This is a genomic window from Orrella sp. JC864, assembly GCF_037026685.1.
GTDB lineage: Bacteria > Pseudomonadota > Gammaproteobacteria > Burkholderiales > Burkholderiaceae_B > Orrella.
The window spans coordinates 55217-110770 of record NZ_JBANET010000005.1; the positions used below are offsets into that span (position 1 = coordinate 55217).

The 55554-nt window shown below is 70.6% G+C and carries 52 protein-coding genes (2 of these 52 only partly in view); 19 read left to right on the forward strand and 33 right to left on the reverse strand.

The features are described 5' to 3' along the window. On the forward strand, window positions 1–1861 hold the 3' portion of the coding sequence (locus tag V8Z80_RS06525; RefSeq protein ID WP_336061424.1) for a TonB-dependent receptor domain-containing protein. The gene continues 227 nt to the left of window position 1, outside the view; the window shows 1861 of its 2088 coding nt (coding positions 228–2088); the start codon falls outside the window, past its left edge; the stop codon is at window positions 1859–1861. Window positions 1862–1885: 24 nt separating this feature from the next. On the opposite strand, the gene xerC is transcribed toward V8Z80_RS06525, so the two are convergent. The 5 genes from xerC to V8Z80_RS06550 form a co-directional block, all read right to left on the reverse strand. Next, on the reverse strand, window positions 1886–2842 hold the full coding sequence (gene xerC / locus V8Z80_RS06530) for a tyrosine recombinase XerC (RefSeq protein ID WP_336061426.1): 957 nt from the start codon (window positions 2840–2842) through the stop codon (window positions 1886–1888). 5 nt (window positions 2843–2847) lie between these two features. After that, window positions 2848–3522, reverse strand: coding sequence for a DUF484 family protein (locus tag V8Z80_RS06535; protein WP_155197156.1), 675 nt, complete (start codon window positions 3520–3522; stop codon window positions 2848–2850). Between the two features lie 61 nt (window positions 3523–3583). Next, entirely contained in the window at window positions 3584–4480 is an 897-nt protein-coding gene (gene dapF, locus V8Z80_RS06540) for a diaminopimelate epimerase (protein WP_336061427.1), read from the reverse strand. Between the two features lie 57 nt (window positions 4481–4537). After that, a complete protein-coding gene (locus V8Z80_RS06545) occupies window positions 4538–5455 on the reverse strand; it encodes a lysophospholipid acyltransferase family protein (protein WP_155197436.1) in 918 nt (305 codons plus the stop codon). Next, the gene (locus V8Z80_RS06550; protein ID WP_155197438.1) at window positions 5452–6369 is read right to left on the reverse strand and encodes a lysophospholipid acyltransferase family protein; all 918 of its coding nucleotides are present in this window, start codon (window positions 6367–6369) and stop codon (window positions 5452–5454) included. The genes V8Z80_RS06545 and V8Z80_RS06550 overlap by 4 nt, the downstream gene beginning before the upstream one ends. 294 nt (window positions 6370–6663) lie before the next feature. On the opposite strand from V8Z80_RS06550, the gene metK reads away from it, so the two are divergent. Both metK and V8Z80_RS06560 read left to right on the forward strand, forming a co-directional pair. Further along, window positions 6664–7827, forward strand: a complete 1164-nt coding sequence (gene metK, locus V8Z80_RS06555) for a methionine adenosyltransferase (protein ID WP_336061428.1) — start codon at window positions 6664–6666, stop codon at window positions 7825–7827. 128 nt (window positions 7828–7955) lie between these two features. Then, window positions 7956–8210, forward strand: a complete 255-nt coding sequence (locus tag V8Z80_RS06560) for a DUF1289 domain-containing protein (protein WP_336061429.1) — start codon at window positions 7956–7958, stop codon at window positions 8208–8210. A gap of 69 nt (window positions 8211–8279) precedes the next feature. Here V8Z80_RS06560 and V8Z80_RS06565 read toward each other — a convergent pair whose 3' ends face one another. Then, entirely contained in the window at window positions 8280–9632 is a 1353-nt protein-coding gene (locus V8Z80_RS06565; RefSeq protein ID WP_336061430.1) for an alanine/glycine:cation symporter family protein, read from the reverse strand. A gap of 147 nt (window positions 9633–9779) precedes the next feature. On the opposite strand from V8Z80_RS06565, the gene V8Z80_RS06570 reads away from it, so the two are divergent. The 4 genes from V8Z80_RS06570 (at window position 9780) to metF (ending at window position 13822) form a co-directional block, all read left to right on the forward strand. Further along, window positions 9780–10871, forward strand: coding sequence for a glycosyltransferase family 4 protein (locus tag V8Z80_RS06570; RefSeq protein ID WP_336061431.1), 1092 nt, complete (start codon window positions 9780–9782; stop codon window positions 10869–10871). A gap of 189 nt (window positions 10872–11060) precedes the next feature. Next, window positions 11061–12479 carry an adenosylhomocysteinase gene (gene ahcY / locus V8Z80_RS06575; protein ID WP_336061432.1) on the forward strand — a complete coding sequence of 473 codons (1419 nt, stop codon included), beginning with the start codon at window positions 11061–11063 and terminating at the stop codon, window positions 12477–12479. A gap of 155 nt (window positions 12480–12634) precedes the next feature. Then, entirely contained in the window at window positions 12635–12970 is a 336-nt protein-coding gene (locus V8Z80_RS06580) for a phage holin family protein (protein WP_155192603.1), read from the forward strand. A gap of 3 nt (window positions 12971–12973) precedes the next feature. Continuing rightward, entirely contained in the window at window positions 12974–13822 is an 849-nt protein-coding gene (metF, locus tag V8Z80_RS06585; RefSeq protein ID WP_155192605.1) for a methylenetetrahydrofolate reductase [NAD(P)H], read from the forward strand. Window positions 13823–13850: 28 nt separating this feature from the next. On the opposite strand, the gene V8Z80_RS06590 is transcribed toward metF, so the two are convergent. The 6 genes from V8Z80_RS06590 to V8Z80_RS06615 all read right to left on the reverse strand — a co-directional run bounded on the left by V8Z80_RS06590 (window position 13851) and on the right by V8Z80_RS06615 (window position 19769). Then, the gene (locus V8Z80_RS06590) at window positions 13851–14714 is read right to left on the reverse strand and encodes a proteasome-type protease (protein WP_155192607.1); all 864 of its coding nucleotides are present in this window, start codon (window positions 14712–14714) and stop codon (window positions 13851–13853) included. A 69-nt stretch (window positions 14715–14783) separates the two neighbouring features. Next, window positions 14784–15590, reverse strand: coding sequence for a transglutaminase family protein (locus V8Z80_RS06595; RefSeq protein ID WP_336061433.1), 807 nt, complete (start codon window positions 15588–15590; stop codon window positions 14784–14786). Between the two features lie 33 nt (window positions 15591–15623). Continuing rightward, window positions 15624–16574: an alpha-E domain-containing protein gene (locus V8Z80_RS06600; protein WP_155192610.1), complete on the reverse strand. Its 951-nt coding sequence runs from the start codon at window positions 16572–16574 to the stop codon at window positions 15624–15626. 20 nt (window positions 16575–16594) lie between these two features. Continuing rightward, complete coding sequence (locus tag V8Z80_RS06605; RefSeq protein WP_336061584.1) at window positions 16595–18019, reverse strand: circularly permuted type 2 ATP-grasp protein; 1425 nt, start codon at window positions 18017–18019, stop codon at window positions 16595–16597. Window positions 18020–18285: 266 nt separating this feature from the next. Then, window positions 18286–19143: a hypothetical protein gene (locus tag V8Z80_RS06610; protein ID WP_336061434.1), complete on the reverse strand. Its 858-nt coding sequence runs from the start codon at window positions 19141–19143 to the stop codon at window positions 18286–18288. After that, window positions 19140–19769 carry a 5-formyltetrahydrofolate cyclo-ligase gene (locus V8Z80_RS06615; RefSeq protein ID WP_155192614.1) on the reverse strand — a complete coding sequence of 210 codons (630 nt, stop codon included), beginning with the start codon at window positions 19767–19769 and terminating at the stop codon, window positions 19140–19142. The genes V8Z80_RS06610 and V8Z80_RS06615 overlap by 4 nt, the downstream gene beginning before the upstream one ends. A 13-nt stretch (window positions 19770–19782) precedes the next feature. On the opposite strand from V8Z80_RS06615, the gene V8Z80_RS06620 reads away from it, so the two are divergent. Together V8Z80_RS06620 and V8Z80_RS06625 are read left to right on the forward strand one after the other, a co-directional pair. After that, entirely contained in the window at window positions 19783–21780 is a 1998-nt protein-coding gene (locus tag V8Z80_RS06620; protein WP_442951951.1) for a transglycosylase SLT domain-containing protein, read from the forward strand. A gap of 42 nt (window positions 21781–21822) precedes the next feature. Continuing rightward, window positions 21823–22944 carry a CCA tRNA nucleotidyltransferase gene (locus V8Z80_RS06625; protein ID WP_336061435.1) on the forward strand — a complete coding sequence of 374 codons (1122 nt, stop codon included), beginning with the start codon at window positions 21823–21825 and terminating at the stop codon, window positions 22942–22944. Window positions 22945–22947: 3 nt separating this feature from the next. Here the strand turns inward: V8Z80_RS06625 and V8Z80_RS06630 are convergent, their stop codons facing one another. Both V8Z80_RS06630 and V8Z80_RS06635 read right to left on the reverse strand, forming a co-directional pair. Further along, window positions 22948–24150, reverse strand: coding sequence for a class I SAM-dependent methyltransferase (locus V8Z80_RS06630; protein ID WP_336061436.1), 1203 nt, complete (start codon window positions 24148–24150; stop codon window positions 22948–22950). Window positions 24151–24328: 178 nt separating this feature from the next. After that, window positions 24329–25126 (reverse strand): IclR family transcriptional regulator, encoded by a 798-nt coding sequence (locus tag V8Z80_RS06635; RefSeq protein WP_155192620.1) that lies wholly within the window; start codon window positions 25124–25126, stop codon window positions 24329–24331. 116 nt (window positions 25127–25242) lie between these two features. Between V8Z80_RS06635 and V8Z80_RS06640 the strand changes: the two genes are divergently transcribed. From V8Z80_RS06640 to V8Z80_RS06665, 6 genes are read left to right on the forward strand one after another with little or no spacing between them, the layout of a single operon-like run. Next, on the forward strand, window positions 25243–26133 hold the full coding sequence (locus tag V8Z80_RS06640; RefSeq protein WP_155192622.1) for a polysaccharide deacetylase family protein: 891 nt from the start codon (window positions 25243–25245) through the stop codon (window positions 26131–26133). After that, entirely contained in the window at window positions 26130–27362 is a 1233-nt protein-coding gene (locus V8Z80_RS06645; RefSeq protein WP_336061437.1) for an LVIVD repeat-containing protein, read from the forward strand. The genes V8Z80_RS06640 and V8Z80_RS06645 overlap by 4 nt, the downstream gene beginning before the upstream one ends. After that, window positions 27359–28426 carry a CobW family GTP-binding protein gene (locus V8Z80_RS06650; RefSeq protein ID WP_155192624.1) on the forward strand — a complete coding sequence of 356 codons (1068 nt, stop codon included), beginning with the start codon at window positions 27359–27361 and terminating at the stop codon, window positions 28424–28426. Before V8Z80_RS06645 ends, V8Z80_RS06650 begins: the two co-directional genes overlap by 4 nt. A 55-nt stretch (window positions 28427–28481) precedes the next feature. Next, window positions 28482–29456 carry a Bug family tripartite tricarboxylate transporter substrate binding protein gene (locus V8Z80_RS06655; RefSeq protein WP_155192626.1) on the forward strand — a complete coding sequence of 325 codons (975 nt, stop codon included), beginning with the start codon at window positions 28482–28484 and terminating at the stop codon, window positions 29454–29456. A 38-nt stretch (window positions 29457–29494) separates the two neighbouring features. After that, window positions 29495–29731 (forward strand): hypothetical protein, encoded by a 237-nt coding sequence (locus V8Z80_RS06660; protein WP_155192628.1) that lies wholly within the window; start codon window positions 29495–29497, stop codon window positions 29729–29731. A 38-nt stretch (window positions 29732–29769) separates the two neighbouring features. Continuing rightward, entirely contained in the window at window positions 29770–31164 is a 1395-nt protein-coding gene (locus V8Z80_RS06665) for an AtzE family amidohydrolase (RefSeq protein WP_336061438.1), read from the forward strand. Window positions 31165–31392: 228 nt separating this feature from the next. On the opposite strand, the gene V8Z80_RS06670 is transcribed toward V8Z80_RS06665, so the two are convergent. The 8 genes from V8Z80_RS06670 to argC form a co-directional block, all read right to left on the reverse strand. Continuing rightward, entirely contained in the window at window positions 31393–33000 is a 1608-nt protein-coding gene (locus tag V8Z80_RS06670; RefSeq protein WP_336061439.1) for a DEAD/DEAH box helicase, read from the reverse strand. 416 nt (window positions 33001–33416) lie between these two features. After that, window positions 33417–34256, reverse strand: coding sequence for a uracil-DNA glycosylase (locus V8Z80_RS06675; RefSeq protein WP_336061586.1), 840 nt, complete (start codon window positions 34254–34256; stop codon window positions 33417–33419). 37 nt (window positions 34257–34293) lie between these two features. Further along, window positions 34294–34737 (reverse strand): HIT family protein, encoded by a 444-nt coding sequence (locus V8Z80_RS06680; protein ID WP_155192633.1) that lies wholly within the window; start codon window positions 34735–34737, stop codon window positions 34294–34296. Continuing rightward, complete coding sequence (pap, locus tag V8Z80_RS06685; RefSeq protein WP_336061440.1) at window positions 34734–36215, reverse strand: polyphosphate:AMP phosphotransferase; 1482 nt, start codon at window positions 36213–36215, stop codon at window positions 34734–34736. The genes V8Z80_RS06680 and pap overlap by 4 nt, the downstream gene beginning before the upstream one ends. A 48-nt stretch (window positions 36216–36263) precedes the next feature. Further along, complete coding sequence (trpC, locus tag V8Z80_RS06690) at window positions 36264–37076, reverse strand: indole-3-glycerol phosphate synthase TrpC (protein ID WP_155192637.1); 813 nt, start codon at window positions 37074–37076, stop codon at window positions 36264–36266. After that, the gene (trpD, locus tag V8Z80_RS06695; protein WP_155192639.1) at window positions 37073–38104 is read right to left on the reverse strand and encodes an anthranilate phosphoribosyltransferase; all 1032 of its coding nucleotides are present in this window, start codon (window positions 38102–38104) and stop codon (window positions 37073–37075) included. Before trpD ends, trpC begins: the two co-directional genes overlap by 4 nt. Before the next feature lie 10 nt (window positions 38105–38114). Continuing rightward, the gene (locus V8Z80_RS06700) at window positions 38115–38687 is read right to left on the reverse strand and encodes an anthranilate synthase component II (protein WP_336061441.1); all 573 of its coding nucleotides are present in this window, start codon (window positions 38685–38687) and stop codon (window positions 38115–38117) included. A 452-nt stretch (window positions 38688–39139) separates the two neighbouring features. Continuing rightward, window positions 39140–40069, reverse strand: a complete 930-nt coding sequence (argC, locus tag V8Z80_RS06705; protein ID WP_336061442.1) for an N-acetyl-gamma-glutamyl-phosphate reductase — start codon at window positions 40067–40069, stop codon at window positions 39140–39142. A gap of 109 nt (window positions 40070–40178) precedes the next feature. Here argC and V8Z80_RS06710 point away from each other — a divergent pair, with 109 nt between their 5' ends. Next, window positions 40179–41063, forward strand: a complete 885-nt coding sequence (locus V8Z80_RS06710) for a LysR family transcriptional regulator (RefSeq protein ID WP_336061443.1) — start codon at window positions 40179–40181, stop codon at window positions 41061–41063. On the opposite strand, the gene V8Z80_RS06715 is transcribed toward V8Z80_RS06710, so the two are convergent. From V8Z80_RS06715 to V8Z80_RS06760, 10 genes are all read right to left on the reverse strand, one after another. Further along, entirely contained in the window at window positions 41026–42324 is a 1299-nt protein-coding gene (locus tag V8Z80_RS06715; RefSeq protein WP_336061444.1) for an alpha-hydroxy acid oxidase, read from the reverse strand. The genes V8Z80_RS06710 and V8Z80_RS06715 overlap by 38 nt on opposite strands. A 26-nt stretch (window positions 42325–42350) precedes the next feature. After that, complete coding sequence (locus V8Z80_RS06720) at window positions 42351–43325, reverse strand: Bug family tripartite tricarboxylate transporter substrate binding protein (protein ID WP_336061445.1); 975 nt, start codon at window positions 43323–43325, stop codon at window positions 42351–42353. A gap of 99 nt (window positions 43326–43424) precedes the next feature. Next, the gene (locus V8Z80_RS06725; RefSeq protein ID WP_336061446.1) at window positions 43425–44840 is read right to left on the reverse strand and encodes an FAD-binding oxidoreductase; all 1416 of its coding nucleotides are present in this window, start codon (window positions 44838–44840) and stop codon (window positions 43425–43427) included. Further along, window positions 44841–45794 (reverse strand): 2-hydroxyacid dehydrogenase, encoded by a 954-nt coding sequence (locus V8Z80_RS06730; protein ID WP_336061447.1) that lies wholly within the window; start codon window positions 45792–45794, stop codon window positions 44841–44843. Window positions 45795–45798: 4 nt separating this feature from the next. Continuing rightward, a complete protein-coding gene (locus tag V8Z80_RS06735) occupies window positions 45799–46473 on the reverse strand; it encodes an RraA family protein (protein WP_336061448.1) in 675 nt (224 codons plus the stop codon). An 11-nt stretch (window positions 46474–46484) separates the two neighbouring features. Then, window positions 46485–47462, reverse strand: coding sequence for a tripartite tricarboxylate transporter substrate binding protein (locus V8Z80_RS06740; RefSeq protein WP_155192678.1), 978 nt, complete (start codon window positions 47460–47462; stop codon window positions 46485–46487). A 217-nt stretch (window positions 47463–47679) separates the two neighbouring features. Then, window positions 47680–49035, reverse strand: coding sequence for a glucarate dehydratase (gene gudD / locus V8Z80_RS06745; RefSeq protein ID WP_336061449.1), 1356 nt, complete (start codon window positions 49033–49035; stop codon window positions 47680–47682). A 44-nt stretch (window positions 49036–49079) separates the two neighbouring features. Then, window positions 49080–50063: a tripartite tricarboxylate transporter substrate binding protein gene (locus V8Z80_RS06750; protein WP_155192679.1), complete on the reverse strand. Its 984-nt coding sequence runs from the start codon at window positions 50061–50063 to the stop codon at window positions 49080–49082. 28 nt (window positions 50064–50091) lie between these two features. Then, the gene (gene kdgD / locus V8Z80_RS06755; protein WP_336061450.1) at window positions 50092–51006 is read right to left on the reverse strand and encodes a 5-dehydro-4-deoxyglucarate dehydratase; all 915 of its coding nucleotides are present in this window, start codon (window positions 51004–51006) and stop codon (window positions 50092–50094) included. Between the two features lie 126 nt (window positions 51007–51132). Beyond that, entirely contained in the window at window positions 51133–51873 is a 741-nt protein-coding gene (locus V8Z80_RS06760; protein WP_155192681.1) for a FadR/GntR family transcriptional regulator, read from the reverse strand. Between the two features lie 89 nt (window positions 51874–51962). Here V8Z80_RS06760 and V8Z80_RS06765 point away from each other — a divergent pair, with 89 nt between their 5' ends. Then, complete coding sequence (locus V8Z80_RS06765) at window positions 51963–52919, forward strand: ornithine cyclodeaminase family protein (protein WP_336061451.1); 957 nt, start codon at window positions 51963–51965, stop codon at window positions 52917–52919. Window positions 52920–52971: 52 nt separating this feature from the next. Here the strand turns inward: V8Z80_RS06765 and V8Z80_RS06770 are convergent, their stop codons facing one another. Then, window positions 52972–53883, reverse strand: coding sequence for a ketopantoate reductase family protein (locus V8Z80_RS06770; protein WP_155192685.1), 912 nt, complete (start codon window positions 53881–53883; stop codon window positions 52972–52974). A 195-nt stretch (window positions 53884–54078) separates the two neighbouring features. On the opposite strand from V8Z80_RS06770, the gene V8Z80_RS06775 reads away from it, so the two are divergent. Together V8Z80_RS06775 and V8Z80_RS06780 are read left to right on the forward strand one after the other, a co-directional pair. Further along, a complete protein-coding gene (locus V8Z80_RS06775) occupies window positions 54079–55020 on the forward strand; it encodes a DUF4351 domain-containing protein (protein WP_155192686.1) in 942 nt (313 codons plus the stop codon). 79 nt (window positions 55021–55099) lie between these two features. After that, window positions 55100–55554: the 5' portion of an IclR family transcriptional regulator gene (locus V8Z80_RS06780; protein ID WP_336061452.1), read on the forward strand. The gene runs 310 nt beyond the window's last position; only the first 455 of its 765 coding nucleotides appear in the window; the start codon lies at window positions 55100–55102; its stop codon lies beyond the right edge, outside the window.

A 55554-nucleotide genomic window follows, 5' to 3' on the forward strand; every position in this document is an offset into this window, starting at 1 on the left:
GCTCGATGGCGAGCCGGGCATCCATTCCGACACCTTCGGCGGCGGCGCCAGCCGGCCGGTGATACGCGGCCAGACGGCGCCGCGGGTCCGCGTGCTGTCCGACGGCTCGGAACTGATGGACGCCTCGGCGGTGTCGCCCGACCATGCCGTGACGGTCGAGCCCATGCTCTCGCAAAGCATCGAGGTGCTGCGCGGGCCGGCCACGCTGCTGTATGGCGGCGGCGCCATCGGCGGCGTGGTCAATGTGCTGGACCGGCGGATCCCCACGGCCGTGCCCGAGCGCGGCTTCGAGGGCGAGGCCGAAGTGCGCGGCGCCACCGGCACGGGCGAGCGGGCCGGCGCGGTGGGCATCACCGCCGGCAGCGGCAGGCTGGCCGTGCGCATCGAAGGCATGAAGCGCGAATCGGACGACTACCGCGTGCCCGACTGGAGCAGCCGGCGCCTGGAAGGCTCCTACAGCCGCAGCGGCTCGGGCAGCATCGGCGTGTCCTGGGTGACGCCGCGCGGCTATACCGGCGTGTCCTACACCTATCTGGATTCGCGCTACGGCTTGCCCGGGCACAGCCACGACTACGAAAGCTGCCATCCGCACGGCGACCACCTGCATTGCGGCGGCCACGACCATGATCATGGCCACGGCCATGGCCACGGCGGCCATGACGAGGAACACGGCCACGATCACGACCATGACCACGCCCACGAACACGGCGTGCCCTATGTGAAGCTGCGCAGCAACCGCGGCGACCTGCGCGGCGAATACCGCGATCCCTTCGCCGGCTTCGAGAGAATCCGTTTCCGGGCCGGCCTGACCAGCTATCGCCATGACGAGATCGAGGACGGCGAGGTGGGCACGCGCTTTACCAACCGCGGCTATGACGGGCGGGTGGAGCTGACCCACAAGCCGCTGGCAGGCTGGCGCGGCGTGATCGGCGTGCAGGGCGCGCGCAGCGACTTCGGCGCCGAGGGCACCGAGGGCTTCCTGCCCGAGAGCCGCACGCGCAGCGCCGGCGTTTTCCTGCTGGAGGAATACCGCCTGGGCGATTGGCGCTTCGAGGCCGGCGCGCGCCAGGACTGGCAGCGCATCTCGCCCGAGCAGGGCGATGCCAAGCGCCATCGCGCCACCTCGCTGTCGGCCGCGGCGATCTGGGAGTTCGCCCCGCAATACGCCATCGCCCTGTCGGTGTCGCGTTCGCAGCGCATGCCCACGGCGCAGGAGCTGTACGCCGACGGCATCCACCTGGCCACCAATACCTACGAGATCGGCAACCCGGACCTGGACCGCGAGACCTCGCGCAACATCGACCTGACGCTGCGCAAGACCGAAGGGGCCACCACCTTCAGCATCAGCGCCTTCCACAATCGGGTCAAGAACTACATCTACGCCCAGACCCTGGACCGCTACGAGGATTTCCGCCTGATCGAATACGCCCAGCACGACGCGGTCTTCAACGGCGTGGAGGGCGAGGTGCGCCATCGCTTCACGCCGGTGTATTCGGCGGCGGTGTTCGGCGACTACGTGCGCGGCAGGTTCACCGGCGACGCGGGCAACCTGCCGCGCATCCCGGCCATGCGCGCCGGGGTGCGGCTGAACGCCGACTGGGCCCAATGGGGGGCGGGGCTGGAGTTCTCGCGCATCTTCCGCCAGTCCAAGGTGTCGGACTACGAGGACGAGACCGGCGGCTACAACCGGCTCGACGCCGTGGTGACCTATTCCACGCAGCTGGCCGGGGCCGACACGCAGGTGTACCTGCGCGGCACCAACCTGCTGGACAAGCTGGCCTACAACCACGCCTCGTTCATCTCGCGCGCCGCGCCCCTGCCCGGGCGCAGCGTGCTGCTGGGCGTGCGCACGGCGTTCTAGCGCCTTGGGGCCCGTGGACGGCCCCTAGCCTTCGCGCTTGCGGGCGGCCCGCGGATGGGCCTGGTCGTAGGCGCGCGCCAGGTGCTGGAAGTCCAGCCGGGTATAGATCTGCGTGGTGGAGATGTTGGCGTGGCCCAGCATGTCCTGCACGGCGCGCAGGTCTTGCGCCGACTGCAGCACGTGGCTGGCGAAGCTGTGGCGCAGCACGTGCGGGTGCACATGCGCCGGCAGGCCCGCCGAGACCGCCAGCCTGGCAAGCTGCGCCTGCACCACGCGCGGCGCGATGCGCCGCCCGCGCGCGCCCAGGAAGAGGGCGGCGGCATCGTCCTCGCCCGCGCCGGGCGCCAGCAGGGCGGGCCGCTCGGCCAGCCAGCGTTCGATGGCCTGCGCCGCGGCCTTGCCCACCGGCACGGCGCGGCGCTTGCCGCCCTTGCCCAGCACCAGCACCTCGGATTCGGCCAGGTTGATCCAGCCGCGCGACTCGTAGCCGGGCACGCGCCGGTACGACACGTCCAGGCTGGTGAGTTCGGACAGCCGCAAGCCGCTGGAGTAGAACAGCTCGAACATGGCGTGGTCGCGCCGCGCCAGCGCGTCGTGGCCCTGGCGGGCGCCGGCGTGATCGAGCAGCCCCATGGCCTGCTCGACGGACAGCGCCTTGGGCAGCGAACGCGGCGCCTTGGGCGCGCGCAAGCCGTCGGTGGGATTGGCGGGCATGCCGGCTTGCGGCGCCCACCACTTGAAGAAGCCGCGCCAGGCCGACAGGGTGCGCGCCAGGCTGCGCGGGCTCATGCCCTGGCCATGCAAGCGGGCCAGGTACTGGCGCAGCTGCGCGGCACCGAGCTGCTCGGGCGGCGTGCCGCCGGCAAACTCGGCGAGCTTGGCCAGGTCGCGCGTGTAGCCCTGCAAGGTGTGCGCCGAATAGCGCACCGTCTTGGACAGGTGTTCCAGCCAGCGCGTCATGCTTTCGGGCAGGCTGGCCATGGCCGTCAGTCCGCCGCGGGGCGCAGCCGGCGCAGCGCCGCGCTGGCCAGCTCGCCGATCTGGTCCAGGAAGTCCGTGCCCATATCCGGCACGAAGCGCTCGGCGTCCTCGGCCGCCAGGACCAGCAGGCCGATGGCCGGCTCCCCGGCCTGCGGACGCAGCGCCACGATGGCCAGCGAACCGGGCTTGGCGGCCAGCCATTGCGCCGCCTCGAAGCCGGTATCGGTGCCGCAATAGGGCTGCTTGAGCGTGTCGGCGAAGGCGCGGCAATCTTCCGAGACCGGCTGGCCGGCCGGATCGTGCTCGGCCGGCGCCACCGGGCCCCAGACCCGCAGCGCCGCTTCCTGCAAGCCGAAGAGCTCGGCCAGGCCCAGGGTGATGGCCGCCGGCAGGCGGCTGGCGTCGGCCTCGGCCAGCAGGCGCAGGCTCCATTGATGCAGCCGCTTGCCGATGGTTTCGTTGGCCGTGGCGTTGTGCACCAGCGCGCCCAGGCGCAGCTCGAGTTCGCGCTGGCGCTCGCGCAGGGCGACGATCTGGCGCTCGCCCAGCGAGATGGCGCGGCTTTGGTGCGGATGCGGCACTTCCAGCGTGGCGAAGACGTCGGCGTGGTCCGACAGGAAGCTGGGATGGGCCTGCAGGAAACGGGCAACGGTCTCGGCGGTCAGCGCGTCGGGGGTCATGAGGGCAGGGTCCTTCTACTGTGCCGCGGGGGCGGAGGGGGTCGCGGGGGCGCGCACGGCGTCAGCGCGCATCGGGCAGGCTGGCCACCAGTGCGTCGATGTCCAGCGTGCCGGTAAAGACGGTGGTGGCCGGGCCCGTCATGCGCAACTGCCGGCCGTCCCAATCGATGTCCAGCCGCCCGCCGCGCGTGTGCACCGCCACCGGGGAGTCCAGCAGGCCGCGGCGGATGCCGGCGGCCACCGCGGCGCATGCGCCGGTGCCGCAGGCCAGGGTTTCGCCCGCGCCGCGTTCGTAGACGCGCAGGCGCAGCGTGTGGCGGTCGAGCACCTGCATGAAGCCGGCGTTCACGCGCCGTGCAAAGCGCGGATGCGACTCGATGTAGGGGCCCTGGACGGCTACCGGCGCCCGGTCCACGTCCTCGACCAGCTGCACCGCGTGCGGGTTGGAGATGGCCACCAGCGACAGCCAGGCCGAGTCGCCGGTCCGGGCGGCCTCGCCTTCCAGGGGCAGCTGCCACAGCGTGTCGTGGTGTTCGGTGCGCCAGGCCAGGCCGGCCGGGTCGAAGGGCAGGGCCTGGGGCTCGAAGCGGGTCTGGCCCATGTCGACGGTAACGCGCCCGTCGGCGGTTTCGTCCAGCACGATGATGCCGGTGGCGATCTCGGCGCGCAGCGGGTTGCGGTCGGACAGGCCCTGTTCGTGCACGAAGCGCACGAAGCAGCGCGCGCCGTTGCCGCAGTGCTCGACCTCGCTGCCGTCGGCGTTGAAGATGCGGTAGCGGAAATCGGCGTCCGGGCGCGTGGCCGGCTCGACCAGCAGGATCTGGTCGGCGCCCACGCCCAGGTGGCGGTCAGCCAGCGCGCGCGCGCGCGCCGGCGTCATCTCGATGGCGGCGCGCACGCCGTCCAGCACGACGAAGTCGTTGCCGGCACCGTGCATTTTGGTGAAGGTCCAGGTCATCGGGGGATTATCGCCTACTTGCCGGCGCCGCTGTAGTGCCGGTTCGGCCGGGGCGGCCTAGTAGAGCTTGGGCTGCCCCGCCGGACGCGTCTTGAAGCGCCGGTGCACCCAGTAATACTGCGCCGGCATGCGCAGCACCCATTGCTCGAGCAGGGCGTTCAGGCGCGCGGTGGCGGCTTCGGCGTCCTGCTCGCCGGGAAAGTCCTCCAGCGGCGGCAGCACTTCGATGTGATAGCGGCCCGTGGCCGCGTCCCAATGGCTGAGCACGGGCAGCACCGGCAGCTGCCAGGTGCGGGCGATCTGCGCGGTGGACGGCATGGTGGCCGCCGGCACGCCGAAGAACGGCACGAAGACCGCGCCCTTGCGGCCCAGGTCCATGTCGGGCAGGTAATAGATGGGGCGGGCCGCGCGGATGTGGCGCAGCAGGCTGCGCACGCCGTCGCGCCGGCTGACCAGGTGCACGTCGTTAAAGCGCGTGCGCCCTTCGCGCACGATGGCGTCGACGGCCGGATCGCTTTGCGGCGCGTACATGGTGGCGCCCGAGGGGCATTGCATGGTCAGGCGCGAGGCCGCCGCGTCCAGGCCGATGAAGTGCGGCGCCAGCAGGATGCACGACTGGCCGGCGTCCAACTGGCGCTGCAGGTGCTCGTAGCCCGAGAGCGCGACCATCTCGCGCACCTTTTCGGGCGGCGCATACCAGAGCACGCCGCGGTCCACCACCGATTGCGCCAGCGCGTGGAAATGCTCGCGCAGCAAGGCCTCGCGCCGGGCTTCGGACATCTGCGGAAAGCACAGCTCCAGGTTGCGGCGCGCCACCTTCACGCGCGGCCTGACGCAGCGGTAGGCCAGCGCGCCCAGCCAGCGGCCCAGCCGCAGGCGGGCGGCCGGGCGCATGCGGCCGAAATGGCGGAACAGCGCGCGCAGGGCGCGGTACTTCAGGCCGCGGGCGGCCGCGGGGGAGACGCCTTGGCTCATGCCTGCTCCCGTCCCGGGCCATGTTCGCGCCCTTGGCCGGGTTCCTGCCCGGCTGCCCGCGCCGCGCCGGGCAGCCCGGGCGCGGGCGGCGCGCCCTTGGGCGTCTTGTAGCGGTGGTAGCCCCACAGGTACTGCTCGGGAAAGCGGCGGATCAGCGTTTCCATGGTCTGGTTGATGAGCGCGGCCTGCGCCTGCGGCGAGTCGGGCAGCGGCTCGGGCACGCGCACATAGTGCATGCGCCAGCCTTGTCCGCGCGGCAGGCGCTCGCCGGCCACCAGGATGACCGGCACCCGGGTCTGGGTGGCCAGCTTGCCAGGCAGGGTGACCGAATAGGCCATGCGGCCGAAGAAGGGCGCCCAGACGCCTTCGCCTACGCCCGGGGCCTGGTCCGGCAGCATGCCGATGGCCTGGCCGGCGCGCAGCGCGCGCACGAAGGCGCGCACGCCGGCCTGGGTGGCGGGCACCACCTGCAGGCCCTCGGCCTGGCGCGCCACCTGCATGATGGGCGCCAGCGCCGCCTTGCGCGGCGGGCGGAACATGACGGTGAGCGGCGCGATGCGCGCCACGTAGCGGGCGGTGATCTCGAAGCAGCCCAGGTGCGGCGTCAGGTACAGGATGCCGCGGCCCTCGTCGCGCACGGCCTGCACCATGGCCTCGTCGTCGCTGACGACCTGCGCCAGGCTCCGCTCGCCGCGGAACCACACGCGGGCCAGCTCCAGGATCATGGCGCCGGTTTCGCCGGCCGCGCGGCGGGCGAAGGCCGGGTCGTCGTAGCCGGCCTGCGCCGCGTTGGCGCGCAGGCGGTCGCGGTACTTGCCCGGCAGGGCATAGACCAGCCTGCCCAGTCCGCGCCCCAGCCCTTGCAGCCAAGGCAAGGGCAGGCAGGCAAGCAGGCGGAACAGGGCTAGCAGCATCGGCAGGATCCGGGAGGGGCCGCAGCAAGGGTGCGGCGGGCCGGCGAGCCGGCGGCCGGCTCCTGCGGCAAGAACGCGACAACATGACATTTTCGCTTAAAATGGCTCCGTCGCCGAGTTAACCGACAACTTGCGGGGCGACAAGTGCGGGATGGCGCCTGGCGCCGTCCGGTTCCCGAACCGCTAAAGCGTCGCGCCCAGATCAGCGTCCTGCCTGCTGAGTCCGGGGCAACGCGCCCCGTTCAACCCGTCCGCCAGCCTTGGCCGGCCGCCGGACAAAACAGGACGTAAACCGTGGCCCACAACGATTTTCTCTTCACTTCCGAATCCGTTTCCGAAGGCCATCCGGACAAGGTCGCCGACCAGATCTCCGATGCCGTGCTGGACGCCATCTTCACGCAGGACCCCAACGCCCGCGTAGCGGCCGAGACCCTGTGCAACACCGGCCTGGTGGTGCTGGCTGGCGAAATCACCACCACGGCCAACGTCGACTACATCCAGGTCGCGCGCGACACCATCCGCCGCATCGGCTACGACAACACCGACTACGGCATCGACTACAAGGGCTGCGCGGTGCTGGTCGCCTACGACAAGCAATCGCCCGACATCGCCCAGGGCGTGGACCGCAGTTCCGAGGACTACCTGAACCAGGGCGCCGGCGACCAGGGCCTGATGTTCGGCTACGCCTGCGACGAAACCCCCGACCTGATGCCCGCGCCCATCTGGTATTCGCACCGCCTGGTGCAGCGCCAGAGCGAACTGCGCAAGGACGGCCGCCTGCCGTGGCTGCGCCCCGACGCCAAGTCGCAGGTCACCTTCCGCTACGTCGACGGCAAGCCCGTCGAGGTCGATACCGTGGTGCTCTCGACCCAGCACGCGCCGGAAATCTCGCAGCAGGCCATCCGCGAGGCCGTCATCGAGGACATCATCAAGCCCAGCTTTCCCGACGGCCTGATCACGCCCAAGACCAAGTTCCTGGTCAACCCCACCGGACGCTTCGTCATCGGCGGCCCGCAGGGCGATGCCGGCCTGACCGGGCGCAAGATCATCGTGGACACCTACGGCGGCGCGTGCCCGCACGGCGGCGGCGCGTTCTCGGGCAAGGATCCCTCCAAGGTCGACCGCTCGGCGGCCTATGCCGCCCGCTACGTGGCCAAGAACGTGGTGGCCGCCGGACTGGCGCGCCAGTGCCAGGTGCAGGTCAGCTACGCCATCGGCGTGGCCGAGCCCATCAACATCACGGTCTACACCGAAGGCACCGGCGTCATTCCCGACGACCAGATCGCCAAGCTGGTGCGCGAGCATTTCGACCTGCGTCCCAAGGGCATCATCCAGATGCTCGACCTGCTGCGGCCCATCTACGCCAAGACCGCGGCCTACGGCCACTTCGGCCGCGCCGAGCCCGAGTTCACCTGGGAACACACCGACAAGGCGGCCGCGCTGAAGAAGGCTGTCTGAGGCCGGCGGCGGGCGGCGTGGCGGCCGGCCGTGCGGCCGCCGAGGGCGGCCACCCGGCCCGCGCCGATACCCCGGCCGCCCCCAGGGACTTGAAATGGGGGACGCAAGCCCGGTGCTAAGCTAGCTCCATGCTTCACCCCGACGATACGACCTCCCCGGATTTCCCGGCCGATACCGGCGCGCCCGCCGGCTCGGGCCGGGATACCTTCGCCTTTACCGATTCGCCCTGCGTGGCGGTCTGCTCCACGCTCTATGACGACGTGTGCCGCGGCTGCGGCCGCACCGCCATGGAGGTCGCCAACTGGGTGTTCATGGAGGAAGGCGAAAAACAAGTGGTCTGGCAGCGCATCCGCGCCCAGGGGTATCCCCGCCGCAACCGCTAGGGGCGCGCCGCGCGCCGGGCCGGCCCGGGTCACGCACGGCGCGGGCGGCGGCGCCGCCCGCCTGCCGGCTCAGCTCTGGGGCTGCTTGGCGAAGTGTTCGCGCGTGAGCTTGACCACCACCGGCGCCAGCAGCAGCAGCGCGATCAGGTTGGGAATCGCCATCAGGCCGTTGAGCGTGTCGGCCAGCAGCCAGGCGAACTCCAGCTGGGCCAGCGCGCCGAAGGGCACGGCGATGACCCAGATGATCCGGAACGGCATGACGGCGCGCACGCCGGCCAGGAACTCCCAGCAGCGCTCGCTCAGGTAGCTCCAGCCCAGGATGGTGGTGAAGGCGAACACCGCCAGCGCCACGGCGATGATGTATTGCCCCACGCCCGGCAGCGCATGGCCGTAGGCCGCCGCCGAAAGCGGCGCGCCGCTGGCGCCTTCGGTCCACAGGCCCGAGCACACGATCACCAGGCCCGTCATGGTGCAGATGACGATGGTGTCGATGAAGGTGCCGATCATGCCGATCATGCCCGAGCGCACCGGGCTGTCGCTGGTGCCGGCCGCCTGCGCGATGCCGGCGGTGCCCAGGCCCGCCTCGTTCGAGAAGATGCCGCGCGCCACGCCGTAGCGCATGGCGGCCATGACGGCCGCGCCGGCAAAGCCGCCGGTGGCCGCGATGGGGGTGAAGGCGTGGGTAAAGATCAGGCCGAAGGCCGCGGGGATGGCGTCGGCCATGACGATCAGGGCGATCACCGAGGCCAGGATGTAGGCCACGCACATGAAGGGCACCAGCGCCGAGGCGACCTTGCCGATGCGGCGGATGCCGCCCAGCACCACCATGCCGATCAGCACCATGGTCAGCACGCCGGTCAGCCACTGGGGCACGTCGAAGGAGGTCTGCAGGGCGTCGGCCATGCTGTTGACCTGCACCATGTTGCCGATGCCAAAGCCGGCCAGCCCGCCGAACAGCGCGAAGGCCAGGCCCAGCCAGCGCCATTGCGGGCCCAGGCCGTTGCGGATGGCGTACATCGGCCCGCCGGTGAATTCGCCGCGCGGGTCCTTCTCGCGGTAGTGCACGGCCAGCACCACCTCGCTGTACTTGGTGGCCATGCCCACCAGCGCGGTGCACCACATCCAGAACAGCGCGCCCGGGCCGCCCAGGAAGATGGCGGTGGCCACGCCGGCGATGTTACCGGTGCCCACCGTGGCGGCCAGGCTGGTCATCAGCGCCTGGAAGGGGCTGATGTCGCCGGTGGCGGCATCGCCCTTGACGCGGTTGCGCCACATCAGCCGAAAGCCGGTGCCTATCCTGGACAGCGGCATGAACCCCAGCCGCAGCATGAGGAACAGGCCGGTGCCCAGGATGAGGACCAGCATCAGGGGACCCCAGACGATGCCGTTCAGGGAATTGACGAAAGATTCGAGCGCGGCCATGGCGCCTCCGCAGGATGGGGATAGGAAATGGACGGGCGGCGCCCGTGGCGCCAAGCGCAATGGTAACGCCGGTGGCGTCCCGGATGTATTGGACTTGTCATGTGTCTGTGGCCTAATTTCCGGCATCGAAACGGCCGGGAGCCGCCCATGCATATCCTGCTCGTCAGCGATGCCTGGCATCCGCAAGTCAGCGGCGTCGTCCGCACCTGGACCTCGGTGCAGCGCGTGTTGGCCGGCTGGGGCCACACGCTCGAGGTTATCGGCCCCTCGGGTTCGCTGACCATCCCGGCTCCCAGCGAGCGCGCCCTGCGCCTGTGCATCAACCCCGGCCGCCACCTGCGCCGCCTGCTGGGCGCGCGCGTACCCGATGCGCTGCACATCGCCACCGAAGGCCCGCTGGGCATGGCCGCCCGGTCGCTGGCGCTGGCGCGCGGCTGGCGCTTCACCACGTCCTTTCACACCGCCTTTCCCGAATACCTGCAGCTGCGCATGGGCGTGCCGGCGGCGCTTACCTACCGCTACCTGCGCTGGTTCCACCGGCCCTCGCAGAAGGTGCTGGTGCCCACCCACACGCTGCGCACCCAGCTGGCGGCCCACGGCTTTGCCAACATGCAGGTCTGGGCGCGCGGGGTCGATGCCCGGCAGTTTGCCCCGGACGACGGGCTGGCGCTGGCCGGGCTGCCCCGGCCCATCCACCTGAGCGTGGGCCGGCTGGCGCGCGAGAAGAACCTGGACGCCTTCCTGGCGCTGGAGCTGCCCGGCAGCAAGGTGGTGGCCGGCGACGGGCCCGACGCCGCGCGCCTGCGCAAGCAGTACCCGGACGCGGTGTTCCTGGGCATGGTGCCGCACGACCGCCTGGCGCCGCTGTACTCGGCCGCCGATGTTTTCGTCTTTCCCAGCCTGACCGACACCTTCGGCCTGGTGATGCTCGAGGCCATGGCCTGCGGCACGCCGGTGGCCGCACTGCCAGGCGCCGCGCCCTGCGCGGTGGTCGAGGAAGGCGTGACCGGCTGCGTGCACGCCGATCTTGCGCGGGCCTGCCATGGCGCCCTGGGCCTGGACCGCCAGCAGGTGCGCGAGCGCACGCTGGGCCGCACCTGGGACGTCATTGCCGGCGAGCTGCTCGATGCCCTGGTGCCCCTGGCGCCCGCGCACCGGACTGCTGACGCGCCCCAGGTGGCGGGTATACAATGCGGGCTTCCTGAGGAGCGTTGCGACGGGTCGCGCGTCGTCCGCTAGCCGCCTTGCCGGGCGCGCTGGCCGGCACCACCCGCCAGGCTCAGGATCGTTTCCTTGCCGGTGCGCCCTGGCGCCCGGCACGCTCGGCCCGCTGGCCGGGCAGAAACCGCGCTCGTCCAACCCTGCAAGCCGGGGCACGGGCGAGGCTTTCCTCTTCCCCCGGTCTTGCAGGCTCAACCGGAGCCCTGCATGAACACCGTTACCGACAAAACCTTCACCGATTGCATCGTCGCCGACCTGTCGCTGGCCGATTGGGGCCGCCGCGAGATCGCCATCGCCGAAACCGAGATGCCCGGCCTGATGGCCACCCGCGAGGAATACGCCGCGGCCCAGCCCCTGAAGGGCGCGCGCATCGCCGGCAGCCTGCACATGACGATCCAGACGGCCGTGCTGATCGAGACGCTGCAGGCCCTGGGCGCCGAAGTGCGCTGGGCCTCGTGCAACATCTTCAGCACCCAGGACCACGCCGCGGCGGCCATCGCCGCCACCGGCACGCCCGTGTTCGCCGTCAAGGGCGAGACGCTGGAGCAGTACTGGGACTACACCCACAAGATCTTCGAGTGGCCCGAAGGCCGCCACGCCAACATGATCCTGGACGACGGCGGCGATGCCACGCTGCTGCTGCACCTGGGGGCGAAGGCCGAGCAGGATGTCTCCGTACTGGCTGCGCCGGGCAGCGAGGAAGAGCGCGTGCTTTTTGCCGCCATCAAGGCCACGCTGGCGCGCGACCCCAAGTGGTACTCCACCCGCCTGGCCGAAGTGCGCGGCGTCACCGAGGAAACCACCACCGGCGTGCACCGCCTCTACCAGATGTCCAAGAAGGGCGAGCTGGCCTTTGCGGCCATCAACGTCAACGACTCGGTCACCAAGTCCAAGTTCGACAACCTGTACGGCTGCCGCGAATCGCTGGTCGACGGCATCAAGCGCGCCACCGACGTGATGGTGGCCGGCAAGATCGCCGTGGTGGCCGGCTACGGCGACGTGGGCAAGGGTTGCGCGCAGGCGCTGGCCGCGCTGCGCGCCCAGGTGTGGGTGACCGAGATCGATCCGATCTGCGCGCTGCAGGCCGCCATGGAAGGCTACAAGGTCGTCACCATGGAAGAGGCCGCCGACAAGGCCGACATCTTCGTGACCGCCACGGGCAACTACAACGTCATCACGCGCGCCCACATGGAGCGCATGAAGGACCAGGCCATCGTTTGCAACATCGGCCACTTCGACAACGAGATCGACGTCGCCGGCATCGAGGACCTGGCCTGGGAAGAGATCAAGCCCCAGGTCGATCACGTCATCTTCCCCGATGGCAAGCGCATCATCCTGCTGGCCAAGGGCCGCCTGGTGAACCTGGGCTGCGCGACGGGCCACCCGTCCTTCGTGATGTCCTCCTCCTTCACCAACCAGACCATCGCGCAGATCGAGCTGTACACCCGCAACGAGGCCTACCAGCGCGGCCAGGTCTACGTGCTGCCCAAGCGCCTGGACGAGAAAGTCGCCCGCCTGCACCTGAAGAAGCTGGGCGCCAGCCTGACCGAGCTCACGCCCAAGCAGGCCGCCTACATCGGCGTGGCGCAGGAAGGTCCTTACAAACCGGAGCATTACCGTTACTAACGGGGACGCGCTCCTGTAGCACAATGGGAAGCCCGCCGCCTGCGGCGGGCGCCATCCCCGCGGCCCGGCTTCTGCGAGCCGCACGCCTTGCGTGCGCAGGCAAACCGGCAGAGGGCGCGGCGCGGGTCTTCATCCACCGGAACAGGAAAACTGAAATGACGCTGATCCTCGTCTGGCTGTTGAATTCCGTTGCGCTGCTGGCGGTTGCCTACCTTTTGCCGGGCATCACCGTGGCCAGCTTCGGCTCGGCCATGATCGCCGCCCTGGTGCTGGGGCTCTTGAACATGCTGGTCAAGCCGGTCCTGGTCTTTCTCACGCTGCCCATCACGATCATCACGCTGGGCTTGTTCCTGATCGTGCTCAATGCGCTGCTGTTCTGGTTCGCCGGCTCGGTGCTGCGCGGCTTCAATGTCGCCGGCTTCTGGTGGGCGCTGGCCGGGGCGCTGCTCTACAGCCTGATCTCGGGCCTGCTCTCGGCGCTCATCGTCTAAAAAATGCCCCCCTACGACAACAAGGACAAGGCGTTCAGCCTGGAGTTTTTCCCCCCGCGCGACCTGGCCGCCCAAGAGCGGCTGGTGCGCACGGCCAAGCAACTGATGGCGCTGCACCCGCGCTATGTCAGCGTCACCTTCGGCGCCGGCGGCTCCACCCGCGAGGGCACGGCCGGCACGGTGCGCACGCTGCGCAACCTGGGCTGCGAGGCCGCGCCGCATTTGTCGTGCATCGGCGCCACGCGCGAGCAGCTGCGCCAGATCCTGCAGTCGTACAAGGACGAGGGCGTGCGCCGCGTGGTGGCCCTGCGCGGCGACCTGCCCTCGGGCATGGGCGGCGAGGCCGGCGAGCTGCGCTACGCCAGCGAACTGGTGGCCTTCATCCGCGCCGAGTTCGGCAACGCCTTCCACATCGAGGTGGCCGCCTATCCCGAGATGCATCCGCAGGCCGAAAGCCCCGCGCAGGACCTGGCGCATTTCGTGCAGAAGGTGCAGGCCGGGGCCGACAGCGCGATCACGCAATACTTCTTCAACGCCGAGGCGTATTTCGATTTCGTCTCGCGCGCGCAGGCCAAGGGCGTGAACGTGCCCATCGTGCCGGGCATCATGCCCATCACCAACCACACGCAGCTGGCGCGCTTCTCGCAGATGTGCGGGGCCGAGATCCCGCGCTGGATCCGCCTGCGCCTGGCCGAGTTCGGCGATGACAAGGCCTCGATCCGCGCCTTCGGGGTGGACGTGGTCACGCAGCTGTGCCAGCGCCTGCTGGAGAACGGCGCGCCCGGCCTGCATTTCTATACGCTCAACAGCGCCGAGGCCACGCAGGCGATCTGGCAAGGACTGGGGCGCTAGGCCCGAGATGCGGTTGTAGGCGTCGATCCTACTGCGCCTGCAGCCTTTCCGAGCCCTGCGCCAGCACCTGCAGGTCGGTGAAGTCGGTGGGTTCGGCGTGGCCCGGGATCATGCGCACGGGCTGGTGCACCCGGTCGGCCGGCACCAGCGATTGCGGGTCGTGCGAGGACGACCAGACCGGGTCGGGGATCTCGGCGAACACCTGGCGCAGCCGCTCGCCCCAGGAGCTGCGGATCATGCGGAAATACTCGTTGTTCTCGTCGATGTTGGCAAAGTGCGTCACGCGCAGCGTGCCGGCGTCGTAGACCAGCAGGTCCAGCGGCATGCCCACCGAGATGTTCGAGCGCAGCGTCGAATCCATGGAGATCAGCGCGCACTTGGCGGCCTCGTCCAGCGAGGTGTCCGGGCGCAGCACGCGGTCCAGGATGGGCTTGCCGTACTTGGCCTCGCCGATCTGGAAATAGGGCGACTCGGCATGGGCCTCGATGAAATTGCCGGCCGAATAGACCTGGAACAGGCGGCAGCTTTCGGTGCCGATCTGCCCGCCGAAGATCATCGAGATGTTGAACTCGATGCCCTGCTGCTTGAGGGCCTCGCCCTCGCGCGCGTACACCAGGCGCACCGCCTCGCCCACGTGGCGCGCCGCCTCGAACATGTTGGGCGCGTTCCAGATGGAGTCGGCGCCTTCGCGCTCGTGGGCCGCCAGGACGTTGCCCACGGCCTGGCTGATGGCCAGGTTGCCCGCCGTCATCAGCACCATGACCCGTTCGCCGGGATGCTCGAAGACGCTGAGCTTGCGATAGGTGCTGATCTGGTCCACGCCGGCGTTGGTGCGGGAGTCGGCCAGGAAAACCAGGCCGCTGTTGAGCCGGGCGGCAATGCAATAGGTCATTTCGGGAGCGCTTGATGGCCGCCGGATGGCAGCAGGTTTGCGGGCATTTTATAGCGGCCGCGGCGGCGATCAAGCCCCCATCGCGCCTTGCACCACCTGCACGCTGACGGTCATGGATTCGATCCCGCCGCCGGTGCGCACGCCGCGCACGGGCGAGGCCGAATCGTAGTCGCGCGCCACCGCCAGGCGGCAATGGCATTCGCTGGCGTACTGGCGATTGGTCACGTCGATGCTGCTCCAGCCCAGGTCGGGCAGCCAGACGTCCACCCAGGCGTGGCTGGCGGCGTGCTCGGCGGTGGTGTAAAGGTAGCCGCTGACGTAGCGCGCCGGTACGCCCAGGCCGCGCACGCAGGCCAGGAACAGATGGGCATGGTCCTGGCACACGCCATGGCCCAGCCGCAGCACCTGCTGCGCGGCGGTGGTCACGTCGGTGGTGCCCGGTTCGTACTTGACGCGCTCGCAGATGGCCACGGCCAGCGCCAGCGCGTCGGCCGGCTCGCGGATGCCCTGCGGCAGCACCGAGCGGCAAAAGGCCATCACCGTCTCGTCGGGCAGGGTCAGCGAGGTGCTGACGCAAAAGGCCTGCACCGGCAGGCGGCTTTCGTCATGGCGCAGCACGCCGTCGGGCAGGTGGTCGACTTCCACGTGGCCCGTCACGCGCAGCTCGATCTCGGTGTGAGGACGCGTCAGCGTCATGGTGTGCGTGATGTTGCCGTAGGCGTCGATGTTCGCCTGCAGCGAGCCGGGCGCGTCGATGTGCCAGCGCAGCGCGCGCTGGTGCTCGTCGTTGCGCGGCGTGAGCCGCAGCGTCTGGATGCTGTAGTCCACCGGCTGGGTATAGCGGTAGCGGGTGATGTGTCGGATCAGGTGCTTCATTGTCTCGCTCTCGTTTGCGGGCGCGCGCGGCGCTCAATGGGCCAGCGGCACCAGGAAATCCCGCGCGATCCGGTTGCCCAGGTCGTTGATGCGCGCCAGGAAGCGCTCCAGGTATTGGTGCAGGCCGGCCTGCAGGATGTCCTCGACCCGGCCGTATTCGAGCTCGGCGCGCAGCAGCCCGGCCAGTCGTTCGGTTTCCTTGGAGCGCGCGTTCGAGATGCGCGCCAGGTCCTTGGAGACGGCCCGCACCGAGGCCAGCAGCGAGCGCGGCATGTCCCCGCGCAGGATCAGCAGTTCGGCCACCCGTTCGGGCGCGATCACGTCGCGGTAGACCTTGCGGTAGATCTCGAAGCCCGAGACCGAGCCCAGGATGGCCCACCAGCGGTAGAACTCGCCCACGCCCTCGTGCTCGGCCGGCGGCGCGCCGTCGCGTTCGTGGAATTTCACGTCCAGCAGCCGGGCCGTGTTGTCGGCGCGCTCCAGGTGCATGCCCAGGCGCAGGAAGGTCAGCGCGTCGTCCTCGAGCATGGTGCCGATGGTCACGCCCCGGGCCAGGTGCGAGCGCAGCTTGACCCACTCGAAGAACTCGCCGGCGTTGTGTTCGAGCAGGCCGCCGCGCTGGTGGCGCTGCAGCTCCAGCCAGATGGTGTTGTAGGTTTCCCAGACCTCGGTGGTCAGGCTGCCGCGCACCGCGCGCGCGTTCTCGCGCGCCGCGTACAGGCAGGAACGGATGGACGAGGGGTTGTCGGCATCGTGCACCATGAAATGCAGGATTTCCTGCGGCGTGCCGCCGGGATAGGCCGCGTCGAAGCGGCCCTGCAGCTCGCTGATGGCCAGCACCGCGCGCCAGGAGGCTTCGCGCGCGGCCGGCTCCTGCGGCAGCAGCGACATCTGCAGGTTCACGTCCAGCATGCGCGCCGTGTTCTCGGCGCGCTCCATGTATCGGCACATCCAGAACAGGTTGTCGGCGGTCCGGCTCAGCATCGTCTTCTCCCGTCGGTCCGTCAGTTCTCCAGCACCCAGGTGTCCTTGGTGCCGCCGCCCTGGCTGCTGTTGACCACCAGCGAGCCCTCGCGCAGGGCCACGCGGCACAGGCCGCCGGGCACGGTGGTGATCTGCCGCCCGCCGCAGACCACGTAGGGCCGCAAGTCGACGTGGCGCGGCGCGATGCCGTTCTCCACATAGGTGGGCACGGTGGACAGGGCCAGCGTGGGCTGGGCGATGTAGTTGGCCGGATGGGCGCGCACCCGCGCGCGGAAGGCCTCGATCTCGGCGCGCGAGGCGCCCGGGCCCACCAGCATGCCGTAGCCGCCGGCGCCGTGCACTTCCTTGACCACCAGCTCGGCCATGTGCTCTAGCACATAGGACAGTTCCTGCGGCCGGCTGCACTGCCACGTGGGCACGTTCGACAGGATGGGCTCCTCGCCCAGGTAGAAGCGGATCATCTCCGGCACGTACAGATAGGTCGACTTGTCGTCGGCGATGCCCGTGCCGATGGCGTTGGCCAGGGTGATGCGCCCGGCCCGGTACACCGACAGCAGGCCCGGCACGCCCAGCACCGAATCCGAACGGAAGGCCAGCGGATCGAGAAAGTCGTCATCGACGCGGCGGTAGATCACGTCCACCCGCTTGGGGCCGTGGGTGGTGCGCATGTAGACCGTATTCTCGTCGACGAACAGGTCGCGCCCCTCGACCAGCTCGACCCCCATCTGCTGGGCCAGGAAGGCGTGCTCGAAGTAGGCCGAGTTGTACTGCCCCGGCGTGAGCACCACCACCGTGGGCTCGTCGCCCACCGGCGAGACATCGCGCAGGCTGTCCAGCAGCAGGTCGGGATAATGCGCCACCGGCGCCACGCGGATGCGGCCGAAGGCATCGGCCATCAGCCGCATCGACACCTTGCGGTTCTCCAGCATGTAGGACACGCCCGAGGGCACGCGCAGGTTGTCCTCCAGGACGTAGAACTCGCCCGCGCCGGCGCGCACCACGTCGATGCCGGCGATGTGGCAATAGACGTCGCCGGGCACGTCCACGTCCTGCATCTCGGGACGGTACTGGGCGTTCATGAAGACCTGCTCGGGCGGGATCTTGCCGGCGCGCACGATCTCGTGGTCGTGGTAGATGTCGTGCAGGAACAGGTTCAGCGCGCGTGCGCGCTGGCGCAGGCCGGCATCGAGCCGCTGCCACTCGGCGGCCGGGATGATGCGCGGGATCAGGTCGAAAGGGATCAGGCGCTCGGTGCCTGCCTCGTCGCCGGCCAGCGAGAAGGTGATGCCCACTCGCCGGAAGCTCAGGTCGGCCTCCACCCGCTTGGCGGTCATCGTCGCGGCCGACTGCGCCGACATCCAGTCGGCGAACTCTCGATAGTGCGGCCGGATCTCCCCCTCGCCGTCGAACATCTCGTCATAGGCCGGCGTCTTGCGCGGCGGCATGCTGGTCATGCGCGGGTTCCTGTCTGTTGTCATGGCCTGGAGGCGGCGGGTGCCGGCCGCCCGGCGGGGCGCCTTGTCCTGTCCTCACGCCGGCGCCTGCCTGCGACAAGCAAGCGGCATGCCACGCCCATGCATGCCTAGCATAGGCGCGGGGGCCGCCCGCCGTGTGTCGGTCCCGTTACGGGATGTCCCATTGTGTGGCGGGCAAGCGGGTCGGGGCAAGCCCGTGTGCACCGGATTGGTGCATCAGGCGCGCCGGCAGGACACTAGGCGCGCACCCGCAGGAATACGCGGGCATCGAGCACGCGCTGGCCTTCGATCATCAGCTTGAGGTGGCTGATGCCGCGGGCCGGCTCGTCGGCGCACCAGCGCGCCAGGGCGGTGCGGGCCGCACGGCTGCACAGCTGGCGGGCCTGCAAGCCGTCCAGCAGGGGTGTCCAGCGCGCCATCGTGCCTTGCGGGTGGCGCTCGGCCAGCAGTTCCAGGCCCCAGCGCGGCCGCGGGCCGGCCGCGTCCAGGTCGACGATGGCCACGCAGCGGCTGGCCAGCATCCCCAAGGCCTGGGCCGCCGGCGGCAGGTCCGCCGGCCCGCTTTGCGGCAGTCCCGCCGGGGCCTGGCCTTGCGGCAGCCCCGAGACAAAAAGGCGCAGCGGCTGGCCCGGCCGGCGGTCGAGCCAGGCGGCGCAGTCGATGGCCGCGCCGGCCGGCAGCCCGTCCAGCCATAGGCGGGCCTGGCCGGCCTGGGCGGCGGGCAGGCCCTGGGCGCGCAGCCCCTCGATCAGCGCCGGCCATTGCGGCGCGCCGGCCCGCACGTCCTGGCAGGGCAGGGGCACGCTGGCCTGCCCGTGGCGGTTCAGGGTATAGCGCAGGTACAGCAGGCCCGGCGCGCCGGCGTGCCCGGCGGCGGCCTTGGCCGCCGGGTCCTGCAAGGCCAGGTACAGGTGCGGGCGCACGCCGGGGGTCAGGCCGCACTCCAGCGCGAAGCCGGCCGTGCCGGCCGGCGCGCGCGGGGCCAGCGCATCGAAGGCCTGCCGCGCGGGCAGGGTCAGCAGGTCGGACGCGATGGCAGGCGCATGCGCCTGCCACAGGGGCGCAAAGGGCTGCAAGGCGGCAGGCGGGTTCATGGCGCCTTGGGCACCCAGCCGGTGGGCGTGAGCACGGCATCGAGCCGCACGTCATGAGGCGCCGGCCGGTAGTGCGGGTCGTCGATGCGCCCTTCGCGCCAGGCGATGCCGATGGTGGTGTGGGGATGGCCGCGTTCGCGCAGGGCGGCCAGGGTGCGGTCGTAGTAGCCGCCGCCGTAGCCCAGGCGGTCGGCTTGCGCGGTGTAGCCCAGCGTGGGCACCAGCACCACGTCCGGCAGCGCAGGCTGGCCGCCCGCCGGCGCCGGGATGCCGTAGGCGCCGGGCTGCATCGGCGTATCCGGCGTCCAGGGATGGAACTCCAGGGGGGCGCCGGCGGTCTTGACCACGGGCAGCAGCACTTGCAGGCCGGCTTCGGCCCATTGGCGCAGCAAGGGCCGCAGATCGGGTTCGTCCTGCATGGGCCAGAAGGCGGCGACCGAGGCCGGCGCCGGGCGGCCCTGCTGCGGCGCCTGCTCGCGCGCAATGGCCAGCCAGGTGAACAGCCGCCCGCGCATCAGCAGGGCCTCGCGGCGGCGCTGCGGTTCGGCGATGCCGGCGCGGGCCTGGCGCAATCGCTGGCGCAGCACGACTGCGTTATCCTTTACGGAATCTTCTTTCACGTTCATGCGGACATACACGATGCGGGTTGGGCAGTTGGCAAGGTATCAGAAATCCGCCGGCCGGGTACGCGCCTTGGCCGGCGCGTTGTTGCTGGCCTGTGCCCTGCCTGCGGGCGCACTGGCGCAGCAGCCGGCCGCCGGCGGCGCGGCCAGCCCGAGCGAGGCCGTGGCGGCCGCGCGCGAGGCCGTCAACCGCAAGCAGTTCGACCGCTTGCCGGCCCTGGCGGCCCGCGCCCAGGGCGATCCCCTGGGCATGTACGCGCAGTACTGGCTGCTGCGCTATCAGCTCAACGCCGATTCGGTGCCCACGCCCACGGCCGAGCTCGAACGGTTCATGCGCGAGAACGCCGACGCCTACCTGGCAGACCGGCTGCGCGGCGACTGGATCCTGGCGGCCGCGCGGCGCGGCGACTTCGCCACCGTGCGCCGCCTGGGCGAGGTCGTCGCGCCCAACGACCAGGTCCGCTGCGCGCAGCTGCAGGCGCGCCACCTGGGCGGCGAGCGCGCCAGCGCCGCGCAGGCCGAGGCGGTGTTTGCCCCCGGCAATGCCTGCTGGGCCCTGATGGGCCAGCTGGTGGCCGACGGCGTGCTGGGCTGGGACGCGTTGCAGCGCTACCTGCGCGATGCGCTCGAGAACAACAAGCTGCCCGATGCCCGGCGTGTCGCGGCCTTGATGTTCAAGCCGGACGAGCTGCGCGCCTATGACGCGTTGATGAAGGATCCCATGAAGTGGGTGGCGGTGCAGTCCAAGCAGGCCGCCTCGCCGGCCCAGCGCGAGCTGGTCACCGTGGCCTTGTCCCGCCTGGCGCGCAAGGACCGTGAAACCGGCCTGGCCTACGTGCGGCGCGAGTGGGCCGGCCACCTGCCCAAGTCCTCGCTGCAATGGGTCTATGCCCAGCATGCGCTGGTCGGTGCGCTGAACCTGGATGCGGGCGCGCACGAGCTGTACAAGCTGGCCGACGATGTGCGCATGAGCGACTACAACCACGCCTGGCGGGTGCGCACGGCGCTGCGCCAGCCGCGCATCGACTGGAAGTGGGTCAAGCTCTCGATCGAGCGCATGTCCGAATCCCAGCGCAACGAGCCGGTCTGGGTGTATTGGCATGCCCGCGGGCTGGCCGCCGCCGGCCGCAAGCAAGAAGCCGAGCGGCAGTTCGCCAGCATTGCCGACCAGTTCAATTTCTATGGCCAGCTGGCCGCCGAAGAGCTGGGGCGCGCCATCAGCGTGCCGGCGCGCCCGGCGCCCCTGACCGAGGCCGAGGTCGCCCAGGCGCGCGCCCATCCCGGCCTGTCCCGCGCGGTGGCGCTGTTCAAGCTGGGCTGGCGCGCCGAGGCCGTGCCCGAATGGAACTACTCGCTGCGCGGCATGAACGACCGCCAGCTGCTGGCCGCCGCCGAGTATGCGCGCCAGGAGCACATCTACGATCGCGTGGTCAATACGTCCGAACGCACCACCGCCGAGTTCGATTTCGGCCAGCGCTTCATCGCGCCCTTCGAAGGCAAGGTCAGCGAGCAGTCGCGCCGGATCGCGCTGGACCCGGCCTGGGTCTATGGCCTGATCCGCCAGGAATCGCGCTTCATTACCGATGCGCGCTCGGTGGTCGGCGCCTCGGGCCTGATGCAGCTGATGCCCGCCACCGCCAAGTACGTGGCCCAGCGCATCGGCATGCGCGACTTCCATCCCTCGCGCGTGAACGAGTTCGACGTCAACACCGTGCTGGGCACCCATTACCTGAACATGGTGCTGCAAGACCTGAACGGCTCGCAGGTGCTGGCCAGCGCCGGCTACAACGCCGGCCCGCGCCGCCCGCACCTGTGGCGCTCGCGCCTGTCGCACCCGGTCGAGGGCGCGATCTTCGCCGAGACCATCCCGTTTACCGAGACGCGCCTGTACGTCAAGAACGTGATGGCCAACGCCACCTACTATGCCGCGCTCTTCAGCGGCCAGCCCCAGTCGCTCAAGGCGCGGCTGGGCCAGATCGCGCCGCAGCGCGACGAGCGCACCAACCTGCCATGAGCGCGGCCTGAGGATGCCGGCCAGCCGCGCAAGAGCCCCCCGATGAGCCGCCGCGACCCGGCCCCGGCAGCCGAGGACCCCTGCCTGCAGGGACTGTCGGCCTACATCGTGGGCGGCGCGGTGCGCGACGAGCTGCTGGGCCTGCCGGCGGGCGACCGCGACTGGGTGGTGGTCGGGGCCAGCCCCGAGGACATGGCCGAGCGCGGCTTCGTGCCCGTGGGCGGCGATTTCCCGGTCTTCCTGCATCCCCGCACCAAAGAGGAATACGCGCTGGCGCGCACCGAGCGCAAGTCCGGGCGGGGCTACCAGGGCTTTACCTTTCACACCGGCGCCGACGTCACGCTGGAAGACGACCTGCGCCGGCGCGACCTGACCGTCAACGCCATCGCCCGCCGCAAGGACGGCACGCTGGTCGACCCCCTGGGCGGCGAGCGCGACCTGCGCGCGCGCGTGCTGCGTCACGTGGGCCAGGCCTTTGTCGAGGACCCGGTGCGCATCCTGCGGCTGGCGCGCTTTGCCGCGCGCTTTCCGGATTTCTCGGTGGCGCCCGAGACGCTGGCGCTATGCCGGCGCATGGCCGCCGAGGGCGAGGTCGACGCCCTGGTGCCCGAGCGGGTGTGGCGCGAAGTCTCGCGCGGGCTGATGGCCTGCCGGCCCTCGCGCATGCTGCAGGTGCTGCAGGATGCGCAGGCCTTGCCGCGCATCGCGCCCGGGCTGGCGCCCGGGCCGGCGCAGCTGCAGGCGCTGGACCGCGCGGCCGGCGGCGGACTGCCGCTGCCGGGCCGCTATGCCTTACTGGCGCTGGCCGCGGACGATGCCGCCGCGCTGGGCAAGCGCTGGCGGGTGCCGGCCGAATGCGCCGACCACGCGCGCCTGCTGCGCGAGGTGCTGGCGCGCGGCCGCGGCGCGCTGCCGGCGCAGGCCGCGCTGGACCTGATCGAGACCTGCGACGGATTGCGCAAGCCCGAGCGTTTCGAGGCGCTGCTGGAGACAGCCGGCGTGGTCAGCGAGGAAGTGGACGGGCAGGCCTTGCGGCAGGCGCTGGCCAAGGTGCGCGCGGTCGATGCCGGCCGCGTGGCGCGCGAGCACGCCGGCGAGCCGGGCCGCATCAAGGCGGCGGTCAGGCAGGCTCGCCTGGCGGCGCTGGCCCCGATGGAGCCATAGCGCCTACAGCGCGTCGCGCCGGTCGCCGCGGGCAAAGCCCAGCAGCGGCGGGTCGATGCCGCGGCCCACTGCCAGCGCCTTGAACAGCTCGCCCATCTCGGCCTCGGACAGCAGCCTGTGCACCGGGCCGGCCCAGCGGGCATAGTCGCGCGCCTGCGCCGGGTCGTGTTGCGCCAGCAGTTCGATCAGCCCGGCGTTGCTGAGCAGGCGCGCCTGCGAGGTATAGCCCAGCACGTCCAGGCCGCCGGCCAGCGCGGCATCGGCCATGGCCGTGAAGTCCACGTGCGCGGTGATGTCCTGCAGGCCCGGCGCCACGAAGGGATCGGCATGGGCGTGGTGGCGCAGGTGGCACATCAGGGTGCCGCCGGCGCGCTGCGGATGGTAGTACTCGCGCTGCGGAAAGCCGTAGTCGATCAGCAGGGCCGCGCCGCGCACCAGCCAGCCGCCCAGTTCGCGCATCCAGGCCTCGGCCTGCAGGTTGACCTCGGAGGCGTAGCCGGGCAGGGCGGGCATGCGCGCGGCCACCGCGTCGGCCAGGGTGTCGTCGGCCGGCCGCTCTTCCCAGGCGAAATCCTCCTGGGCATCGAGCACCACGCCGCGCTCGCACAACCGGTCGGGCGCATGCCAGGCGAACAGCCGCACCGGCATGGCGTCCAGCACTTCGTTGGCCAGCACGCAGCCTTCGAAGGCCGCTGGCTGGCTATCGAGCCAGGCGACCTGCCCGTCGAAAGGCGCCAGCCGCGCTTGCTGGCGCTGGCGCAGGTCGGCCGACACTTCCAGGATCTGGTAGCGCACGGCCATGCCCCGCGCGGCCAGCGCGGCGAGGACCGATTCGGCCAGCGCGCCCGAACCGGCGCCGAATTCCAGCACGGTATCGGTGCCGGTGGCCGCCAGCACCTGGGCCACCTGCCGGGCCAGGGCCTGGCCGAACAACGGCGTCAGTTCCGGCGCGGTGGTGAAGTCCCCGGCCGGCGTGCGCGCGTCGCCCGGATCGAGCTTGGCGCTGCCGGCGGTGTAATAGCCCAGGCCGGGCGCATACAGCGCCAGCCGCATGAATTCGTCGAAAGGCAGCCAGCCGCCGGCCGCCCGCACCGCCGCGCGCAGGTGGGCGGCCACGCGCCCGCTGTGGGCCAGCGCGTCGGGATGCAAGGCGGGCAGGCCGCGCGCCTGCGCGGTCCGGTTGTAGTCGGAAGGGGACTGGGCCATGGCGTGGCGGTGAACGGTTCTGGGCCTGAAGGCAGCATTCTGCCGCAATTCTCCAGGACGCGCGGCGCGGCGAGCCGGCGGGGCGCGTGGTCCCCGGTTCGCCGCGCCGCGAGCCGGACAGGCAGGCGGGCGCCTGGTCCCCGCGCAAGAACGGGCCCGCCCGCAGGGCCGCGCCGGCCTACAGCTGCCGGTACAGCAGCTTTTCCACGCTGGCCACCTCCTGGCGCAGCCAGGGCAGTATCTCCTGCTGGCGTTGCGGCGTCATCCGGTTGGAAGTGGCCGCGATGGTCAGCGCGGCGGCCGGCGCGCCGAAGGTGTTGCGCACCGCCAGGCCGATGGCGGTCACGCCCGGCACGGCCTTCTCCCCGATGGACGCATAGCCCTGCTGGCGCGAGTGCGCCACCACCTGCATCAGGTCCATGGCGTCCAGTTCGCCGTAGGCGCCCAGGCGGGGGGTGACGGTGTCGACGATGTCCGCCACGTCCTGGTCCGGAAGCACCATCAGCATGGCCAGGCCGCCGGCGTTCACGCCCAGCGGCTGGCGGCTGCCGATGGGCACGACCGGCGTCTGGATGGGGTAGTGGCCTTGCACGCGGTCGATGCAGACCGCATCGTTGCCGCGCCGGATGAAGACGAAGGCGGTATCGCCCGTGGCCTCGGCCAGCCGCTGCAGCGAAGGCCGGCAGACCTCGACCAGGTTGAACTGCGGTGCGGCGGCGATGCCCAGCTCGAAGATGAGCGGACCGAGCCGGTAGCGCCGCGTGCCCGCATCGCGCGCCACCATGCCTTCGCGTTCGAGCGCCTTGAGCAGCCGATGGGCGGTGGGGGGCTCGAAGCCAGCCAGGCGGGCCACGTCCACGAAGCGCAAGCCGGCCTGCTGGTGGTCGGCCAGCAGCTTGAGCACCTGCGCCACCCTGCGTATGCCCTGGGTGCCGCCTACCGGCGGCTGCCGGCGATTGGGAAATGAAATATCCATATAGTGGAAGTTGTCTCCTTGTTCGTTGACGCCGCCTATCCACATACATAGATTGGACGCCAGCCGCACGGAATGCTAGCCGGAGCGGTCCCCGAGGTACAAGGAAATTTCACTATATGGATATCAGGACCCCCCGCGAACGGCTGCCCTATTCGGCCATCGTCGACCGCGATCCCCTGCCCGCGCCGCAAGGCGCGCGGCTGATCGTGTGGCCCATCGTCAACGTCGAGGACTGGGACATCTCGCGCGCCATGCCGCGCCAGGTGCTGCCTGCGCCCACCGGCATGGCCGTCACGCCCGACGTGCCCAACTGGGCCTGGCACGAATACGGCATGCGAGTGGGGTTCTGGCGGCTCAAGCAGGCTTTCGACCGCTGGGGCATCCGCCCCACGCTGTCGATCAACGGCCGCGTGTGCCTGAGCTACCCGCGCATCGCCGGGGCCGCGCACGAGGCGGGCTGGGAATTCATGGGGCACGGCTACATCCAGATGCCCATGCACCAGGTCGAGGACCCGCGCGAGATGATCGCCCGCACCGTCCAGGAGATTGCCGCCTTCACCGGCCGCAAGCCGCTGGGCTGGCTGGGGCCTGGCCTGACGCAAAAGCTCGATACCGTGGACCTGCTGCACGAGGCGGGCATCCGCTACATCGGCGACTGGGTGCTGGACGACCAGCCGTGCCGGCTGCGCGCCGGGCAGGGCCAGATGGTGGCCATGCCTTATTCGGTCGAACTGAACGACATTCCCATGATGGCGGTGCAGCACCATAGCGCGGGGGAGTTCCTGCAGCGGGTCACCGACAGCTTCGACCGCCTGTACCAGGAAGGCGGCGAGCAGGTGCGCGTGATGGGCATCGCGGTGCATCCCTTCCTGAGCGGGGTGCCGCACCGCATCAAGTATTTCGAGCAGGCCTTCGAATACATGCTGGGCCACGAGGGCGTGCAGTTCATGACCGGCGAGCAGATCCTGGCCTGGTACGAGCAGGCCGCGCCGGCGCGGGGGGAATGAATATGATCAAGGCACGGTATCCGCAGCAATCGAACATGCGCCTGCTTTCGCAGGACACGCTGGGCGGCTTTGGCGGCGTGGGCGAAGGCATCGCCCTGCAGCTGGCTCCCGACGGCCGGCGCATCCTATGGCTGGCGCACGAAAGCGCGCCCAAGAACTTCACCGGCGTGGACGTGTCCGATCCGCGCAAGCCGCGCGTGCTCGTGCAGACCGACCTGCCGCATGCCTCGGTGCGCTCGAACTCGCTGGAGGTCTCGGGCAACCTGATGGCGGTGGCCTATCAGGTCAGCCGCCCAGGGCTGGCCCCGGCGGGCTTCGACCTGTTCGACATCAGCGAGCCCGAGCGCCCGCGCCTGCTGTCGCATTTCGACGCCTCGGCGCCGCACTCGCGCGGCGCGCATTGCCTGTGGTTCGTGGACGGGCAGACGGTGCACATGGCCTGCGGCGATCCCGAGCGCAAGCCGCGCAACCCCAAGGACGACCAGGTCTACCGCATCGTGGATGTCAGCTCGCCGACCGCGCCGCGCGCCATCGCCAGCTGGCACCTGCCCGGCACCATGGAAGGCGACCAGGCCGAGCCGCCCCGGCGCCTGGCGCCCGAGTTCGATTCGGGCTTTCGCGCCCACAACACCAACGTTTTTCCCCAGCGGCCCGACCGCTGCTACCTGGGCTACCTGGATGCCGGCGCGATCGTGATGGACATCTCGGACCTGTCCAACCCCAGGCCGATCTCGCGCTTCGTGCATTCGCCGCCGTTCAAGGGCTTCACGCACACCGCCCTGCCGCTGTTCGGGCGCGAGCTGCTGGTGGTCAGCGACGAGACGGTGCAGGACGACGCGGCCGATTGGCCCAAGCTGGTGTGGCTGGTGGACATGAGCGAGGAGTCCAACCTGGTGTCGATCTCGACGCTGCCGATGCCGCCGGTCGAAGTCCACAAGCAGCGCGGCGGGCGCTACGGCGCGCACAACATCCACGAGAACACGCCGGTTCCGGGCGCCTGGCAGTCCGAGGACTACATCGTGTGCACCTTCTTTAACGGCGGGCTGCGGGTCTACGACATCCGGGATCCCTATGCGCCGGTGGAAGCGGCCTATTTCGTGCCCGAGGCGCCGGCCGGCTCGCCGGCGGGCTCCATCCAGTTCAATGACGTGTTCGTCGACGACCGGGGCGTCGTCTTTACCGTCGATCGCCACACGGGCGGGCTGTATGCGCTCGAACTGAATCTATGAGCGCTACCCGGCCGCCAGAAGGCGTACCTTCGTCCGTGCCCGTGCCGCCCGACTTCGCCGCCGGCGCCGGGGTCGACCCGCGCATGCCGGTGATCGTGGTCTCGGGCTTTCTGGGCAGCGGCAAGACTACGCTGCTGCGCCGCGTACTGGATACGCCCGAGCTGGCCGGATCGATGCTGATCGTCAACGAGATCGGCGAGATCGGCATCGACCACCACCTGCTCGAACGCTCGGACGAGGAGACGGTGCTGCTGGACAACGGCTGCATGTGCTGCCAGCTGCGCAGCGACTTGCAGACGCTGCTGGTGGACCTGGGCATGCGGCGCAAGCGCGGCGAGATTCCCAGCTTCGAGCGCATCATCATCGAGACCAGCGGGCTGGCCGATCCGGGGCCCATCGCGCAGACGCTGTATGGCGACGCGCCGCTGGCCCGGCAGTATCGCCTGGCCCACGTGGTCACGCTGGTGGACGCGGCCCATCCGCAGGCGCGCCAGGCCGCCCCGCGCATGGCCGAGCGGCAGGTGGCCGCGGCCGACCTGATCCTGCTGACCAAGTCCGACCGCGCCGCGCCCGCGCAACTCGAGCAGGCCCGGCAATGGGCGCAGGCCATCAACGCCCAGGCTCGCTGCGAGACCGCTGTGATGGGCCGGCTGGACATCGCCCTGCTGACCGCGGTCACCCCCTTCGGCCGGCTGGGCGGCGAGCCGGCGTCCACGCAGGGCGGCAGCTACCTGGGCCGGCGCGCGCCGCTGCATCCGCACGGCGTGTCCAGCTTCACGCTGGTGTTCGAGGCGCCCGTGCCGCGTCCGGTGTTCCAACTCTTCCTGGATGTGCTGACCAGCCTGCGCGGCCCCGACCTGCTGCGCACCAAGGGCATCCTGCATTTCGAAGGCGAGCCGCAGGCCGTGCTCATCCAGGGCGTGTGCCACGTCTTCGACAAGCCCGTGGCGCTGCCGGCGGGCGCTCCGGCGCCCGCCCGCTCGTCGCTGGTCTTCATCGCGCGCAAGCTGACCCGGGACGACATCGAGGGCTTGTGGCGCGCCTTCATCCGGCTTGCCGGGTAGCGGGGAGGGGCTTTTTTTTCTTTTTTGCAGTGCATAACAAACAAGGGGTATTGCCATGTTCCGTCGTCGTTTCCTGCTGTTTTCCTGCGCGCTGGCCGTGTCCGGCGCATCCGCCGTCCAGGCGCAATCCGATTTTCCGAACCGCTCCATCCGGATGGTGGTGGGCTTTCCGCCCGGCGGCATTTCCGACGTGCTGGCCCGCGCCATCGCCAGCGAGGCCGGCGCGGTGCTGGGCCAGAGCATCGTGGTGGAGAACCGGCCGGGCGCCGGCACCACCATCGCCTCGGACAACGTGGCGCGCGCCGCGCCCGACGGTTACACGCTGCTGTTCCAGGACGTGACCACGCACGCCATCAACGCCAGCCTGTACAAGAAGCTGCCCTACGACACCGAGAAGGACTTCACGCCGGTGGCGCTGGTGTCCTCCTCGCCGCTGATGCTGGTGGTCAACGCCGATTCGCCCGTGCGCACGCTGGCCGAGCTGATCGAGCGCGCCAAGGCCAAGCCCGACCTGTATTCCTACGGCTCCTCGGGCAACGGCACCATCATCCACCTGGCCAGCGAGATGATGAACCGCGCCGCCGGGGTCAAGGCCGTGCACATTCCCTACAAGGGCAGCGCCGCCCTGGTGCAGGCGGTGATGAGCGGCGAGATCGAATATGCCTTCAGCAGCATGCCGCCGGCCGTCTCGCAGGTCAGTTCGGGCCGCCTGCGCGCCCTGGCGGTCTCCACCCCCGAGCGGGTGCCGGTGCTGCCCGAGGTGCCCACCATTGCCCAGGCCGGCGTGCCGGCGGCCGAGGTCGTGCTCTACAACGGGGTGATGGGACCGGCCGGCATGCCCGAAGACGTGGTGCAAAAGCTCAACCAGGCTTTCGCGAAGGCGGTGAACAGCGATAAGCTCAAGCAGACCTACCAGAGCCTGGGCGCCTCCACGCTCGCGGTGACCCCGCAGGCCTTCGGCGAGCAGCTCAGGCAGGACATCGGCCGCTATGCCAAGGTGGTCGGCGAGGTCGGCGCGCAGGTGGATTGAGCGGCTGCCGCGCCTTTACCGTTTCAACCAGGACGATCATGACTGCAACCCCCCAGTTCGCATTGCCACCCACCGACCCGGCGCTCGAGCAAGCCGTCGGGGCCATGCTGGCGCTGGCCGGCTTTGCCGGCGACCCGGACCGCCAGGCGCGCGTGGCCGCCGAGTTCGCCCGCTTCCAGGCCATGGCCCTGTCGCTGGCCGGGCACGCGGGCGACCGCGAGCAGGGGCCGCTGCCCGTGTTCCGGCCCGATGCCCCGAAGGAGGGCGGACGATGAGCGGCCCGGGACGGTCCTGCGGCCCGCAGGAAAATGGCGTGCAGCAAGCCCCGGCGATCGCCTCGGCCACCGAGCTGGCGCGCCGCGTGCGCGAAGGCGAGGTCACGGCGGTCCAGTTGCTGGACCAATGCCTGGCCCGCATCGAAGCCGGCAATCCGGCGATCAACGCCTTTACCGCGCTCACGCGCGAGCGCGCGCGGCGCGAGGCGCAGGCCATCGATGCGCGCCGCGCGCGCGGCGAAACCCTGCCGCCGCTGGCCGGCGTGCCCTATGCGGTGAAGAACCTGTTCGACGTGCAGGGGGAAACCACGCTGTGCGGCGGCAAGGTCAATGCCGGCGATCCGCCGGCGCGGCAGGACGCCACGGTGGTGGCGCGCCTGCGCGAGGCCGGGGCGGTGCTGGTGGGCATGCTCAACATGGACGAGCACGCCTACGGCTTTACCACCGAGAACACGCACTATGGCGCCACGCGCAACCCGCACGACGGCACGCGCGTGGCGGGCGGCTCCTCCGGCGGCTCGGGCGCGGCCGTGGGCGCCGGCCTGGTGCCGCTGGCGCTGGGCTCGGACACCAACGGCTCGGTGCGCGTGCCGGCCTCGCTGTGCGGCGTGTTCGGCCACAAGCCCACCTATGGGCGGCTGCCGCGCGGCGGGGTCTATCCCTTCGTGTTCAGCCTGGATCACGTAGGCACGCTGGCCGCCAGCACCAGCGACCTGGTGCTGGCCTGCCAGGCCATGCAGGGGGCCGACGGCCGCGACCCGGCCTGTGTCGATAGCGGCGGCCTGGTCTGGCCGACGCCACTGCCCGAAGGCTTGCGCGTGGGCGTGCTGGGCGGATGGTTTGCGCAATATGCGGGCCAGGCCGCGCAACAGGCCGTGCAGGCGGCGGCCCAGGCGTTGCAGGCGCGCGGCACGGTGGTGTTCGAACTGGCCGAGGCGGCCCGTTCGGCCGCCTTCGTGCTCACCGGCTGCGAAGGCGGGGCCTTGCATCGCGAGCGGCTGCGCACCCGCTACGACGAGTTCGAGCCGCACTCGCGCGACCGCCTGCTGGCCGGCTCGCTGCTGCCGGCCGCCTGGCTGGTCACCGCGCAGCAGGTGCGCCGGCGGGCCTACGAACAGGCGCTCAAGCTGTTCGAGCAGTACGACCTGCTGCTGGCCCCGGCCACGCCCGTGCCCGCGCCGCCCATCGGCGCACCCAGCTTTACGCTGGGCGGTCAGGACCTGCCGGCCCGGGCCAGCCTGGGCCTGCTGGCCCAGCCCATCTCCTGCGTGGGCCTGCCGGTGGTGTCGGTGCCGATGTGGCCCGAGGCCGGGCAGGGCCTGCCCATCGGCGTGCAGCTGATCGCCGCGCCGTGGCGCGACGACCTGTGCCTGGCGGCCAGCGCGCGGCTGGAGTCGCTGGGGCTGGCTCAGGCGAGAGTGCCTGGAGCATGAGATGCAGCTGGCGGCGGGGCTATGGTCCCGGGCTTGCCATGAGCCTCTGATGCGCAGCTCCTGGGCCAGCATCGGCCGGAAAACTTGCGCATCGCTTCCGTGCAATCCCAGCAAGGCTACCGCTTCGGCGGCCGTGCGGCCATCGCGAACGGCGTGACCGGCTCGTTATCGGCTCATGCATGAGCCGATATTGAGCCGATCAGGAGAGCGCGTGCGCCGATATGCTGCTCAGGCGTAGTCGCGGCGCGCCGGCTTGCCGCCGCTGCGCGGGGCGTGCGGACGGTCGCCCGCCGGACGGGGGCCGCGGCCTTCGGCCGGACGGCCTTGCCCGGCGAATTCGGGCTTGCGCGACTTGCCGTAGCCCGGTTTGCCATAGCTGGGCTTGGGGTCGCCCGGGCGGCGCGGGGCGGCGCCGGCGGGCCGGCCCTCGCCGTCGCGGCCCTGGCGCGGGGCGCCGTGGCCGAATTCGCCGCCGGGCTTGCCATAGTGAGGCCGCGGGGCAAAGTCGCCCTCGGGCTTGGCGTAGTGGCTGCGCTGGCCGAACTCGCCAGCCGGCTTGCCGTAGCCGCCGCGCGAGCCGGATTCGCCTTCCGGACGGCCGTAGCCGCCGGGCTTGCCGTAGCCCGGCTTGCCGAATGACGGCTTGCCGAAGCCCGGACGGCGCCCGCCCTTGGAGGGCGGGCCCGAGCGCACGATGCGCGTGGGCTCCAGGCCCGCGATCACCTGGGGCGGGATCGGCTGGCCGATGTATTGCTCGATGCGGCGCACCTTGTGGCGCTCGGCATGGGTGACCAGCGTGAAGGCCAGGCCGCTGCGGCCGGCGCGGCCGGTGCGGCCGATGCGGTGCACGTAATCCTCGGCCTGCATGGGCAGGTCGAAGTTGACCGCATGGCTGATGCCTTGCACGTCGATGCCGCGCGCGGCCACGTCGGTGGCCACCAGGATGCGCAGCTGGCCGCGTTGCAGCTGGGACAGCGTGCGGGTGCGCTGGCGCTGGTTCATGTCGCCGTGCAGGGCCGCCGCCGGGAAGCCCTGGTCGGTCAGGCGGTCGGCCAGGTCGTCGGCGCCGCGCTTGGTCGAGGTAAAGACGATGGCCTGGTCCAGCGAGGCGTCGCGCAGCAGGTGGTCCAGCAGGCGCATCTTGTGGGCCGGGTCGTCGGCGTACAGCAGCGCCTGCGTGATGTTGGCGTGCTTGTCGCGCTGGCCGGCCATCTCGATGCGGCGCGGCTCGCGCATCATGCCTTCGGCCAGGCGCGCCACCGTGCCGTCCAGGGTGGCCGAGAACAGCAGGGTCTGGCGGGCGGCGGGCGTGCGCGAAACGATGGCCTCGATGTCCTCGATGAAGCCCATGTCCAGCATGCGGTCGGCTTCGTCCAGCACCAGGGTGTGCACGGTGGACAGGTCCACGCGGCGCGCGTTCAGGTGGTCGATCAGGCGGCCCGGGGTGGCCACCAGCACGTCCACGCGGCGCGACAGCGCACGCAGCTGGGCGCCGTAGGGCATGCCACCCACCACGGTGGTGGTGCGCAGGTCGGCCAGGTCCTTGCCGTACTGGCGGGTCGCGGCGTCGACCTGCAAGGCCAGTTCGCGGGTGGGGGTGAGCACCAGCACCTGCACGCCGCGGCCCTTGTTGGCGGGCTTGCCGGCGATGCGGTGCAGGGCCGGCAGCATGAAGGCGGCGGTCTTGCCGCTGCCCGTCTGCGAGGAGACCATCAGGTCGTGGCCTTGCAGGGCCTGCGGGATGGCGCTGGCCTGCACGGGGGTGGGGGTGTCGAAGCCGGCCGATTGAAGTGCCGACAGCAGGGCGGGGGCGAGCCCCAGGTTTTCGAAAGACATGACTTTCCTTGCCGCTTGCGCAGCGCTGAGCACGGCAGGGCCCTTTGCGATGCAGAGGGAGTGTGCCGGCTACGGTTGATCGAAAGCATCGTGCCGACCGGATCAACCGCGCGCTGGACGGCGTCCATGAAGAGGACGCCAGCGTAGGGAAAGGAGGTCAGGTAGCGATGGCTATGGGCATCGATGCCGGCGGGAGCCGGGCGACTGCTGGGCGCAATAAAGGGGAAAAGTGCGCGCGACGATGCTCAAGCGAAATTGTGCAGTGCCCACATCATAGCCGGTCCGGCGCGGCAAGGCCAGTGTTTTTTACGGGAAAACCCCTAAAACGTACATGGCGTCCAGGCGCGGCGCTGTTGCTGGCCGGCGACAGCGGCGCCAGGCGGCGCGGCGCGCCTGGACGCCTTGGCCCATCCTCTTTACTGCCAATCTATGGGCGGCACGCCCTGCTCGCGCAGCCAGGCGTTGGCCAGCCGGAAATGGCCGCAGCCCAGGAAGGGGACGGGCGGGCGGCGGGCCGACAGGGGCGAGGGGTGGTTGGCGGCCAGCACCAGGCGATGGCCTTGTCCCGGGGGCAGCAGGGCCTGCTTGGCCTGCGCATGGGCGCCCCACAGCATGAAGACCTTGGGCTCGGGCAGGCTGGCGACGTGGGCGATGAGGGCATCGGTGACCGCTTCCCAGCCGCGCTTGGCGTGCGCGCCGGCCTGGCCGTCCTCGACCGTCAGGCAGGTGTTCAGCAGCAGTACGCCCTGGCGGGCCCAGCGCGTCAGGTCGTTGTGCGCCGTGGCCGCGCGGGTTTGCAGCACTTCGGTGGCCTCGGCCATGCGCGTGAGGGCGCCCGCTCCGCCGGGCTCGAGCGCCAGGCTGCCCTGCACCGGCGCATCCTGGGGCGTTTGCGGCTCGGGGTGGCCTTGCTCGGCGGCCACCTCCAGGAAAATGTTGCGCAGGCTGGGCGGGCGGCGGACGCCGTCGGGCACGGAGAAGGCCAGTCCCTGGGCCTGGCCCGGCCCGTGATAGGGATCCTGCCCCAGGATGACCACCCGCACCGCCTCGGGCGCGACCAGCTCCAGGGCGCGGAAGGGGCGGTCCGGATAGATGGTCGCGCCTTGTTCGCGGCGCTCGGCCAGGAAGGCTTCGAGCCGCTGCAAGGCCTGCGCCGGCTGGGGCTGGGCCAGGCAGTCGCGCCAGGCCGCGGGCAGCGCCGCAAGCTGCCCGGCCAGGGGCGTCAGCAGTTGGTTGGGAGCGTGGATTGCAGTCATCGGGCCGGCGCGCGGCGCCTCAGAGGCGGCTGGCATGTCAAGGTTCCTGCAGGGCCTGCGCCAGCGCCTGGCGATAGCGCGCCAGCGCGGCCGCGTCCGGCGCCTGGGGCGAAGGCCCAGGGTCGCGCCGCGGGGCCGCCCACACCGCGTCGGGAAAATGCCGGTCGTCGCGCCAGCGCGGGATCACGTGCCAATGCACATGCGGCACCATGTTGCCCAGCGAGGCCAGGTTGATCTTGTCCGGCGCAAGCGTGCGGCGCTGCGCCTGCTCCACCGCAAGGACCGCCCGCATCAGCCGCTGGCGCGCGGCCTCGTCCAGGTCGCTCATCTCGGCGGCATGGTCCTGCCAGATCACCCGCGTGAAGCCGGGATAGTCCGGCTCGCCGGCATCGACCACGCGCAGCTGCGCATCGCGCCACAGTACCTGGCCGCCGTCGCCGCGGCACAGCGGGCAGCCGGCCGCCGCCGGGTCCGTACTCATGTCTTCTCCTTTTGCAGCGCGGCTTCCAGCGCCTGCACGATGGTCTTGAGCACCTCGACGCGCGCGTGCCGCTTGTCGTCGGCCGGGATGACGTGCCAGGGCGCATGCCGGGTGTCGGTGCGCGCGAACATTTCGTTGGCGGCCTGGCGGTAGGCATCCCATTTTTCGCGGTTGCGCCAGTCTTCGGGGGTGATCTTGAATTGCTTGAAGGGCGACTTCTCGCGTTCGTGAAAGCGCCTGAGCTGCTCGTCCTTGCTGACCGCCAGCCAGAACTTGACCAGCACCGCGCCGGCCTCGGCCAGCTGGCTTTCGAAGTCGTTGATTTCTTCGTAGGCGCGCCGCCAGTGGGCCGGCGGCGTGATTTTTTCGACCCGCTCGGCCAGCACGCGGCCATACCAGGAGCGGTCGAAGATGGCGATGCCGCCGTGGGCCGGCACGCGCCGCCAGAAGCGCCATAGATAGGGATGGGCCAGCTCTTCGCTGCTGGGCGCCGAGATCGGCGTGATGGTGTAGCGGCGCGCATCCAGCGCGTGCGTGACGCGCCGGATCGCGCCGCCCTTGCCCGCGGCGTCCTGGCCCTCGAAGGCCAGCACCAGGCAGCGGCGCGAGAACGCCTGGCCGCGCACGGCGCGCGCCAGCCGCGCCTGCCACTGCAGCAGCTCTTGCTCGTACTGGTCCTTGTCCAGGTGAGCCGCGTAGTCCAGCCTGCCCAGGCGGTCGGCGATGCGCACCGCCGCGGGCGAGCCCGCCGCGCCGCTGGCCACGCGCGGCGCATGGCGCGGCGACAGCGCGCGCAGCACAGCTTGGCCGGTGCGCACGGCGCGCAGGCGCTCGTCGGCGCTGGGGATCACGACCCAGGGCGCATGCGGCAGATCGGTGGCGGCGATGATTTCCTGTCCGGCGCTGCGCAGGCGATCGAAGCGCTTGTGCACCTTGCGGTCCTGCGGCGCCACCTGCCAGGCGGTGTCGGGGTCGGCCAGCAGGCGCCGGGTGCGCGTGCGCTGCGCGTCCTTGGAAAGATGGAACCATAGCTTGAGCACCTGCACGCCGTTGGCGGCCAGCGTGGCTTCCAGGCGCCGGACGTCCTCGATGTGGCGGGCCATCCGGGCCGTGCGCGGCTGCTTGCGGGCGGCCTCCCGCATCAGCGGCATGTACCACGAGCCGAACACGATGCCGATGCGCCCGGCCGGCGGCAGCGCGTTCCAATAGCGCCACAGCGGCGGGCGCTTGGCCTCGTCCGGGCCGGGCTCGCCGAAGGCCAGCGTGCGGATGTGGCGCGGGTCCATCCACTCGTTGAGCAGGTTGATGGTGGCGCCCTTGCCCGCGCCGTCCAGCCCGGCGGCCACGATCAGCAAGGCGCGGCGCGGATCGAGCAGGCGCGCGTACTGCGCCTTGAGCAAGGCGGTGCGCAGCGGGGTTTCCAGTTCCTTGGCGGTGTCGGCGTCCAGGACCGGGTCGGACTCGGCTTCTGTGAACATCGGGCGCTCCTCTGCTGGCATGCCGGCGTCTTGCGCCGGCTTGCAAACCTATGCGATCAGCCGAGCCAGTTCGGCGCCCGGCTCCTCGGCCCGCATGAAGGCCTCGCCCACCAGGAAGGCATGCACGCCCTGGGCCCGCATGAATTGCACGTCCCCAGGGGCCAGGATGCCGCTTTCGGTGACCACCCGCTTGCCCGCGGGAATATGCGGCAGCAGGTCCAGCGTGGTCTGCAGCGAAGTCTCGAAGGTGCGCAGGTTGCGGTTGTTGATGCCCAGCAGCGGCGTCTTCAGGGTGAGCGCCACTTCCAGCTCCTGCGCGTCGTGTACCTCCACCAGCACGTCCATGCCCAGGTCCATGGCCACGTCTTCCAGGTCCCGCAGCTGCGAGGCATCGAGCGCGGCCGCGATCAGCAGCACGCAGTCCGCGCCCAGCGCACGCGCCGAAATGACCTGGTAGGGATCGATGATGAAGTCCTTGCGCAGCACCGGCAGCGGGCAGGCGGCGCGCGCCTGGCGCAGGTGGTCGTGCGAGCCCTGGAAGAACTGCACGTCGGTCAGCACCGACAGGCAGGCCGCGCCGTGCGCGGCATAGGAGGCGGCGATCTCGGCGGGCACGAAATGCTCGCGCAGCACGCCGCGCGAAGGCGAGGCCTTCTTGATCTCGGCGATCACGCCGGGGCGTCCGGCGGCGATCTTGTCCTCGATGGCCTGGGCAAAGCCGCGCACGTCCTTGCGGGCCTGGGCCTCGCGCAGCAGTTCGGCCTCGCTGCGGATCTGGCGCGCGGCGACCACTTCGTCGGCCTTCACGGCCAGGATGCGCGCCAGGATGTCGTTGCCGGCGTCGCGCGTGGGGGTATTCATTGCTTGTATTTCCGGGTATGGGCGCAGAAGGCTTCGAGCTTGTCGCGGGCGGCGCCGCTGGCGATCAGCTCGAAGGCCTGCGCCAGGCCTTGTTCGATGGAATCGGCGCGGTTGCCGGCATAGATGGCCAGGCCGGCATTGAAGGCGACGATGTCGCGCGCCGTGCCGGGCACATTATCCAATGCTTCGAGCACCATCTCGCGCGATTGCTCGCGATTGTCCACCCGGATCGAGCGGTTGGACACCATGGAAAGCCCGTAGTCCTCGGGATGGATGTCGTACTCGCGGATCTCGCCGTCCTTGAGCTCGCCCACCATGGTGGCCGCGCCCAGCGAGGCCTCGTCCATGCCGTCGCGCCCGTGCACGATCAGCACGTGCCGCGAGCCCAGGCGCTGCAGCACGCGCACCTGGATGCCCACCAGGTCGGGGTGGAACACGCCCATCAGCTGGTTGGCGGCGCCGGCCGGGTTGGTCAGGGGGCCGAGGATGTTGAACAGCGTGCGCACGCCCAGTTCCTTGCGGATGGCCGCGACGTTCTTCATGGCGCTGTGGTGCGCGGGCGCGAACATGAAGCCGATGCCGGTGGCCTGGATGCATTCGGCCACCTGCTCGGGCGTGAGCGCCAGGTTGGCGCCCAGGGCTTCCAGTACGTCGGCGCTGCCCGAGGACGACGAGGCGCTGCGCCCGCCATGCTTGGCGATGGGCACGCCCGCGGCCGCGGCCACGAACATGGCGGTGGTCGAGATGTTGAAGGTATGGCTGCCGTCCCCGCCCGTGCCGCACATGTCCAGCAGGCTGCCCGGATCGGGCGTGACCACGGGCGTGGCGAACTCGCGCATGACTTGCGCGGCGGCGGTGATCTCGCCGATGGTTTCCTTCTTGACGCGCAATCCCATCAGCAGCGCGCTGGCCAGCTGCGGCGAGACTTCGCCGCGCATCAGGCTGCGCATCAGCGTGAGCATTTCGTCGTGGAAGATCTCGCGGTGCTCGATGCAGCGCACCAGCGCTTCGTTGAATGTGATGGTCATGGCTAGCGGATCAGGACAGGGCCAGGAAGTTGCGCAGCAGGGCGTGGCCGTGCTCGCTCAGGATGGACTCGGGATGGAACTGCACGCCGTAGACCGGCAGGCTCTTGTGGCGCACGCCCATGATCTCGCCGTCCTCGGTCTGGGCCGTGACGGCCAGGCAATCGGGTAGCGAGGCGCGCTCGATGGCCAGCGAGTGATAGCGGATCACCGTGTAGGGCGAGGGCAGGCCCTTGAAGACGTCGCTGTCGCCGTGCGTGATGGTGGACGTCTTGCCGTGCATGATCTCGCGCGCGCGCACGATCCTGCCGCCGAAGGCCGCGCCGATGGCCTGGTGGCCCAGGCACACGCCCAGGATGGGCACCTTGCCGGCGTAGTGCCGGATCAGCGGCACCGAGATGCCCGCCTCGGCCGGCGAGCAGGGCCCGGGCGAGATGCAGATGCGGTCCGGGTTCAGGGCCTGCACCTGGTCCAGGGTAATCTGGTCGTTGCGATGCACGCGCACGTCCTGGCCCAGTTCGCCGAAGTATTGCACCAGGTTGTAGGTGAACGAGTCGTAGTTGTCGATCATCAGGAGGCTAGACATGGCGATACCTTGGTTGATGGGGGCAGGTGTTGATGGCGCGCTTGCAAGGCAGGGGGAACAGGCGCCATCGATGCCGCATCGCCAGGGCCGGGCGCACGCCGGGCACGGCTGCGCCGCGCGCGGGCGCGGCGAACGTGTCAGTATCCGGGGAAAGATCTACGGGCATCGGGCAATCTCCTGTTTTCTGGGAGCCGCCGTGCCGAGGAGCCATTTACCGAATCCGCCCTGCCGGTACGACGGCAGGCTGCGGTTCGAGGCCGCAACGACGTGCCGCTTCCTATTGGAAGCGCCACCACTGAGCAATGTGGGTCGTAGCGGTACGGGTCATGGCAGACCGAAATGGGTTATCAAAAGGCGCAGGCAAAATCAGGCGTAGCCTGGGGGGCGCTGACGCCTTCCCGACTTTAGCATGGCGCGCGTGCGGGCGTCTATGCCCCCCGTAGGTACGCGCATCAGCGCCTGCCCAGCATCAGCGCCAGGTTTTGCACCGCCGCCCCGGCCGCGCCCTTGCCCAGGTTGTCGAACACTGCCGTAAGCAGGACCTGGCCCCGCGACGGATTGGCAAAGACCGCCAGCTCCATGTCGTTGGTGCCGTTGAGCCGTTGCGGATCGAGGCGTTCGAGCGCGGACGATTCGGCCAGCGGCAGCACCCGCACGTGGGCCGCGCCGGCATAGTGCCGAGCCAGGCACGCGTGCAAGGCTTGCGCATCGGCGGCTGGCGGCAGCAGGCGCTGGTGCAGCGCGATGGTCAGCACGATGCCCTGGCGGTAGCTGCCATAGGCCGGCACGAAGACCGGCGGCAGCGACAGGCCCGCATAACGCTGTATTTCGGGCACGTGCTTGTGCGCCAGCCCCAGCCCGTAGACCTGGAACGCGGGAGGCCGCGCGGCGGGCTCTGCCTCATGTGCCTGGACCGCGGCGCGGCCGCCCCCCGAATAACCGGACATGGCGTGGATGTCGAGCGGATAGTCCGCCGGCATCAGCCCGGCGCCCACCAGGGGGTGCAGCAGCGCGATGGCGCCGGTGGGATAGCAGCCGGGATTGGTCACGCGGCTGGCTTGCGCGATGAGGCGGGGCTGGTCGGCGCTCATTTCGGGAAAGCCGTAGGCCCAGCCCGGGTGCGTCCTGTGCGCCGAGCTGGCATCGATGATGCGCACGTCCGGGTTGCGCAGCAGGGACAGGGCCTGCCGCGCGGCCTCGTCGGGCAGGCACAGGATGGCGATGTCGCAGTCGTTCAGGGCCTGGGCGCGCAGGCGCTCGTCCTTGCGGCGGTCCGGCGCCAGCGTGACCAGCTCCAGGTCGTGGCGTGCCTGCAGGCGCGCGTGGATTTGCAGGCCCGTGGTGCCTTGGTCGCCGTCGATGAAGATGCGTGGGATGCTCATGGTGCGTATCCGGATGGAGATGCCGATGCGTCATCGTGCCTGCCGCCTTAGAATAGGGAAAGTCGAATTTCATGATCTCGAAATTCAGTTTTCCTGAGGGTCATCCGCGATGCGGGAAATCAGCCTGGACCAGCTGCGCACGCTGGTGACCATCGCCGACCATGGCTCCTTCGCCGAAGCGGCCCGGCTGCTGCACTTGGCGCCACCCACGGTAAGCCTGCACATCAGCGCGCTCGAGGGCCGTATCGGCGCGCAGGTGCTTTCCCGCACGCGGGGGCGCGTGCGTCCCACCGCCATCGGCGAAAGCCTGGTCGATCATGCGAGGCGGCTGCTGGCCGACGTCTCGCATGCGATGCAGGACGTGGCGCGCCAGGCGCAGGGCATGGCCGGGCGGGTCCGCCTGGGCGCGTCCACCGGCGTGATCGCCCACCTGCTGCCGCGCGCGCTCGAGACGCTTGCCCGTTCGCATCCCGGTATCGACGTCCAGATCGCGGTGTCGACCTCGCACCAGACGCTGGAGCGGCTGGTGGCCGGCTCGCTGGACATCGGCATCGTTGCGCTGCCCCAGGCCAGGGTCGCGGGCCTGGACATCCGCCCCTGGCGGCGCGATCCGGTGCTGGCCTTCCTGCCGGCGGCCTGGCCTGCGCCGGCGCAGGTCACGCCCCATTGGATGGCGGCGCAGCCCTTGATCCTCAACGGCCCGGGCACCCACCTGTCGCGCTTGACGGGCAACTGGTTCGCCGATGCGGGCCTGCGCCCCGCGCCGCGCATCGCGCTGGACTACAACGATGCGATCAAGAGCCTGGTGGCGGCGGGCTACGGCGGGACGCTGCTGCCGCACGAGGACGGCGCGCCCGCCCCGGGCGAGCGTATCGCTATGCGGCCGCTGCGCCCGGCCCTGTGGCGCCGGCTGGGCGTGGCATATCGCCGGGAGCTGGCGGCGCCGGCCGCCGTTCCTATGCTGCAGGCTTTATGGAGCCTGCGGCAGAAATAGCGTCATGGATCCCGCAAGCCTGCGCGGCGGCGCCCGGCCCGCGAAATAGCACGCTGCCGTCGATGCGGCTCACGTCGGCCACGCCGGTCAGGCGCAGCGCCCGGACCAGCTCCTCGCGCAGCAGGAACAGGGCGCGCTCGGCCCCGGCCTGGCCGGCCGCGCTTACGCCGTACAGCATGGGCCGGCCCACCATGACCGCGTCGGCGCCCAGCGCCAGCGCCTTGACGATATCGGCGCCGCGGCGCACGCCGCCGTCGACCAGCACCTGCAGCCTGTCGCCCACGGCCTGGGCCACGGCCGGCAGCGCCTGCAGCGCGGCGGCGGCGCCGTCCAGCTGGCGGCCGCCATGGTTGGAGACGATCACCGCGTCGGCCCCCAGTTCGGCCGCGCGCCGGGCGTCCTCGGGATGCAGCACGCCCTTGATCAGCAGCGGGCCCGGCCAGCGGTCGCGGATGCGCCGCAGGTCTTCCCAGACGAAGGCCGGGTCGTAGTTCTTGCCCACCGAGGAGGCGATGGTCGAGGCGTCCACCGCGTCGGGCACGAAGCCGGCCATGTTCTCCAGCGCCGGCAGGCCGTGGCGCAACTGCCGCGCCACCCAGCCGGGCCGGCTGGCGAAGTCCAGCACGTTGCGCGGCGTGTAGCGAAAGGGCAGGCCGAAGTCGTTGCGCAGGTCGCGCTCGCGCTTGCCGCCGGTGGGCATGTCGATGGTGATGATCAGCGCCTGGTAGCCTGCCTGGCGGGCCCGCTCGATCAGCCCGAAGGTGAAGTCGCGCTTGCGCAGCATGTAGGACTGGAACCACAGCTGCGTGTGCGGGGCCTCGCGCGCCACCCGTTCGATCGAGGAGGTCGCGGAAGTGGGCAGCGCATAGGGCACGCCAGCCTCGCCCGCGGCGCGCGCGATGGCCACGTCGCCGAACGGCCAGCCGTAGCCGATCGCGCCGGTGGGCGCGACCGCCAGGGGCAGCGCGGCCGGCTGGCCCAGCAGCCGGGTGCCGGTCTCGATGCGCGAGACGTCCACCAGGTAGCGCGGCAGCAGCTGGACCGCTTCGAAGGCCGCGCGATTGGCGCGCAGCGTGCTTTCGGTTTCGGCGCCGCCGTCGTAGAAGTCGAAGACGGCTCGCGGCAGCATGCGGGCCGCCTGGCGGCGCAGGTCCTCGATGGACGCGGCGCGCTGCGCCCGTTCGCGCAGGCGCCGGCCCGGCGCGGGCGGGGAAGCGGCCGGCAGGGCGGGGCGTTCGGACGGGGCGGGGGCTTCGGACATGGCGGCAGAAGTCGGCGGGCGTTGCGTCATTGCTTGGCCTGGCCGGCGGCCGAAAGCAGGCGGCCCCACAGTTCGGTCTGCTCGGCCACGTAGCGCGAGAAGTCTTGCGGGGTGCGCGGCGTGGGCTGCAGGCCCTGCTTGTCGAAGAAGGCCGCGGCCTCGTCGCTGCGCAGCGCCTGCACGAAGGCCTGGTTCAGCTTGTCGATGATGGCCGCATCGGTGCCGGCCGGGGCGAACAGCCCGCCCCAGGCCACGAAATCGTAGCCCGGCAGCCCGGCCTGCGCCAGCGGCGGCACGCCGGGCAGGGCCGGCGACGGCTCGGGCGGCGTCACGCCCAGCGGGCGCAGCTTGCCGGCCTCGATGTGCGGGCGCGTGACCGAAATGTCGGTGATCATGAAATCCAGGCGGCCGGCCAGCAGGTCGTTCATGGCCTGCGGGGTGCCGGCGTAGGGCACGTCCAGGGCGTCGATGCCGGCCTGCTCCTTGAGCATCTGCACGGCCGCCAGGCTGCCCGAATTGCCCGTGCCGTAGTTCAGCTCGCCGGGCCGCTGGCGCACGTAGTCCAGAAAGCCCGGCAGGTCCTTGGGCGGCAGGTCGGGCCGGATCACCAGCACCAGGGGGTTGGTGGTGAATTGCGTGATGGCGGCGAAGTCGCGCGTCGGGTCGTAGGGCAGCGACTTGAACAGGTGCACGTTGGCCGACTGCGTGCTGTTGGTGCCCACCAGCAGCGTATAGCCGTCCGGCGCCGCGCGGCTGACGTCGGCCGCGGCGATGCTGCCTTGCGCGCCGGCCTTGTTTTCGACGATGAAGGTCTGTCCCAGCGTGCGCCCCACGCGCTCGCCCAGGAAGCGGGCCATGACGTCGGTGGTGCTGCCGGCCGGGAAGGGCACGACCAGCCGGATGGGGCGGCTGGGATAGTCGTCGGCCGCCCAGGCGGCGGCCGGCACGGCCAGGCCCAGCAGCAGGCCCATGGCCAGTTTGGGCAAGCTCGGTAGTTTCATGCTGCGATCTCCATTGTGGTGCGCGGCATGGCCGCGCAATGTTGTGTATTCGTCGTGGTGGCTGTCCCGGGCGGCGCGCGCCGCACGCGGGCGGGCCGGTCAGTCCAGCACCTTGCCGGGATTGAGCAGGCCTTGCGGGTCCAGCGCCTGCTTGATGCGGCGCATCAGCGCCACTTCCAGCGGCGGCTTGTAGCGCCGCAGGTCGGCCACGCGCAGGCTGCCGATGCCCTGCTCGGCGCTGATCGAGCCGCCCAGCGCGGCCACCTGGTCGTGCACCAGCGCCTGCACCTGCGGTTCGGCGGCCATCCAGTCCTGGCGCGTGGACCCGGCCGGGCCCAGCAGGTTGTAGTGCAGGTTGCCGTCGCCCAGGTGGCCGAACACGCGCATTCGCGTGCCGGGATGGTGGCGCTGCAGCAGCGCGTCGGTGGCCTGCACGAAGTCCGGGATCGCCGCGATGGGCAGCGAGATGTCGTGCTTGATGCAATAGGGCTGCTCGGCCAGCGCCAGCGTGATGTGCTCGCGCAGGCGCCAGAAATCGGCCTGTTGCGCCGCCGAGGCGGCGATCGCGGCATCGTGCGCCAGCCCGCCTTCCCAGGCGCGCGCCAGCGTCGCCTCGAAGTCGGCCGCCGAGCCTGGGCCGCCGCGCGGGTCGCTGCATTCGAGCAGCACGTACCAGCGCGTGGCCGGGTCCGCCGCGGCAAAGGGCAGGCGTTGCTGCGCAAAAGCCTGCACCACCATTTCCAGGCATTCGCGCCCCATGACCTCGAAGGCCGTCAGGGTGGCGTCCAGTTCCGCGCGCGCGTGGGCCAGCAGGCGCACCGCCTGCGCCAGGCTTTCCAGCGCCAGCAGGGCGGTGTGCCGGGCGCGCGGCAGCGGATGCAGCCGCAGCGTCGCGGCGGTGATGATGCCCAGCGTGCCTTCGCTGCCGATGTACAGGTCGCGCAGGTCGTAGCCCGCGTTGTCCTTGCGCAGTGCGCGCAGGCCGTCCCAGATCTCGCCTTCGGCCGTGATCACTTCCAGGCCCAGCGTCAGTTCGCGGGCGTTGCCGTAGCGCAGCACCTGGGTGCCGCCGGCATTGGTGGCCAGGTTGCCGCCCACCGTGCAGCTGCCTTGCGCCCCCAGCGACAGCGGAAACAGCCGGCCGGCCGCGTGCGCGGCCTGCTGCACGGTCTCTAGGATGCAGCCGGCCTCCACGGTCATGGTGTCGCCCTCGGGGTCGATCGCGCGGATGCGGTTCAGCCGGGCCAGGCTCAGCACCAGCGCGCGGCCCGAGTCGTCCGGCGTGGCGGCGGCCACCTGGCCGGTGTTGCCGCCTTGCGGCACGATGGGCACGCCATGGGCGGCGCACAGGCGCACCACGGCGGCCACCTGCTCGCGATCGCCCGGCCGCGCCACGGCCAGCGCACGGCCGGTGCGCCGGCGGCGCCAGTCGGTCAGGTAGGGCTCGGCCCGGTCCCCGGTCAATACATGCTCCCGGCCCAGCAGGTCGGCCAGTTCGCGCAGGAAGGGCTGCATTCAATCGTCCCCGATGGGCGTGAGCAGCCGGCCCGTCTCCAGGAAGGAGACCGCGTTGTCGTGCACCAGCCGCGACATGTCGGCGCGCGTTTCGTGGGTGGCGCTGCCCACGTGGGGCATCAGGGCCACGCGGTCCATCTGCATCAGGGGCGCGGGCACCGAGGGTTCGTTGGCCAGCACGTCCAGGCCGGCGCCGCCCAGTTCGCCGCGCTCGAGCGCCTGCACCAGCGCGGCTTCGTCCACCACCGAGCCGCGCGCGATGTTCACGAGGATGCCTTGCGGCCCCAGGGCGCGCAGCACCTGGGCATCGACCAGGTGGCGGGTCTGCGGCCCGCCCGGGCAGGCCAGCACCAGGAAGTCCGCCCATTCGGCCAGCGCCGCCAGCGAGGGCTCGAAGCCGTAGTCGGTCTGCGGGCGCGGGCGCCGGTTGTGATAGCGCACTTGCATGCCGAAGCCGCGGCCCCGTTCGGCAATGGCCAGGCCGATGCGGCCCAGCCCGACGATGCCCAGCCGCTTGCCCCACACGCGCGTGGACAGCGGGAAGGCGCCGATGCTGCGCCACTGGCCGCCTTTCACGTAGCGGTCGCCCACATGGGTGCGCCGCGCGGCGGTCAGCAGCAGCGCCCAGGCCAGGTCGGCCACGCAGTCGTCCAGCACGCGCGGCGTGTTGCTGGCCACGATGCCATGCTCGCGCGCCCATTGCATATCCAGCGTCTCGTAGCCCACGCCCCAGCTGCAGACCGCGCGCAGGCCCGGCAGCGCCGCCATGGTCTGGCGCGTGATGCCCTTGCGCACCGAAGTGATGGCCACGCTCGCATGGGGCGCGGCCGCCAGCTGGCCCTGCACGTCCTCGTGCCCGTCCAGGAACAGCACGCGGTAGCGTTCGGCCAGCGCCGCGTCGATCTCCTGGCCCATCGAGGCCAATTGCACGATCTGGTATTTCTTGCCGCTCATGCCTTCAGCCCTTGCCCGGCCCGGCAGGGATGTAGCCGGCCGCCGAGGCGGCTTCAGCGAAAGGCGTGCCCGCGCGCACCGCCTTCTCGACGCGCTCGTCCACCGCCAGGGCCGCCTCGGCCGCGGCCAGCGTCTCTTCGATGCGGGCGCGCGGCACCACCACGATGCCCGTATCGTCGCCCACGATCAGGTCGCCCTGGCGCACCGTGATGCCGCCCAGCGTGACCGTGCCGCCCATTTCCTGCAGGCGCAGCCGCTTCTTGCCCGTCAGCGGCGTGACGTGCCGGCTGGCCAGCCACAGGCCGGTCTCGCGGATCTCGTCCACGTCGCGGCAGGCGCCGTCGATGATCACGGCGGTGGCCCCGCGCAAGGCGGCGGCCGTCGAGGCGATGCCGCCGAAGGTGGAGACCGGCTCGCCGCCGACGTCCACCACCAGCACCTTGCCCGGGCCGGTGGCCGCCACCAGGCGGCCGACCGCGAAGTCGGCCCGGTCGAAGTCGCCCAGCTGTCCGCAAACGTGGCGTGCGGTGACCGCCTCGCCGGCGATGCGGCCCTGGCCGGCGCGCAGGGCGATGCCCTGCACCACGCCGGGGATGTCCAGCGTATCCAGCGCGTCGGACCAGGTGCTGCTGGCGATGCCGGCGCAGCGCGCCAGCAGTTCGGGAGAGAGTGCTTGCATGGATGGGCTCCTTAATCGACGCGCGCGCCCGAGAGCCGCACGCCTTCGTTCCAGTTCTTCAGCTCCTGGGCGATGAAGGCCTCGAAGGCCTGCGGCGAGCTGTTGTTGACCTCGGCGCCCATGTCGGTCAGGCGCTTGCTCAGTTCGGGATCGGCCACCGCCTCGTGCACGGCCTGGTAGATCTTCTGCTTGATACCCTCGTCCAGGCCGGCCGGGCTGAACAGGCCGAACCAGGTGGCGAAATGAAAGTCCGGCAGGCCGGCCTGGGCCATGGTGGGCACGTCCTGGATGGCTGCCACGCGGCTGGGATGGGCCAGCGCGATGGCGCGCAGGCGGCCGGACTGGATGTGCGGCAGGGCGGCCGACAGCGTCACGAAGGCCACCTGCACCTGGCCGCCGACCAGGTCGGTGAGCATGGGCGCATCGCCGCGATAGGGAATGTGCACCAGCTTCACCCCGGTGCGCTCGGTGAACATCGCGCCGGTCAGGTGGCCGGGCGTGCCGTTGCCGCTGGAGGCCATGGTCAGGCCGTCGCGCGATTGCTTGCCGTAGGCGATGAAGCTGTCCAGGTCCTTGACCGGCAGGGCGGGCGTGGCCACCAGCACCAGCGGGATGGTGGCGCTCAGCGAGATGGGATCGAAGTCCTTGACCGGGTCGTAGTTCAGCTTGCTGTACAGGCTGGCGCCGATGGTGTGCGAGGCCGTGGTCATGTACAGCGTGTAGCCGTCGGCGGCGGTGCGCGAGATCTGCTCGGCCGCCAGCGTGGTGCCCGCGCCGGGCTGGTTGCGGATCACCACCGGCTGCTTCCAGCGCGCGGAAAGCTTCTCGGCCACCATGCGCGCGATCACGTCGGTGGCGCCGCCGGCCGGAAACGGCACGACGATGGTCACCGGTTTGTCGGGGTAGCGGTCGGCGGCGGACTGGGCGGCGGCGGCAAGGGGCACGACGGCCGCACACAGCAGCGCCAGCTTGCGGAACAGGCGGTTCATGAAGTCTCCTCGTTGGTCTTTTGTCGCATGGCCGGCATGGGCCGGCCGCTCGCGCCAGGCCGGACCGCGCCGGCTGGCGTGGTCATGCATGGTGGGACCAGGGATTCATAGACACAAATTGAAATTTGTCTATGATTGTTTGCCTGAGACTATGAATCAGGCCGAACGAAGCGAGGAGCGGGGCGGCGGGCGCGGCGGCCCGGGCCCCCGAGGGCTGTCAGCGCACCATGCAGGGGCGCTTGGGATCGAAGGTCCAGCCGGGAATCAGGTGTTGCATGGCGGCCGCATCGTCGCGCGCGCCCAATCCATGCTGGCGGTACAGCCGATGGGCGCGCTCGACCGCTTCCATGTCCAGTTCGATGCCCAGGCCCGGACGCTCGGGCAGGGCGATGCAGCCTTGCTCGATGCGCAGCGGCTCGCGCGTCAGGCATTGGCCGTCCTGCCAGATCCAGTGCGTGTCCAATGCCGTTACCCGCCCGGGCGCGGCGGCGCCCGCGTGGGTGAACATGGCCAGCGAGACGTCGAAGTGGTTGTTCGAATGCGAGCCCCAGGTCAAGCCGAAGGCCTGGCACAGCTGCGCGACGCGCACCGAGCCGGCCAGCGTCCAGAAATGCGGATCGGCCAGGGGGATGTCCACCGATTGCAGCGACAGCGCATGGGCCAGCTGGCGCCAGTCGGTGGCCACCATGTTGGTGGCCGTGGGCAGGCCGGTGGCGCGGCGGAACTCGGCCATGACCTCGCGGCCCGAATAGCCGTCCTCGGCGCCGCAAGGATCCTCGGCATAGGCCAGCACGCCATGCAGATCGCGGCACAGGGCGATGGCGTCCTTGAGCAGCCAGCCGCCGTTCGGATCCAGCGTGATGCGCGCCTGCGGAAAGGCTTCGTGCAGGGCGCGTACCGCCTGCACTTCCTCCTGGCCGCGCAGCACCCCGCCCTTGAGTTTGAAGTCCTGAAAGCCATAGCGGTCCTGCGCCGCGCGCGCCAGCGCGACGATGGCCTCGGGCGTCATGGCCGGCTCGCGCCGCAGGCCGAACCACGCGTTGTCGGCCTGCGGTTCGCGCAGATAGGGCAGGCCGGTCTTGCCGGCATCGCCCACATAGAAGAGATAGCCGAGCATCTGCACCGACGTGCGCTGCACGCCGTCTCCCAGCAGCGCGGCCACCGGCACCTGCAGGTGCTGGCCCAGCAGGTCGAGCAATGCCGATTCCACGGCGGTCACGGCATGGATGGCCACGCGCAGGTCGAAGGTCTGGTTGCCCCGCCCGCCGCGGTCGCGTTCGCCAAAGCGCGCGCGCAGCGCATTGAGCACCGCGTGGTACTGGCCGATGGCGCGGCCCTCGACCAGCGGGCGGGCGTCCTCCAGCGTCTGGGCGATGGCCTGGCCGCCCGGTACTTCGCCCACGCCGGTGCGGCCCGCGCTGTCGGTCAGGATCAGCAGGTTGCGCGTGAAGTAGGGGCCGTGCGCGCCGCTCAGGTTCAGCAGCATGGAGTCGTGGCCGGCCACCGGCACCACCTGCAGGCGGCGCACCACGGGCGTATCGGAAACGGAATCGGCAGGGCGGTCTTGCGGCATGGCGTCGTCAGCTAAGGAAAAAGGTTGCGGTGGCGGTTGCGCGGCTACTGGGCCGATATGCCGCCTTCCTGGATGACCTGGCCCCAGCGCGCGTATTCCTGGGCCTGGAATTGCGTGAAGTCCTCGGGCGAATTGGCCACGATCTCCAGGCCCACGTCCGTCATGGGCTTGCTGACGGCCGGGTCCTTGAGCGCGGCGACGATGCCCTCGTGCAGCCGCGCCTTGACCTCGGCGGGCAGGCCCTTGGGCGCGGCAAAGGCCTGCCAGGCGTAGACCACCACGCCATCGATGCCCTGCTCGGCCAGCGTCGGGACGTCGGGCAGCACCGGCGAGCGCTCGCGGCCGGTGACGGCGATGGCCTTGAGCTTGCCCGAACGGATATGGGTGAACACGGTGTTGACGTTCTGGAAGGACATGTCGACCTGGCCGCCCAGCAGGTCGGCGGTGGCGGGCGCCCCGCCCTTGTAGGGCACGTGCAGGCCCTGCGTGCCGGTCTTTTGCCAGAACAGTTCGGCGGTCAGGTGGTCGGACGAGCCGGCCCCCGATGTGGCGAAGCTGACCTGCCCGGGCCGCTCCTTGAGCAGCTTGAGCACGTCCTGCACGCTGTCGAGCTCGCCGGCCAGCTTGGGATTGACCACCAGCACGTTGGGCGTTTGCACCGCCACGGCCAGGTAGTCGAAGTCGCGGGTCGGGTCGTAGGGCAGGTTCTTCATCAGGTGCGGCGCGACCACCAGCGGGCCCAGCGAGGACACCAGCACGGTGTGGCCGTCGGCGGGCGCGCGGGCTACCTGGCCGGCGCCGATGGTGCCGGTGGCCCCGGCCTTGTTCTCCACCACCACGGTCTGCTTGAACTGGTTGCTCAGGTGGTTGCCCACCGAACGGGCGATGGTGTCGGTCGAGCCGCCGGCCGGGAAGGGCACGACCAGCGTGATGGGCTTGTCGGGCCAGGCCAGCGCGGTGCCGGCGGCCAGGGCGGCGACGGCGCCGCCGATCAGGCGAAGCAGGGATTGCAACAGCGTGCGGTTCATGGTGTCTCCTGTCCTCTTCGGGGGGGGGTTACTGCGGGCCGAGCTTGTCGACCAGCGCGCGCAGGGCCTCGGTTTCTTCCTCGGTCAGGTCGGTCAGCGGCGCGCGCACCGGCCCGGCGTCGCGGCCGACCAGGCGTGCGCCGGCCTTGATGATGCTGACCGCGTAGCCGGGCTGGCGGTTGCGGATGTCCAGGTAGGGCAGGAAGAACTCGTCCAGCAGCTTGCCCGTGGTGGCGGTATCGCCGCTGGCCACCGCCTTGTAGAAGGCCATGGCCGTCTTGGGGATGAAGTTGAACACGGCCGAGGAATAGACCGGCACGCCCAGCGCGCGGTAGGCCTCGGCGTAGACCTCGGCGGTGGGCAGCCCGCCCAGGTAGGCGAAGCGCTCGCCCAGCTTGCGGCGGATGCGCACCATCGGCTCGATCTCGCCCACGCCGTCCTTGAAGCCGATCAGGTTGGGATGGGCATCGGCCAGCCTGGCCAGCCACTCGGCCGACAGGCGCGAGTTGGCGCGGTTGTAGAACACCACGCCGATCTTCACCGACTGGCACACCGCCGCCACGTGCCGGGCGATGCCTTCCTGGTTGGCCTCGGTCAGGTAGTGCGGCAGCAGCAGCAGGCCGTGGGCGCCCTGGCGCTCGGCTTCCTGCGCCTGCGCAATGGCGGTGCGGGTGGGGCCGCCCGCGCCGGCCAGGATGGGCACCTTGCCGGCCGCGCCGGCCACGGCGGTGCGGATGACCTGGCTGTATTCCTCGCCGGACAGCGAGAACAGCTCGCCCGTGCCGCCGGCGGCGAACAAGGCGCTGGCGCCATAGGGCGCCAGCCACTCCAGGCGTTCGGCATAGGTCTTGGCGCGGAAGTTGCCTTGTTCGTCGAAGTCGGTCACGGGAAAGGACAGCAGGCCGTCCGAAATGATGTGCTTGAGTTCCTGGGGAGTGATCACGATCGCTGTGCTCGCTAGACGGATGGGTTAATGATGTATGTCATCATACAAGATAGCGGGCGCCCGTGACCAGGGTAAATGCCGCCCCTACGGGAAACCGCTAGGGAACGGCCGGCGCGCAGCGGGCTACTTGCCGGCCGCGGCGTCCTCGTGGGCCTTGCGCAGCCGCTCGCGGCTGTTGGTGAGGTGGGTGCGCATGGCCGCGCGCGCGGCCTCGGGCTCCTTGCGCTCGATCGCCCGGAAGATGTACAGGTGCTCTTCGTGCACGCGCTGGGGGTAGGAGGGATCGTTGCCGATGGCCAGCTTGCGCAGGTCCAAGCGGTTGCGCGGGATGATGGTGGTGCCCAGCTGGCGCAGGATGTCCAGGAAATAATGGTTGCCCGAGGCCTGGCCGATCTGCAGGTGGAATTCGATGTCGGCCTCGACGCTGTCGCCCGGGCCATGCTGCATCTGCTTCTCGAAGGCCGCCAGCGCCGCCCGCATGCCGGCCAGGTGCTGCTCGGTGCGGCGCGAGGCGGCCATGGCCGCGGCCTCGGACTCGACGCAGGTGCGAAACTCCAGCACGGCCATCACGTCCAGCAGCGTGAGCACCAGGTCGGGGTCGATGCTCAGCGAACGGCTGGCCGGGCGCTCGAGCACGAAGGTGCCGATGCCGTGGCGGGTCTGCACCAGCTGCGCGGCCTGCAGGCGCGAGATGGCCTCGCGCACCACGGTACGGCTGACGCCTTCCTGCTGCACGATCATGTTCTCGGACGGCAGCTTGGTGCCGGCCGGGAATGCGCCCGATTCGATCTGGCGCGACAGCGAAGCCACGACTTCGTCCGTCAGGTTGCGGCCGCGTTTGCGCGGCTTGCTTGGTGCGTTCATGTCGGAGGGGATGCTAGCGGAAAGCCGCCCGCGATGCCAGCCTCGCCTAGAATGCGCAAGACCGACGCATCACGACACAAGGCAGATCCATGCAGATTCTAGACAGCGAACAAACCACCCGGCACCTGCCCTTCGAACGGCTGATTCCCGCCCTGCGGGACATGTTCGTGCAAGGCTGCCAGGTGCCGCTGCGCCACACGCACGCCATCGACGGCGGCCCGGGCGCCAGCGGCACCTTGCTCATCATGCCGGCCTGGCAGGCCGGCGGGCGCCTGGGCGTAAAAACGGTATGCATCTTCCCGGGCAACCAGGCCAGGGGGCTGCCGGGCCTGCATTCGACCTACGTGCTGTCCGACGCGGCCAGCGGCAAGCCGCTGGCCATGCTCGACGGCGATGCCATCACCTCGCGGCGCACCGCGGCCGCCTCGGCCCTGGCCGCTTCCTGGCTTGCGCGCGCCGACGCGCGCAAGCTGCTGGTGCTGGGCGCCGGCCGGGTCGGCGCGCTGCTGCCCTACGCCTACCGGGCCGTGCGCGACATCGCCCAGGTCGAGGTCTGGAATCCCAATGCGCAGCGGGCGCAGGCGCTGGTCGAGCGCCTGCGCGCCGACGGATTCGAGGCACAGGTGTCGCAAGACCTGCAGGCCTCGGTGCGCCAGGCCGACATCGTCAGCTGCGCCACGCTGGCCAATGCGCCGCTGGTGCGGGGCGAATGGCTGCAGCCCGGCGCGCACCTGGACCTGATCGGCAGCTTCGCGCCGGCCATGCGCGAGAGCGATGCGCAATGCTTTGCACGCGCCACCGTGTTCGTCGATACGCCCGAGGCGCTGGCCAAGTCGGGCGATATCCTGGAGGCCGTGCGCGAGGGTGCCTTCGATCCGGCCGCGACCGCCGCCACGCTGGAGCAGCTGTGCCGCCGCGAGCATGCCGGCCGCAAGGACCAGGCGCAGATCACCCTGTTCAAGTCGGTGGGCACGGCGCTGGAGGACCTGGCCGCGGCCAGCCTGGCCTACGACGCGGCGCAGGGCGCGCAGGTCCGGCAGGCATAGCGGGCCTGCAGGGCCTTGCAGGCAAGGCGCGCGCCGCCGCGCCCGGGCCGCCTCAGGCGGGCTGCGCCTGGCTGGCCTGGCGCGCTTCGATCACCTTGACCAGCGTGTGCAAGGTCAGGTTGACCGGCACGGGCACGCCGCGGGCCTGGGCCTTGCGCACGATCAGGCCGTTCAGGTGGTCGATCTCGCTGGCCTTGCCGCGCGCCAGGTCCTGGGCGGTCGAGGAGTATTGGGTGGGCATGGTCCGGGCGATGGCCTGCACCGCCTCGTCCAGCCCCTCGGGCAGCGCCACGCCCTCGGCCCCGGCTACCGCCCGGCATTCGGCCAGCAGGGCTTGCATCACCGCTTCGACGCCGGGCACCCGCACCAGGGCGCCGTAAGGAACCTGGCCGATGGCCGACAGCGCGTTATAGGCGCAATTGACGATGAGCTTGGCCCATAGCGCGCCGCGCACATTGTCCGAGACCTGCACGGGCACCTGCGCCTGGCGCAGCAGGGCCGCGGCCTGCTCGGCGCACGGGCCCTGTTCGAGCACCAGTTCGCCGCGGCCGTGGTGCTGCACGTGGCCCGGCCCGGCCATGCCGCAGGCCACGTAGACGACGGTGGCCAGCACGTCATGGCCGATCACCGCGCGCAGGCGGTCGGCATTGTCCACGCCGTTCTGCAGGCTCAGCACCAGCGCCCCGGGCGCCAGGTGCGGGGCGATCTGGCGCCCGGCCGCCTCGGTATCGTAGGACTTGACGCTGAACAGCACCAGGCTGGCGCCTTGCACCGCCTCGGGCTGCGTGCTGGCGGCCACGTCCACGTAGCCGTCGAAGTCGCGCATCTGCATGCGCAGTCCCTGGCGCTCGATGGCCGCCACGTGCTGCGGGCGCGCGATCAGCACCACTTCGTGGCCGGCGCGGCGCAGCATGCCGCCGTAGTAGCAACCCACCGCACCCGCGCCCATGACGGCGATCTTCATGACTGGCTCCTTTGCCTGGTGGCGCGCGCGGCGATGCCGCGGCGCAAAGTTCCTACTATAGCCATCGGATAGCGGGCGGGCGGATTGCCGCGTCGGGCATCGCGTTGCGAGGCTGCCGCGGACGGCGCCGCAGGACCTGGACAATCCTGTCCCAGCCCTGGTTACAGCCGGACCGGCACACGATAGGCTGCGCCTATGTCCGCATTTGCTGACCACGACAGCCCATGGAAGGAAGCGATCGAACGCTACTTCCGCCCGTTCACGGCCTTGCTGTGGCCGGCCCTGCATCAATGGATCGACTGGCGCCAGCCCGTGGGCTTTCTGGATAAGGAATTGCAAAAAGTCGTGCGCGACGCCGACAGCGGCCGGCGCTACGCCGACAAGCTGGTCCAGGTCTGCAGCCACCGGCATGGCCAGCGCCTGGTTCTGATCCATGTCGAAATACAGGACTGCGCCGATCGCGATTTCCTGCGGCGCATGCACCGCTACTACTATCGCGTGCGCGATGCCTATCAGGATGCGTTGGTGGAATCGATGGCGGTGCTCACGCGGCGCGATGCTCGCGCCGACCGCCTGGTTTACCGCGAAGCGGCCCTGTCATGCTCGCTGGAATTCCGCTTTCCGGTGGTAAATTTGGTCCACTGGCTGGGCCGCTGGCAGGAACTGGAAGCGGCCACGGCCAGCAATCCCTTTGCGGTGGTGGTAATGGCGCAGTTGCTGGCTGGGCGCCAGGATCGCCTGGCCGGCAAGATCGGGCTGACGCGTCTGCTGCTGCAGCGCGGCTATGGCCGGCAGGACGTCCTGGAGCTGTACCGCCTGATCGACTGGATGATCGCCTTGCCGCCGGACCAGGAAGTCGCTTTCATCCAAGCCAGCGCCGCGCTGGAGAAGGAGCACGACATGCCTTTCGTATTGACCGCTGAACGCGTAGGCGAGCGCCGAGGGCTCGAACGCGGCCTGGAGCAGGGTCGGCAGCAGGGCCAGGCCGAATTGCTGCGTACGCAGTTGTCGCGGCGCTTCGGCCCCTTGCCGCAGTGGGCCGAGCAGCGCCTCGCCCAGGGCCCTGCCAGCCAGTTGACCGTATGGGGCCAGCGCCTGCTGGACGCTTCCAGCCTGGACGAGGTCTTCGCCGACTAGCCGAGTATCCGGCAGCCCGTCGCCGCCACGCGGCGCCCGTGCTATCTTTGGTTTCCCAAATTCCGGGAAATCAAAACCGATGGACAAAACCCTGCTCAAGGGGCTGATGGTGCTGGAGGCGGTCACCGATCCGGACAACCGTCCCCGCACCATAGAAGAGCTGGCGGCCCGCGTCGGCCTGACCCGCAGCAATACCCATCGCACGCTGCAAACGCTCATCCATGCCGGCTACGTCGTCAAGGACGACGAGGCGGGCGGCTATCGCGGCGCGATCCGGCTGTTCGAGCTGGCCGCGCGCCAGCTCGGGCAGCTGGACGTGCGCAAGGTCGCCACGCCTGCCATGCGGCGGCTGGCCGACGGCACCGGCGAGACCGTGCACCTGTCGGTGCTCGATGGGCTGGACGTGGTCTACGTCGACAAGATCGACAGCCCGCAGCCCATCCGCGCCTATTCCATGGTGGGCGGACGCGCCCCGGCGTATGCCGTGGCCACCGGCAAGGCGCTGCTGGCCTGCCAGGGCGAGGGCTACCTGGA

Bases quoted from the DNA above. Each gene is read 5' to 3' on its own strand.
- xerC (WP_336061426.1), bottom strand. From the start codon at position 2,842: ATGGCCAGCCTGCCCGAAAGCATGACGCGCTGGCTGGAACACCTGTCC.
- V8Z80_RS06535 (WP_155197156.1), bottom strand. From the start codon at position 3,522: ATGACCCCCGACGCGCTGACCGCCGAGACCGTTGCCCGTTTCCTGCAG.
- dapF (WP_336061427.1), bottom strand. From the start codon at position 4,480: ATGACCTGGACCTTCACCAAAATGCACGGTGCCGGCAACGACTTCGTC.
- V8Z80_RS06545 (WP_155197436.1), bottom strand. From the start codon at position 5,455: ATGAGCCAAGGCGTCTCCCCCGCGGCCGCCCGCGGCCTGAAGTACCGC.
- V8Z80_RS06550 (WP_155197438.1), bottom strand. From the start codon at position 6,369: ATGCTGCTAGCCCTGTTCCGCCTGCTTGCCTGCCTGCCCTTGCCTTGG.
- V8Z80_RS06560 (WP_336061429.1), top strand. From the start codon at position 7,956: ATGCTTCACCCCGACGATACGACCTCCCCGGATTTCCCGGCCGATACC.
- V8Z80_RS06565 (WP_336061430.1), bottom strand. From the start codon at position 9,632: ATGGCCGCGCTCGAATCTTTCGTCAATTCCCTGAACGGCATCGTCTGG.
- V8Z80_RS06570 (WP_336061431.1), top strand. From the start codon at position 9,780: ATGCATATCCTGCTCGTCAGCGATGCCTGGCATCCGCAAGTCAGCGGC.
- ahcY (WP_336061432.1), top strand. From the start codon at position 11,061: ATGAACACCGTTACCGACAAAACCTTCACCGATTGCATCGTCGCCGAC.
- V8Z80_RS06580 (WP_155192603.1), top strand. From the start codon at position 12,635: ATGACGCTGATCCTCGTCTGGCTGTTGAATTCCGTTGCGCTGCTGGCG.
- metF (WP_155192605.1), top strand. From the start codon at position 12,974: ATGCCCCCCTACGACAACAAGGACAAGGCGTTCAGCCTGGAGTTTTTC.
- V8Z80_RS06590 (WP_155192607.1), bottom strand. From the start codon at position 14,714: ATGACCTATTGCATTGCCGCCCGGCTCAACAGCGGCCTGGTTTTCCTG.
- V8Z80_RS06595 (WP_336061433.1), bottom strand. From the start codon at position 15,590: ATGAAGCACCTGATCCGACACATCACCCGCTACCGCTATACCCAGCCG.
- V8Z80_RS06600 (WP_155192610.1), bottom strand. From the start codon at position 16,574: ATGCTGAGCCGGACCGCCGACAACCTGTTCTGGATGTGCCGATACATG.
- V8Z80_RS06605 (WP_336061584.1), bottom strand. From the start codon at position 18,019: ATGCCGCCGCGCAAGACGCCGGCCTATGACGAGATGTTCGACGGCGAG.
- V8Z80_RS06610 (WP_336061434.1), bottom strand. From the start codon at position 19,143: ATGAACCCGCCTGCCGCCTTGCAGCCCTTTGCGCCCCTGTGGCAGGCG.
- V8Z80_RS06615 (WP_155192614.1), bottom strand. From the start codon at position 19,769: ATGAACGTGAAAGAAGATTCCGTAAAGGATAACGCAGTCGTGCTGCGC.
- V8Z80_RS06620 (WP_442951951.1), top strand. From the start codon at position 19,783: ATGCGGGTTGGGCAGTTGGCAAGGTATCAGAAATCCGCCGGCCGGGTA.
- V8Z80_RS06625 (WP_336061435.1), top strand. From the start codon at position 21,823: ATGAGCCGCCGCGACCCGGCCCCGGCAGCCGAGGACCCCTGCCTGCAG.
- V8Z80_RS06630 (WP_336061436.1), bottom strand. From the start codon at position 24,150: ATGGCCCAGTCCCCTTCCGACTACAACCGGACCGCGCAGGCGCGCGGC.
- V8Z80_RS06635 (WP_155192620.1), bottom strand. From the start codon at position 25,126: ATGGATATTTCATTTCCCAATCGCCGGCAGCCGCCGGTAGGCGGCACC.
- V8Z80_RS06640 (WP_155192622.1), top strand. From the start codon at position 25,243: ATGGATATCAGGACCCCCCGCGAACGGCTGCCCTATTCGGCCATCGTC.
- V8Z80_RS06645 (WP_336061437.1), top strand. From the start codon at position 26,130: ATGAATATGATCAAGGCACGGTATCCGCAGCAATCGAACATGCGCCTG.
- V8Z80_RS06650 (WP_155192624.1), top strand. From the start codon at position 27,359: ATGAGCGCTACCCGGCCGCCAGAAGGCGTACCTTCGTCCGTGCCCGTG.
- V8Z80_RS06655 (WP_155192626.1), top strand. From the start codon at position 28,482: ATGTTCCGTCGTCGTTTCCTGCTGTTTTCCTGCGCGCTGGCCGTGTCC.
- V8Z80_RS06660 (WP_155192628.1), top strand. From the start codon at position 29,495: ATGACTGCAACCCCCCAGTTCGCATTGCCACCCACCGACCCGGCGCTC.
- V8Z80_RS06670 (WP_336061439.1), bottom strand. From the start codon at position 33,000: ATGTCTTTCGAAAACCTGGGGCTCGCCCCCGCCCTGCTGTCGGCACTT.
- V8Z80_RS06675 (WP_336061586.1), bottom strand. From the start codon at position 34,256: ATGACTGCAATCCACGCTCCCAACCAACTGCTGACGCCCCTGGCCGGG.
- V8Z80_RS06680 (WP_155192633.1), bottom strand. From the start codon at position 34,737: ATGAGTACGGACCCGGCGGCGGCCGGCTGCCCGCTGTGCCGCGGCGAC.
- pap (WP_336061440.1), bottom strand. From the start codon at position 36,215: ATGTTCACAGAAGCCGAGTCCGACCCGGTCCTGGACGCCGACACCGCC.
- trpC (WP_155192637.1), bottom strand. From the start codon at position 37,076: ATGAATACCCCCACGCGCGACGCCGGCAACGACATCCTGGCGCGCATC.
- trpD (WP_155192639.1), bottom strand. From the start codon at position 38,104: ATGACCATCACATTCAACGAAGCGCTGGTGCGCTGCATCGAGCACCGC.
- V8Z80_RS06700 (WP_336061441.1), bottom strand. From the start codon at position 38,687: ATGTCTAGCCTCCTGATGATCGACAACTACGACTCGTTCACCTACAAC.
- argC (WP_336061442.1), bottom strand. From the start codon at position 40,069: ATGAGCATCCCACGCATCTTCATCGACGGCGACCAAGGCACCACGGGC.
- V8Z80_RS06710 (WP_336061443.1), top strand. From the start codon at position 40,179: ATGCGGGAAATCAGCCTGGACCAGCTGCGCACGCTGGTGACCATCGCC.
- V8Z80_RS06715 (WP_336061444.1), bottom strand. From the start codon at position 42,324: ATGTCCGAAGCCCCCGCCCCGTCCGAACGCCCCGCCCTGCCGGCCGCT.
- V8Z80_RS06720 (WP_336061445.1), bottom strand. From the start codon at position 43,325: ATGAAACTACCGAGCTTGCCCAAACTGGCCATGGGCCTGCTGCTGGGC.
- V8Z80_RS06725 (WP_336061446.1), bottom strand. From the start codon at position 44,840: ATGCAGCCCTTCCTGCGCGAACTGGCCGACCTGCTGGGCCGGGAGCAT.
- V8Z80_RS06730 (WP_336061447.1), bottom strand. From the start codon at position 45,794: ATGAGCGGCAAGAAATACCAGATCGTGCAATTGGCCTCGATGGGCCAG.
- V8Z80_RS06735 (WP_336061448.1), bottom strand. From the start codon at position 46,473: ATGCAAGCACTCTCTCCCGAACTGCTGGCGCGCTGCGCCGGCATCGCC.
- V8Z80_RS06740 (WP_155192678.1), bottom strand. From the start codon at position 47,462: ATGAACCGCCTGTTCCGCAAGCTGGCGCTGCTGTGTGCGGCCGTCGTG.
- gudD (WP_336061449.1), bottom strand. From the start codon at position 49,035: ATGCCGCAAGACCGCCCTGCCGATTCCGTTTCCGATACGCCCGTGGTG.
- V8Z80_RS06750 (WP_155192679.1), bottom strand. From the start codon at position 50,063: ATGAACCGCACGCTGTTGCAATCCCTGCTTCGCCTGATCGGCGGCGCC.
- V8Z80_RS06760 (WP_155192681.1), bottom strand. From the start codon at position 51,873: ATGAACGCACCAAGCAAGCCGCGCAAACGCGGCCGCAACCTGACGGAC.
- V8Z80_RS06765 (WP_336061451.1), top strand. From the start codon at position 51,963: ATGCAGATTCTAGACAGCGAACAAACCACCCGGCACCTGCCCTTCGAA.
- V8Z80_RS06770 (WP_155192685.1), bottom strand. From the start codon at position 53,883: ATGAAGATCGCCGTCATGGGCGCGGGTGCGGTGGGTTGCTACTACGGC.
- V8Z80_RS06775 (WP_155192686.1), top strand. From the start codon at position 54,079: ATGTCCGCATTTGCTGACCACGACAGCCCATGGAAGGAAGCGATCGAA.